Genomic DNA, 57,082 nt, shown 5'->3' on the forward strand with positions numbered 1-57,082 from the left:
ACTCCGGGGTCCGGCGAGAACACCCTCGAGAACGGGTCGGCGGCCCACCCCAACCCCGAAAAGCAGCCCCAACAGAACCCAAACCCCATTACCGTCCAACCCCATGAAACCCCTAGGCGACGTCCCCTGGCCCCCAGAACAGATCGTCACCGAACGCCTGATCCTCCGAGAGACCAGAACAGAAGACAGAGCAGGCCTGGCCGAGCTCCTCTCAGACGCGACGGTCCAGGCCTACCTCGGCGGCCCGCAGCACACCCGCGAGGAGCTGGAGGAGCTGATCCCCCACGATCCCAACACCAGGCCCGGAATCTTCGCCGTCGAGCACGCAGGCGAGTTCATCGGCAGGATCACGATCCAGCGCCGCGACAGGGCCTGGTCCCACCACGTACGCGACGAGGGTGACGAGGTCGAGATCGGCTACGAGTTCCTCCCGAGCACGTGGGGCAAGGGCATCGCGACCGAGGCGACCCGCGCAGCACTCGACTGGATCGATCGGACGCTCCCGGGCGAGCCGGTCGTGCTCACCACGCAGGTGGCCAACGAGCGCTCCCTGCGTCTGGCCCAGAAGCTCGGGTTCGTAGAGGTGGAACGGTTCGACGCGTACGGCGCGGAGCAGTGGTTCGGGGTCCTCAAGACCGGCTAGGCCACCGAGCGGTCATTCCGCGGGAGTGCCGAGGTAGGCGACCAGCGCCAGGTGGTCGGAGCCCGGCACCTCGATGGTCTCGGTCGCCAGCGCGACCAGCGCATCGCTGATCAGCACGTGGTCGATCGCGGTCGACGGCGGAAGAGGTACGCCGGCGAACCCGTCGACCGGCCACGTCGGCTGCCATCCGGCGTTGCTGGCCCGGGCCGCGTCCGACACCTCGGCATCGTCGAGCAGCTGCCGGACGGTGTGGTGGTCGAGCGAGGCGTTCAGGTCACCCAGGACGAGGTCGGGCTTCTCCGCAGCCGCCTCCTCGATGATCAGCTCCTGCTCGGCCGGCCACGACGCGAGCGTGGGCGGGGCCGGATGGGCGACGACGACCCGCCGCTCCCCCACGTCGGCCACCCACGACCCCATCGCGGTCTCGATCCGGCGCGCCTTGGTGATCGGCTCGTCGGCGAAGAGCATCGTCCCGGCCGTGCCGGGCGCGGCCTCCCCGATCTGGTAGGGCAGCTGGTCGCGCAGCTTGCCGATCAGCTCGGTGAACGCCTCGGGCGTGATCTCCTGGACCGCGAGCACGTCGACCTTGTGCCTGCGTACCGCCTCGACCACCGTGTCGATGTCGCCCCTGCCCTCGAGGAGGTTCGTGGTCATCACCGTCAGCGGCTCACCGGCGCTGGTCTCCCGCGACCCGGCGTACATCGGCGCCTGCCAGGCGACATGCACCGCGAGCAGCGTGCCGACGACCCCGGCGACGACCGCGAGCCGGATCCGCGCGGGACCGGTCGCCAGCCACACCAGCACCAGGACCGCGACCAGGCAGGCTGCGTACAGCCCGATGCCGTACGGCGCGAACGCCGCCAGCCGCACCGCCCGCAGATCGGTGCTCGCCAGCACCCGCGACAGCGTGATCGCGAGCGCGGGCAGCCCGCACACGACCAGCACGCCCCACGCCAGAGCCAGCGGCACCCACCGCGCGCGACTCACAGAACGACCAGATCGTCGCGGTGGATGACCTCCCGAGCGTACGCAGCCCCCAGGTTGGCCTCGAGATAGCCGGAGGAGCGCCCGGCGAGCCGCGGGATCTCGTCGGCGTCGTAGTTCACCAGCCCGCGCGCGACGGCCACGCCCGACGGGTCGACGACGTCGACCGGGTCACCGGCATGGAACGACCCGGAGGAGCCGGTGATCCCCGCCGCCAGCAGCGAGGCACCGCGCTTGCTGATCGCGGCGACCGCACCCGCATCGATGCTGATCGAGCCGACCGGCTCGGTGGCGTGCTGGAGCCACAGCAGCCGCGCCGGGCGCCGCCTGCCGACGGCGTGGAACAGGGTGCCGACCGCCTCACCCGCCAGCGCGGCCTCGGCCTGGGCGGCCGAGGTCAGCACGACCGGCACGCCGTCGTCCACCGCGATCCGGGCGGCCTCCAGCTTGGTCACCATCCCGCCGGTGCCCACGCCGGCGGCGCCGGCCTTGCCGATGGTGACCCCGGCGAGGTCGGCCATCGAGACGACCTCGTCGATGCGCTGCGAGCCCGGCTGTGACGGCGGCGCGTCGTAGAGCCCGTCGACGTCGCTGAGCAGCACCAGCAGGTCGGCCTTGACCAGGTGGGCCACCAGCGCCGCGAGCCGGTCGTTGTCGCCGAACCGGATCTCGGAGGTGGCCACGGTGTCGTTCTCGTTGACGATCGGCAGCACGCCCAGGTCGAGCAGCTTCGACAGCGTCGCGTCGGCGTTGCGGTAGTGCGCACGCCGGTTGAGATCGTCGACCGTGAGCAGCACCTGGCCGGCGATGATGCCGTGCCGGGCGAGCTCGTCGGTGTAGCGGTGGACCAGCAGCCCCTGCCCGACGCTCGCCGCTGCCTGCTGCTTGGCCAGCGCCCGCGGACGCTTGGCCAGCCCCAGCGGCGACAGCCCGGCCGCGATCGCCCCGGAGGAGACCAGCACGACCTCCTGTCCGGCGGCCCGCGTCTTCGCGAGCACGTCGACCAGCCCGCTCACCCGGGCCGGATCGATGCCTCCCGCAGCCGTCGTCAGCGACGACGACCCGACCTTGACCACGACCCGGCGTGCCCCGGTCACGACCTCGCGCTGCACCGATCCCCCTCGTACGTCAGCCTGTGCTCTCCGCTGGGCCGGATCCTACCGGCGGCTACACCCGCCGCCTCGTCAGTTTCCGCTGGTCGAGCGGGACGACTCGCCCGGGTCGTCCTCGGCCCAGTCGGTGTCCGGGTCGTCCTCGCCACCGATCTCGTACGCCACCGGGCCGGCCCCGTCACGCAGCCGCCGGGCGACGTCGGCACGAGCCTCGTACTCCGCCTTGGTCTCCATCCCGGCGTCGATCTCGCGCCTCCGGGCGGCAGCGGGCCGCTCCTCGTAGAAGCGCTGGTCCTCGCCGCGGCGGCCGAGCATCTCGGCGCCGGTCTGGATCGAAGGCCGGAAGTCGAAGACGACCGCGTTGGCCGGGTCGCCGATGATGACGGTGTCGCCCTCCTCGGCCCCGAGCTCGACCAGCCGCTCCTCGACACCGAGCCGGTTGAGGCGGTCGGCGAGGTAGCCCACGGCCTCCTCGTTCTCGAAGTCGGTCTGGCGCACCCAGCGCTCGGGCTGCGGGCCGCGGACGAGGAAGTCGCCGTTCCTGGAGACCTTGACGGTGAAGCCGTCCTTGCCCTCGGCACCCACCGGGCGGAGCACGATCCGGGTCGGGGCGACGACCGGCGTCTCCTTGCGAGAGGCCGCGACCAGCTCGGCCATCGCGTAGATCAGCTGCTGGGTGCCCTCACCCGAGGCGGCGGAGATCTCGAAGACCTTCAGGCCGCGCTTCTCGAACTCGCCGATGGTCATCTCGGCGATCTCCCTGCCGTCGGGCACGTCGACCTTGTTCAGCGCGACCAGCCGGGGCCGGTCCTCGAGGCCGCCGTGGCGGGACAGCTCGTTCTCGATGACGTCGAGGTCGTCGATCGGGTTGCGGCCCGGCTCGATGCTCGCGGTGTCGATGACGTGGACGAGCGCCGCGCAGCGCTCGATGTGGCGCAGGAACTCGTGGCCGAGGCCGCGGCCGTCGGCAGCGCCCTCGATCAGGCCGGGCACGTCGGCGACGGTGAAGGTGATCTCGCCGCCCTTGACGACGCCGAGGTTCGGCACCAGCGTCGTGAACGGGTAGTCGGCGATCTTCGGCCGAGCCCGCGAGATCGCCGCGATCAGCGACGACTTGCCCGCGCTCGGGAAGCCGACCAGACCGATGTCGGCGACGACCTTGAGCTCCAGGCCGATCTCGCGCGCCTCGCCCGGCTCACCGAGCAGCGCGAACCCCGGCGCCTTGCGCTTGGAGGAGGCCAGTGCCGCGTTGCCGAGCCCGCCGCGGCCGCCCTCGGCCACGACCAGCTCGGAGCCGGGGCCGACCAGGTCGGCCAGCACGTTGCCCTGCATGTCGGTCACCACGGTGCCGTCCGGCACCGGGAGGATCAGATCCTCACCGTGAGCGCCGTTGCGGTGTCCGCCCGCGCCCTGGCCGCCGTTGGAGGCCTTACGCTTGGGACTGTGGTGGTAGTCGATGAGCGTGGTCACGTCGGGGTCGACACGGAGGATGATCGATCCGCCCGGACCACCGTTGCCGCCGTCGGGCCCGCCGAGCGGCTTGAACTTCTCGCGATGCACCGACGCCACCCCGTGTCCGCCGCGACCGGCCTCGACGTGGAGGGTGACGCGGTCGACGAAGGTGGGTACAGCCATGGCTCCAGCCTACCGACGGCATGCCCTACACCTGCTATCCGCGCGACGCGGCATATCCGCGCGACGCCTCGCGGTCGCCGGTGCAGACTGTGCGCATGCGTGTAGGAACTGTGATGTGGCCGATCGAGGACTGGCCGGCGATGGGCGAGCGTTGGGCCCAGGCCGAGCAGCTCGGGTTCGAGACGGCGTGGGTCTATGACCACCTGGCCTGGCGTGGCCACAGCCCGTGGGAGGAGGCGTTCACCTCGATGGCCGCAGCAGCGGCCCTCACCTCCACGATCCGGCTCGGGACGCTGGTGACCACCCCCAACTTCCGTACGCCGATCCCGACCGCCGCGGCGATCCGCAGCCTCGACCGCATCTCCGGCGGCCGCATCACCATCGGCATCGGCGCGGGCGGCGACGACCACACCTCCGACGGCGACGTGCTCGGGCGCGAGTTCACACCGCGCGAGCGCGCCAACCGGTTCGCGGAGTGGACCCGCGCCGTCGACCGGCTGCTGCGGGAGTCGCCGGTCACCATCGACGGTGAGCACTGGCAGACCCGCGAGGTCACCGTCTCCCCCGGCCAGGTGCAGCAGCCGCGTACGCCGCTCTGGCTGGCCGGCAACGGCCCCCGCGGGATCCGGCTGACCGCCGAGGTCGGCGACGGCTGGATCGCCAACCCGCACGGCGACGACCCGAAGGGGTTCGTCGCCCAGCGCCTCGAGATGCTCCGCGAGGCGTGCGAGAAGAACGGTCGCGACTACGACAGCATGCCGAAGCTGTTCATGTCGGGCTTCACCGACGAGCCCTGGACCGAGTCGGCCGATGCGTTCGAGGACCTCGCCGGCTCCTACGCCGAGATCGGGATCACCGACATCGCGATCCACTGGCCGCGCGCCGGGACGCGCTGGGAGGTCTCGCAGCAAGTCTTCGAGGCGATCGCACAGCGCGCCACCGATCTCTGATCCGAAAACGCCGAAGGGCCCTCTCCGTGAGGAGAGGGCCCTTTCGGAACTGTGTGGGTCTCGACCCGCGGTCGCGGCTTCGCAAGCTCAGCCGCGCGCTCGCTCGACCCCTTCGCGTTCGTCCGGCGCAAGCGCCGTACGAGGCTCAGGCTCAGGCGTCGCCCGGGACGATGTTGATCACCCGGCGGCCGCGGCGCTTGCCGAACTCGACCGCGCCCGGCTGCAGGGCGAACAGGGTGTCGTCGCCGCCACGACCGACGTTGGTGCCGGGGTGGAAGTGGGTGCCGCGCTGGCGGACGATGATCTCACCGGCGTTGACGAGCTGACCGCCGAAGCGCTTCACGCCGAGGCGCTGGGCGTTGGAGTCGCGACCGTTCTTGGTGCTTGCCGCACCCTTCTTGTGTGCCATCTTCTCAGTCCTTAAGTGTCTCTAGAACGCCGAATCAGGCGTTGATCGCGGTGACCTTGACCTGGGTGTACTTCTGACGGTGACCCTGGCGCTTCTTGTAGCCGGTCTTGTTCTTGTACTTCTGGATGACGATCTTCGGGCCCTTGGAGGCACCGACGATCTCAGCCGCAACCGAAGCCTTGTCGAGGCCGGTCGTGGTGACGGTCTCACCGTCGACGAGCATGACGACGGGCAGCGTGACCGCAGCACCGGCCTCGCCGTCGAGGCGGTCGATCTCGATGACGTCGCCGACAACGACCTTCTGCTGCTTGCTGCCAGCCTTCACGATCGCGTACACCGCGGTCTCCTTCATGCTCCGAAACTCAAAGTCTTGTGTGTACCCGCGGCAGCTGTGCACATACGTGATCACTGGACCCCGAAGCGATAGGTGCCAGCGGTTGCCTGCAGGAACGGCGCACTGCGCACGCCGAGGTTCAATATTACGTACGCGGCCAGGTAGCCGCAAAACGCCGCGACCCCATCCGCCCGGACGCTGTCCGGACACCGTCGGGTCGCCGCCGGGACATGGTGCCTCGAAGACCCCGAACCAGGCGACCGGGCGCCCGGTTCGACCCGGTTCGCTGTGAACCGGGCACGATTCCGGGCATGATGGCGCCCATGACGTCGACCGAACCGTCGCATGCGAGCGAGCTCCGGCAGGAGGAGATCCTGGCGCGGGCGCGTACGACCGGACGGGTGTCGGTCACCGAGCTCGCGCCCGATCTCGGGGTGAGCGTCGAGACGATCCGGCGCGACCTCAAGGTCCTGGCCGACCGCGGCGTCGTCGAGCGGGTCTACGGCGGCGCGGTCGCGCTGGAGAGCGGCAGCTTCGAGACCTCGCTCGAGTTCCGGGCGGGCCGCGACGTCGACGAGAAGCACCGCATCGCCCGCGCCGCCCTGCAGCACCGGCACGGGGCGGAGACCATCTACATCGACGAGGGCACGATGCCGCAGTTCCTGGCCGAGGAGCTCTTCGGCCAGGGCCCGGCGACGGTCATCACCCCCTCGCTCCCGGTGGCCTCCCGCCTCTCCGCCGACCCGGAGCTCACCGTGATCATCCTGGGCGGGCGCGTACGCACCCTCACCCGTGGCGTCGTGGACCAGTGGGCGACCCGGATGCTCGGCGACCTGGTGATCGACCTGGCCTACATCGGCGCCAACGGCATCTCCCGCGAGCAGGGCCTGACCACCCAGGACCCCTCGGTGGCCGCGGTCAAGCGCACCGCGATCGAGCGCTCCCGGCGCCGGATCTTCTTCGGCGCCCACACCAAGTTCGGCGCCTCCAGCCTGTGCCGCTTCGCGGGCGTACGCGACTTCGAGCTGCTCGTCACCGGCACCGAGCTGCCGGCCTCCGAGGCGCGCCGGTTCGCGGCGCTCGGACCCCGGGTCGTACGAGCCTGAGACGCGGCCTGAGACGTGGGCTGACAACGGGCAGCAACCGGGCGCCTCGTGCGCAGTGACCGGGCTAGGGGGTCCCGCCGAAATTGCGCCATCGTGGTCCGTGACGACAGTCACACTGCGAGGAGGCAGATCGATGCGGGCACGGAGACGGACCTCCGCAGCGCTGACAGCGCGCTCTTTGGCCACCACGGTTGCAATGATCACAGCGTTGACGGCTTGCGGCACCGGCGGGCTCGGCGCCGGCGGGACGAGCGCGGGTGAGCACAGCATCACGGTGCTGATGGTGAACAACCCCCAGATGCTCGAGCTCCAGGAGCTCACCGAGGAGCACTTCACCGAAGAGACCGGGATCGAGGTGAACTTCGTGGTCAAGGTCGAGCAGGACATGCGCGACACCGCGAGCACCGAGTTCGCCAACCAGTCCGGCATCTATGACGTGGCGACGCTGTCCAACTTCGAGATCCCCTACTACGCCGAGGCCGGCTGGATCTCCGACATGGAGAGCATCGCGAACGACCCCGAATTCGACCAGGACGACATCCTCCCGCCGATGACCGAGGCGCTCTCGGCCAACGGCAAGGTCTACGGCCAGCCGTTCTACGGCGAGTCGTCGTTCCTGATGTACCGCAAGGACCTGTTCGAGAAGCACGGCATCGAGATGCCGGCCAACCCGACCTGGGACCAGGTCGCCGACTTCGCGGCCCGGATCGACGAGGCCGAGCCCGACATGCGCGGCATCTGTCTGCGCGGCCTGGCCGGCTGGGGCGACAACCTGGCCTCGATCACGACCGTGGTCAACACCATGGGCGGCACCTGGTTCGACGAGGACTGGAACGCACAGGTCAACAAGGGCGGCTTCAAGAAGGCGGCCAACTTCTACGTCGACCTCGTCCGCGAGCACGGCGAGGCGGGTGCGGCGACGTTCAGCTTCCCGCAGTGCCTCAACGCCATGCAGCAGGGCAAGGTCGCGATGTGGTACGACGCCACCTCCGGGGCCGGGTCGCTGGAAGCGGCCGAGTCGCCGGTCAAGGGCAAGGTCGGCTACGTCGCCGCCCCGCACGACCAGACCGAGAACGCCGGCTGGCTCTACACCTGGGCCTGGGCGATCCAGAAGGCCTCGCGGCACCAGGAGGAGGCCAAGGAGTTCGTCGCCTGGGCCTCGAGCAAGGAGTACGAGCAGCTGGTGATGGCCGATACCGAGAACGACACCGGCGGACCGACCAACGTCCCCGCCGGGAAGCGCGCCTCAACCTACGAGAACCCCGAGTACCTCGAGGTGGCCGGCGCCTTCGCCACCCCGACGATGAACGCGATCAAGAACGCCCAGGCCGACAACCCGGGCGTCCAGAAGCGCCCCTACAACGGTATCCAGTTCGTCGGGGTCCCGAGCTTCACCGACTTCGGCACCGAGTGCGCCAAGCAGCTCTCCAGCGCCATCTCGGGCTCGAAGACCACCGATGCGGCGCTCGACCGATGTCAGTCGCTCGCCCAGGAGTACGGCGACGTCCAGAAGGAGAAGCAGTGATGGCCTCCCTGACCGCACAGCTCCCCGCGGCAACCGAGCCCGCGGCGGAACGGCCGCCCGCGGCGTACAAGAAATGGGGGCGGGAGTCGTGGAAGCTGCGCGCGCCGCTGCTGCCCGCGCTGGTCTTCCTGATCGTGGTGACGCAGCTGCCGTTCGTGGCGACACTGGTGATGTCGTTCATGAGCTGGAGCGCCCAGCCCGACGCCCCGGAGCGCAGCTTCGCCGGGTTCGACAACTTCAAGACGGTGTTCACGACGCCGGCCTACCGTACGGCGGTCCTGAACACGATCGAGATGACCGTGGTCGTCGTCGGGGTGAGCGCCCTGCTCGCTCTCGGCATCGCGCTCCTGCTCAACCATGCGTTCGTCGGACGCGGCGTGGTGCGCACGATGATGATCGCGCCGTTCCTGATCGTGCCGATCGCGGCCGCGGTCTTCTGGGGCAACGGCATCCTGATGACCGGCTTCGGCCTGGTCGACGGCGTGCTCGGTCAGCTCGGGGTGCCGGGCGCCCAGGACATCGCGTTCCTCACCGACCATCCCAAGCTCGCCATCGAGATCGAGCTGATCTGGCAGTGGACGCCGTTCATGATGCTGATCCTGCTCGCCGGGCTGCAGTCGCAGGATCCCGAGGTCCTGGAGGCGGCGTCGATCGACGGCTGCAACGGCTGGCAGACGTTCGTGCACATGACGCTCCCCCACGTACGCCGCTACCTCGAGCTCTCGATCGTGCTCGGCACGATCTTCATCGTCCAGAACTTCGACTCGGTCCTGGGCATGACCGGCGGGCTGAACTCCACCAACATCCCGTTCGCCGTCTACGAGACGTTCTACTCCGCCAAGGACTACGGGGTCGCCTCCGCTCTGGGCGTCGTCGTGGTCATCGGCTCACTGATCATCGCGACCTTCGCGCTCCGCGTGGTGTCGTCCCTGCTGACCGACGAGGAGGCAAGCCGATGAACGCATGGAACCGGCAACGGGTGGCGAAGATCGCCATCCCGATCGCAGCATGGCTGGTCGGCATCATCTTCGTGATCCCGATCCTCTACATGGTCCTGACCTCGCTGCACGCGCCGCAGGACGCGCAGACGTACCCGCCGAGCTGGGGTGCGCCGCTGACGCTCGACAACTACAGCGGTCTGTTCACCTCCGCGAACCCGATCACCCCGGCGCTGATCAACTCGGTGATCACCAGCGTGATCTCGACGCTGCTCGTGCTCGCCCTGGCCATCCCCGCGGCGTACTCCCTCTCGATCAGGCCCGTGAAGAAGTGGTCGGACGCGATGTTCTTCTTCCTGTCGACGAAGATGCTGCCGATGGTCGCGGGGATCCTGCCGATCTACCTGTTCACGACGAAGGTCATCAACATGCCCGACAACGTGATCATCCTGATCCTGCTCTACACGGCGATGAACCTGCCGATCGCGGTCTGGATGATGCGCTCGTTCCTGGCCGAGGTTCCGCCCGCGATCATCGAGGCAGCCTCGATCGACGGCGCGTCCACGCTCAGGATCCTGACCCGGATCGTGGCGCCGATCTCGATGCCCGGGGTCGCCGCGACCTCGCTGATCTGCTTCATCTTCGCCTGGAACGAGCAGCTCTACGCCAAGGTGCTCACCTCGGTCGCCGCCCAGACCGGTCCGGTCTACGTGAACACCCTGATCCAGACCGAGCACGCCTACCTCGCCGAGCTCGCCGCCGGAGCGACGCTGATCTCGCTGCCCGTGCTCATCGCCGGCTTCGCCGCTCAGGACAAGCTGGTCCAGGGCCTCTCCCTCGGGGCGGTCAAATGACCCACGCCCGCCTCACGACGGCTCGGCTCGGCGAGCTGTCTGCCTCCGTCGCCGTCCCCGCCTACGACCGCTCCGCCGTCACCCCCGGGATCGTGCATCTCGGGGTCGGTGGCTTCCACCGCGCCCACCAGGCGCGCTACGTCGACGACCTGCTCGCCTCCGGCATCACCGACTGGGGCATCGTCGGGGTGGGGCTGATGCCCCAGGACGTACGCATGCGGGATGCTCTCGCGGCGCAGGACCATCTCTACACGCTCATGGAGCGGGCCCCGGACGGGGCGGTGCACGGGCGGGTGATCGGCTCGATCATCGACTACCTCTTCGCCCCCGACTCCCCCGAGGCCGTGCTGGCGCAGCTCACCGACCCGCGGATCCGGATCGTGTCGCTGACCATCACCGAGGGCGGCTACCACGTCAACCAGGCCACCGGCGGCTTCGACGCCTCCGACCCGGCGATCCAGGCGGACCTGGAGCCCGGGGCCGTACCGTCGACGGCGTTCGGGTACGTCGTGGAGGCGCTGGCGCGCCGCCGGGCCGCCGGCGTCGCGCCGTTCACGGTGATGTCGTGCGACAACATCGCCGGCAACGGGGAGGTCGCACGGTTGATGCTGTCCGCGTTCGCCGCCCTGCGCGACCCGGCGCTCGGTGAGTGGATCGCGTCCGAGGTGGCCTTCCCGAGCTCGATGGTGGACCGGATCACCCCGGCGACCACCGACGCGGACGTCGAGGAGGTCGGCTGGCGGTTCGGGATCCAGGACGCCTGGCCGGTGGTCAGCGAGCCGTTCTCCCAGTGGGTGCTCGAGGACCACTTCCCGCAGGGGCGGCCGCCGTTCGAGCAGGCCGGCGTCGAGATGGTGCCCGACGTCGAGCCGTACGAGCTGATGAAGCTGCGGCTCCTCAACGCCAGCCACCAGGCGCTGTGCTACCTCGGCTACCTGTCCGGCTACCGCTACGCCCACGAGGTCTGCACCGACCCGCTCTTCGTCGACTTCCTGCTCGGCTACATGACGGACGAGGGGACCCCGACGCTGCCGCAGGTGCCCGGGGTGGACCTGGAGGGCTACCGGCGCGAGCTGATCTCCCGCTTCGCCAACCCCCACATCCGCGACACCCTGGCGCGGCTGTGCGCGGAGAGCTCCGACCGGATCCCGAAGTGGCTGGTGCCGGTCATCACCGCCCAGCTCGCCGCCGGTCGCTCGGTGCGCCGCTCGGCACTCGTCGTCGCCTCCTGGGCCCGCTACGCCGAGGGCGTCGACGAGCAGGGCTCACCGATCGACATCGTCGACCGGCGCCGCGCAGACGTGATGGCCCGGGCGATCGCCCAGCGCGAGGACCCGCTCGCCTTCCTCCGCGACCCGGACCTCTTCGGCGACCTCGTCGACTCCCCCGAGTTCACCGAGCCGTACGCCGAGGCGCTGGCCTCGCTGCACGCCGTCGGCGCCCGCAAGACGCTCGAGTTCTGGGAGGGCTGACACACAGCTGGGGTGATCGGGGTGGGTCGGCGTCGAATTGAGGTTGAACTCGGTGCATCGATGCACCAGGTTCGACCCATCACGGGCGGCCGACCTGCCCGAACACCGATCTCGGAGGCAAACTGTGTGTGCCGCGCCCGCTCTCGCAGACGTCCTCCGCGTACGCGGCGGGGCAACCACCCGCAAGGCGATGTATCGAGCTTGTCGAGATGAGTTGCTCGACCTCGGGCTCCGCGACGAACTCGATGCTGCGCTGTCGTCCGGGGGTGGCCGTCGCGCTCACCGGCGCGCGGGTGAGTCTTCCGGGCCTTCCCGACGACAAGTCGGCCGCACTCGCACTCGGCGGCGTCGTCTCCGGGCTCAGTGCCGCGCGAGTGTGGTGCTGGTCGCTGAAGCACGAACCCACGGAGATCGAGGTGACCGTGGCCCGTAACCGCTCGCGCAAGGCACGACCGGGTGTCGTCGTACGCCGCCGCGACCTGCCCAGCGACGCGATCGGACCAGGGGCGATCACGTCCCGCGCCCGGACCGTCGTGGACTGCGCCCGAATCCTCCCGCTCGATGAGGCGTTGTGCGTGGCCGACTCCGCGCTGCGCGACGGCTTGGCGACAGGCCTGACCCGCGACGACCTCGTCGCTGCCGCGGAGTCCTTGCCGCGCACCGGACGACGGCGTGCGCTGGAGGTCGTCGCCCTTGCCGACCCGCGGGCGGCAAACGCCTTCGAGTCGGTGACCAGGGCCATCGTGCTCCCGATCGCTGGTCTCTCGGTCACACCCCAGGGCGACCTCGGTTTCAGCGAAGCCGGCGCGGAGCAGTACGGCGATCTCGTCGACGCCCGCCTCGAGCTGCTCATCGAGTGCGAGTCATGGGCGTATCACGCCGGCGACGAGCCGTTTCGCCGAGACATCCGCCGGTACACCGACCTGGTCGCTCGCGGCTGGACCGTCCTCCGCTTCGTCTGGGAAGACGTGATGCAGCGACCGGACTACGTACGCCGCCAGGTCGAGCGGGTCGTCGACCGGCTCAGCGCGGCGGCCTGACGACGACAGGCTCTCGCAACCGTCCAGGCATCACGACGCCCCGGTGCCCGCTCGATCGGGCACCGGGGCGTCGTGGTCGGGTCAGCTGTCCTGGGACGCCGTGGTGTCGCGGCTGGCGCCACCGCGGGTGCGGGTCACGACCTTGGGGGCCGGGGTGGACGCGGTGCCGTTGCTGGTGACCGGCGCCTCGGACTTGGTCGCGGTCATCACCGCGCCCTCGCCGGTGCTGACCACCTCGCGGCGGGCGCCGCGGCGCTGCCGGGTGACCACCTTCGGCTTGGAGTCGACCGGCTCGGCCGCAACCGGCTCGGGCGTGGCGACGGCAGGCTCGGCAGTCTCGGGCTCCGACGCCTCGGGCTCGGCTGCCTCGGGCTCGACGGGCGGGGCCACGGGAGCGGGCTTCTCCGTCGGCTTCGGCTCGGCGGTCGAGCTGCCGACGACCGCGGCCAGGACCGGACGGCCGGTCGTCGCGGCCCGACGGGTGCGGGTGCGCGTGGTGACCTTCGGGGCCTCCGGCTCTGCAGGCGCCTCAGCGGGAGCCTCGGCGACGGGCTCGGCCGGCGTCTCCGCCTCGACCGGCTCCGGGGCCGGGGTCGACGCCTTCGACCGGCGTGAACGCGTACGCGTCGTCACCTTCGGCGCCTCGGTCTCCTCCGGGGCGACCTCGGCTGCCTCGGTGGACTCGGCGGCAGCGGGCTCCTCGGGCGTGGTGGTCCGCGACCGGCGCGAGCGAGTGCGGGTCGTGACCTTCGGGGCCTCGGCGACCTCGGGCTCGGCTGCTGCCGGCTCGGCGGGAGCCTCGACGGGCTCGGCCACCGCGGCCGGCTCGTCGGTCTTCTCCGACTGACCCGCCATCGCGGCGAACTCGGCCGGCGACGGCGTCTTGGCGGCCTCCTCGACCGTCTCGGTGCCGTTCTCGTCCTTGCCCTTGCCCCGGCCACGGCCGCCACGACGACGCGAGCGCGGCTCGTCGGGGGCGACGCCGGAGGACTTGCCGGGCTCGACCGGGTGCTCGTGGATCACCAGACCGCGGCCGTTGCAGGCCTCGCAGTTCTCGGAGAAGGCCTCGAGCAGGCCGGTGCCGATCCGCTTACGCGTCATCTGGACCAGACCCAACGAGGTGACCTCGGCGACCTGGTGACGGGTGCGGTCACGGCCCAGGCACTCGACCAGGCGACGGAGCACCAGGTCACGGTTGGACTCGAGGACCATGTCGATGAAGTCGACGACGATGATGCCGCCGATGTCGCGCAGCCGGAGCTGGCGCACGATCTCCTCGGCCGCCTCGAGGTTGTTCTTGGTGACCGTCTCCTCCAGGTTGCCGCCGGAGCCGGTGAACTTGCCGGTGTTGACGTCGACGACGGTCATCGCCTCGGTGCGGTCGATGATCAGCGAGCCGCCGGAGGGCAGCCAGACCTTGCGGTCCAGGCCCTTCGCGATCTGCTCGTCGATCCGGTAGGCGGCGAAGGCGTCGGCCTCGCCGTCGTACTTCTCCACCCGCTCCTCGAGGTCGGGGGCCACCGACTGGACGTAGTCCTTGACCGTCTCCCAGGACTTCTCACCGGAGATGACCAGCTTGGCGAAGTCCTCGGTGAACAGGTCGCGGACGACCTTCAGGGTCAGGTCGGGCTCACCGTAGAGCAGCTGCGGCGCGTTGCCGCCCGCACGCTTCTCGATGTCCTCCCAGCGGGCCTTGAGGCGCTCGACGTCGCGGGTCAGCTCCTCCTCGGCGGCGCCCTCCGCGGCGGTGCGTACGATCACGCCGGCCGTGTCAGGGACGATCTCCTTCAGGAGGGTCTTGAGGCGGTTGCGCTCGGTGTCGGGCAGCTTGCGGGAGATGCCGGAGGTGGTGCCGTCGGGCACGTAGACCAGGAACCGGCCGGCCAGCGAGATCTGCGAGGTCAGGCGGGCACCCTTGTGGCCGATCGGGTCCTTCGTCACCTGGACGAGCACCTTCTGGCCGGAGGTCAGCACCGACTCGATCTTGCGGGGCTGGCCCTCCTTCCAGCCGAGCGAGGCCCAGTTGACCTCACCGGCGTAGAGGACGGCGTTGCGGCCCTTGCCGATGTCGATGAACGCGGCCTCCATCGACGGCAGCACGTTCTGGACGCGGCCGAGGTAGACGTTGCCGATCAGGCTGGTCTGCGACTCGCGGGCGACGTAGTGCTCCACGAGCACCTTGTCCTCGAGCACCGCGATCTGGGTGAGGTCCTCGCGCTCGCGGATCACCATGACGCGCTCGACCGACTCGCGGCGGGCCAGGAACTCGGCCTCGCTCACGATCGGGGCGCGGCGACGACCGGCCTCACGGCCCTCGCGGCGGCGCTGCTTCTTGGCCTCCAGTCGGGTCGAGCCCGACAGCGCGGTGATCTGGTCCTCGCCGGTGCGGCTCTGGCGGACCTTGGTGACGGTGTTCTCCGGGTCGTCGCCGGCCTCGCCCGAGGCCTCACCGGCACGGCGGCGACGACGGCGACGGCGCGAGGAGCTGCCGCCCTCGCCCTGCTGCTCGGCGTCGGCGTCCTTCTCGTCGGTCTCGTCCTCGGACTCCTCGGACTTGTCCTCGGTGTCGGTCGAGTCGGAACCCTCGGCGTCGCCGTTGGCACCCTTGCGACGGCGACGACCGCCACGGCGACGACGGCGACGACCGTTGCCGCCGCCCTCGCCCTCGTCGGTCGAGGCCTCGTCGGACTCGGTCTCGGCCTCGGCCTCGGTGGTCTGCGCCTCGGCGTCGGTCTCGGGCTGCTCGTCCTTGCGACCGCGGGCAGGGGCCTCCTCCGCCGCCTCCGCGGCGGGCTCGGAAGCCTCGGGCTCCTCCTCGGCGGGAACCTCGGCAGCGGCCACGACCGGCTCCTCGACGGGCTTGGGCTCAGCAGCCTTGCGCGTACGACGGCGGGTGGTGGTCTTGGTCGGCGCCTGGAACAGCACCGCGGGGGCGGCGGGGCCGGCCTGCTCGGGCTCGGGCTCCTCGACGGCCTCGTCGGCGATCTCTTCGGCGGGGGTCGCAGCGGGCTCGACAGGCTCGGCCACGGGCTCGACGACCGGCGCGGCGGCCTTCTTGGCGGCAGCCTTCTTCGTCGTCCTCTTGGCGGCGGTCTTCTTCGCCGCCGTCTTCTTGGCCGGGGCCTCGGCGGTCTCGGCGGGGGCCTCTACGGCCTCATCCTCCGGCGCGGCGGGAGCCTCGACGGCCTCTGTTGCCTCGGTGGTCTCGACCTCGGCCGGCGCCGCGGCGGCGGCCTTCTTGGTCGTACGCTTCCGGGTGGTCTTCTTCGCCGCCGTCTTCTTGGCGGGGGCCTCGGCGGCCTCACCGGTCTCCGCGGACTCGGTGGTCTCGCTCGCGGGAGCCGCGGCGGCCTTCTTGGTGGTGCGCTTGCGCGTGGTCTTCTTCGCCGCGGTCTTCTTCGCGGGGGTGGTCTCGACGGTCGCTTCCGAGTCGGTCGCGTCGGTCGTGGGGGCGTCGGTCACCGGGGTCTGCGCTGTTTCAGCGCCGTTCTCGGTGTTCTCGACAGTGGTCTCGTCGGCCATGCCGTTCTCCTCATCCAGGACCTTCACAGGTGCCGGATAGTCAGGTGCCGGGAAACGGGCGCTGCGCAGTATCGAACTTTTTCCACGTAGCAGCCGCGTCGCGGCGCAAAGCTTGTCAGGGCGGCGGCATCCTCCGCAGCGGTGCGTCACAGGCTGCGGTTCGTCACCTGCCGCGGTCGCTCGGCCGTCCGGGACCTTCCCGGGCGAGTCGCTCTCACTGACCTGCTAGGCCTGCGTCGCGGTCTGGTGACGACCTACCTCCTGTGTGCCGGAGTGCGGCCCCGGAGGGCCCACGCCGGCGAGGCGTCGTCGGACTGTCCATTCCTCGGGCCGGGCCCGATTGTTTGAGCAGTCGTCTCGGAGTATCGCATACACCCTGTCAACAGACCGATATCCGGACGCCAACGAAACTCAGGGAAGCTCTGCTTCCTTCATCTGCCGCGACTTGTAGACGTTCACGATCACCACGCCGTCGAGCCACTCGGTGAGCCGCTCCGCCTCGACCACCAGAGCCGCCCGTCCGGCCTCGCCGATGTCGTGGCGCACGATCGGGTGCACCCGGCCGTCGTCGTCCTGAGCCCAGGCCCCCACGATCCGGCCGTCCCACCAGGCGGTGTTGCCGGCGTTGCCGTTGGAGTCGAAGAGGTACGCCACATCCTCCTCGTCCAGGTAGAACCCGCGTTCCCGCCAGCCCATGACGGTGGGATCTAGGGTGGGCAGCAGCGCTGCCCAGGGCTCGACCTCGGGCTCCGGCGAGGTGGCGATCGGATCGTCCGGCAGCACCCAACCGGTGGCACCGCTCTCGAGACCGACCTCGACGGCGCCGACCGCGGCGATCGCGGCCCGCACTGCCGACTTGGTGGACCCGAGCCACCAGACCAGGTCGGCCTCGGTGCCGGGCCCGAAGGTCCACAGCCAGCGGCGGACCAGCTCGGCGTAGCCCTCCGCCGAGGGGAGCGGGGCCGGCATCTCGTCGAGCCACGCCTCGGTCAGCGTCCAGGCCGGCTTGTTCAGCCGCCAGTGGCCGAGGTTGGTCGCCCGCATCAGCCGCCCCTGCGCGGCGAGGGTGCCGATCACCCAGCGCCCGATCGCGAAGTCTCCGCCCCACTTCTTGTCCGGAGCGCCCATCCGGAAGCGGGTGTCGAGCTCCGGGACCAGCTCACGCAGCTGGGTCGTCGTCCGGGGCACGCCGTCGGCCAGCGCCGCCAGGGTCGCTGCGTACGCCTTCTCGATCCAGCCGTCCTGGTCCTCATCGATGCCGCCCGCGGTCAGCCACTTGTGGAGGTTCTTCTCCTCCTGGGCGGCCACGCGGGCGGAGGCGCTCCCCCAGGCCGCCGGGACGAGGTCGCGGGGAAAGGCGAAGAGCGTACGCCGCATGGCCAGCTGCTTGACCAGCGACCGCTCCTCGTAGAGCGCCCTCTCGACGTCCTCGACCCGGAGATCCCGGACCCGCGCGTGCAGCGCGAGGTGGACGGTCGCCGCCTCGGTCGCATGCCAGACGGTCATCGCCTCCGTCGCGGAGGCGACATCGGCGTACCTGTGGGCGGGTGCGAGCCCGTGGCGCCGGGCCAGCCTCGCCCGACGCTCGCGGTCGGTGACCATTCTCATCGGCAAGGCCTCACCGGTCGAACACTAGTGCAACGGGTCGGCGATCGTGCCGGATTCCTCGTCGAAGATGCCCTGGCTGAGTCGGGTGAGCAGCGGCAGCCCGCCGTGCTCGGGGCCGACCTTCAGCCCGCCGATGCGCTCCAGACCGGTGACGATGTCGTCGGGGCGTACGGACGGGGTGCCGTGCTTGAGCAGCAGCTCCAGCCGGGACCCGCCCTCGCGGGGCGCCGAGCCCAGGCGTACGACCGCTCCGCGGGCGTCGAACTCGCGCATCCCCTTCTTGGTCATCCGCTCGACGATGACCTCCTCGGCGCCGAGGAACGCCTCGACCGCTGCGGCCGCATCCTCCGGCGCCGTCGGGAGGTCGATGATCCACTCGCTGCCGGTGAGCAGGTCGGCCAGCGCACCCTTGGGCGAGGTGGCGGTGTCGACGACGTCGAGCAGGTCGAGACCGTCGGGCATGACCTCGTCGAGCGCGCTCTTGGTGGCGACCGGGTCGACGACCTCGCGCAGCGCCAGCTCGACGTACTCGGCCTCGCTCGCCGCCCCTGTCGGAGCCGCGCCGGCGTACGAGATCCGCGGGTGCGGGTTGAAGCCCGACGAGTAGGCCACCGGGATCCGGGCCCGCGCGACCGCGCGCTCGAAGGCGCGACTGAAGTCGCGGTGGCTGGTGAACCGGAGTCGGCCGCGCTTGGCGTAGCGGATACGGAGGCGCTGGACCGGCGGGGCCTGCTGTTCGGGCTGTTGACGCACGGGTCGATTATGGCTGCCGGAGGCTCCACGACCCACCCGGCGAATGGAAAGCCAACGGAATGTAACGGTTTGCATACGAAAAATGGGAGACTCGCGCGGTGACCCACCACAGACGCACGACGATCTCGGTACGCCTCAAGGAGCTGTTGCCGATCCTCGCGGTGGTCCTCACCGTCGGCGCCATCGCCGGCCTGACCGTCCTCGCACCCCGTCTGGGCGACGCCAGGCAGGCCTCCGCCGACGCCTCCTCGTCGCCGAGCGCCGACACCCTCGCGGCCTCTCCGTCGGCCTCCCCGTCGGCGTCGTCGCAGCCGCTTCCGAAGTTCAAGACGCTGGACGCGCCCCCGGCCATCGACAAGATCCCGAAGAAGCCGAAGATCGACCCGTGTGCGGTCCCGCGCAACCTGACCGTGATGACGTTCAACATCAAGGGCGGCCGGGTCTCCCCCGGCGAGCTCGGCGGCATCGCGGGCGTGATCCGTGACTCGGGTGCCGACGTCGTACTCCTCCAGGAGGTCGACCAGAACCGCCGCCGCTCGGGCAACGTCGACCAGCCCGCGATCATCGCCTCTCAGCTCGGGATGCAGTCCGTCTTCGGCGCCAACGACTACATCACCGACCGCGGCGGCTACGGCACCGCGATCCTGTCGCGCTTCCCCATCGACAGCTTCGACAACACCCACCTGCCCAACCGCGACGGCAAGGAGCAGCGCGGGGTGCTGCGGGCCAGCATCATCGTCGAGGGCCAGCGCCTGGTCGTCTTCAACACCCACCTCGACCACACCTCCGACTCGCTGCGGCAGGCACAGATCGGTGCGGTCATGTCCAAGGTGAACGCCTACGACGGCGCCAAGCTCCTCGGCGGCGACCTCAACGCCGGCTCCGGCTCCGGCGTCCTGAGCACCGCCCTCGGCGTGTTGTCCGACGCCGGTGCCGCGCTGGGCGCCAGCCACGACGGCGGCGGCCGCGTCGACTACCTGCTCCCCAACTCCTGGCTCAAGGCCGGCGACGGCCGGGTCACCCGCACCGGCCTCTCCGACCACCACGCCGTCAGCATCGACTTCGCGATGCGCGGCGCCGAGGACTGCTGAGTCAGTGGCGCTCGTCGACGTGGGACACTTCGGGCCGTGATCGACCTGCGCCCCGCCGTTGTTTCCGACGTCCCCGCCCTGATGGCCCTGTGGGAGGTGGCTGCGGAGAACGACGCTCGGCCGACCGACTCCCCGGCGAAGGTCGAGGCGCTGATCGCGCGCGACCCCGAGGCCTGCACGGTCGCGGTCACTGCCGACGGGCGGATCGTCGGCTCCTTGATCTCCGGCTGGGACGGCTGGCGGGCCCACCTCTACCGGCTCGCGGTCCACCCCGACGTACGCCGCCAGGGGCTCGCCCGCCGCCTGCTGACGCACGCCGAGGACCGCCTCGTGGCCCTGGGTGCGAGCCGTATCGACGCGATGGTCCTGGAGGGCAACGACCTGGGACAGTCGCTGTGGAAGAGCTCGGGCTACGAGTCTCAGTCGGAGTGGCGCCGCTGGGTCCGCCCGGTCGGCTGAGCGGTAATCAGTCGCCTGGATCGCGCGTCGGGTCTACCTTCGGCGAGTGGATTTCCTGACTCCCGAAGACCTTCCCGCACCGGCCGGCTACAGCCACGTCGTCGTCACCGATCCCGGCTCTCGCCTGGTCGTGACCTCGGGCCAGGTCGGCATCACCGCCGACGGCACCGTGGCCGAAGGCTGGGAGGCGCAGACCCGGCAGACCTTCACCAACCTCGGCGCCGCCCTGGCCGCGGCAGGCGCCACCTGGGCGGATGTCGTGAAGCTGACCTACTTCGTCGTCTCCACCGACGACCTGCCGCTGATCCGGTCGGTCCGCGACGAGTTCGTAGATGCCACCAACCCACCCGCCAGCTCGTTGGTGCAGGTCGCGGGCCTCTTCCGTCCCGACGAACTCATCGAGATCGAGGCGACCGCCGCGATCGGCTGATCGTCGCTCTGCCGAGCAGGAAGCGGTGGATCCGATACCAGAAGTGGTCGAACCGGGCTCGGGCCGGCGTCATCGGCGGGCCCATTTCGACCACTCTTGCGGCGGATCCGCTGATGGCCCGCCAGAACCACTGCGGCTACGCTCGCCGACGTGGTTGCTCACCCTCCGTTCGCGACCCGTCGCGCGGTGGCGGCCGATGTCGCTACCCTGCGCGCGATCGCCGTCGAAGCGTACGAGGGCTATCTCCCGCGGATGCGGGGTCAACGGCCGGGGCCGATGGACGCCGACTATGAAGACCTTGTGGCGTCCGCCGAGACATGGGTGGTGACCGACGGAACCGACGACATCAAGGGGTTCGTCGTGCTCTTGCCGTCGCCCGATGACTTCGTGCTGGACAACATCGCGGTCCGGCCCGAGAACCAGGGCCAGGGATATGGTCGGCACCTGTTGGCTCTCGCCGAGGCGCGAGCCAACGCCGTGGGCGCCAAGGCCATCCGCCTGTACACCCACGAGACGATGGTTGAGAACCAGCGTCTCTACGGGCGCATCGGCTATGTCGAGACATCCCGGCGGGACGATCGCGGATTCGGTCGCGTCTTCTTCGAGAAGACGCTCACGTCCTGACCGATCAGACGACACTCAGCGGGAGCAGCTTCCGACCGGTCGGCCCGATCTGGATCTCCGTGTTCATCTCGGGGCACACGCCGCAGTCGTAGCACGGGGTCCAGCGGCAGTCCTCGACCTCGATGTCTTCGCCGTCGGCGGCGGCGAGGGCGTCCTCCCAGTCGGCCCAGAGCCAGTCCTTGTCGAGGCCGGAGTCGAGGTGGTCCCAGGGGAGGATCTCGTCGTACTCCCGCTCGCGGGTGGTGTACCAGTCGAGGTCGACGCCGGTGCCGGCCAGGCCCTTCTCGGCCGCGGCGACCCAGCGGTCGTAGGAGAAGTGCTCGGACCAGCCGTCGAAGCGGCCGCCGTCGCGCCAGACCTGCTCGATGATCGCGCCGACGCGGCGGTCGCCGCGGGACAGCAGGCCCTCGACGATGCCGGGCTTGCCGTCGTGGTAGCGGAACCCGATCGCCCGGCCGAACTTCTTGTCGGATCGGACCACGTCGCGCAGCTTCTGCAGCCGCTCGTCGGTGGTCTCGTGGTCGAGCTGGGAAGCCCACTGGAAGGGCGTGTGGGGCTTGGGTACGAAGCCACCGATCGAGACGGTGCAGCGGATGTCGTTGCGGCCGGACACCTCGCGTCCCTTCGCAATGACCTTCTTGGCGAGCTCGGCGATCTGGAGGACGTCCTCGTCGGTCTCGGTGGGCAGGCCGCACATGAAGTAGAGCTTCACCTGGCGCCAGCCGTGGGAGTACGCCGCACCGACCGTGCGGATCAGGTCCTCCTCGGTCACCATCTTGTTGATGACCTTCCGCATCCGCTCGGAGCCGCCCTCGGGGGCGAAGGTCAGGCCGGAGCGGCGGCCGTTGCGGGAGAACTCGTTCGCGAGGGTGATGTTGAAGGCGTCCACGCGCGTCGACGGCAGGCTCAGAGAGACGTTGGAGCCCTCGTAGCGGTCAGCCAGGCCGGTCGCGACGTCACCGATCTCGGTGTGGTCGGCGGAGGACAGCGACAGGAGCCCGACCTCCTCGAAGCCCGACTTCCGGATGCCGTTCTCGACCATGTCGCCGATCGTGGTGATCGACCGCTCGCGCACGGGGCGGGTGATCATCCCGGCCTGGCAGAAGCGGCAGCCGCGAGTGCAGCCGCGGAAGATCTCCACCGAGAACCGCTCGTGGACGGTCTCGGCCAGGGGCACCAGCGGGTTCCGCGGGTAGGGCCAGGCGTCGAGGTCCATCAGGGTGTGCTTGCGCACCCGCCACGGGATGTCGGGGCGGTTGGGCACCACGGCCTCGATCTGGCCGTCGGCGGCGTAGGTGACGTCGTAGAACTTGGGGACGTAGACGGCGCCGGAGACGGCCAGCCGTCGCAGCAGCTCGTCGCGCCCGCCGGGGCGACCGTCCTGCTTCCACTCGCGCACGACCTCGGAGATCTTGAGCACGACCTCTTCGCCGTCGCCGAGCACGGCGGCGTCGAGGAAGTCGGCGATCGGCTCCGGGTTGAACGCGGCGTGGCCACCGGCGAGCACGATCGGGTCGTCGTCGCCGCGGTCGACCGCGTGCAACGGGATCTGGGCCAGCGAGAGCGCGTTGAGCATGTTGGTGTAGCCGAGCTCGGTCGAGAAGCTGAGCCCGAAGACGTCGAAGGCCCTCACCGGGCGGTGGGCATCGACGGTGAACTGCGGGATCGGGCCCTGCTCGTCGCCCTCGCGCATGATCTTCTCGAGGTCCGGCCAGACCGCGTAGGTGCGCTCCGCCGCGATCCAGTCACGCTCGTTGAGCACCTCGTAGAGGATCTGGACGCCCTGGTTGGGCAGGCCGACCTCGTAGGCGTCGGGATACATCAGCGCCCACCGCACCTCGACGTCGTTCCACTCCTTGACGGTCGAGTTGAGCTCCCCACCGACGTACTGGATCGGCTTGGACACCAGCGCCAGGCGCGGCTCCAGCCGAGGGAAGACAGACTCAGGAACGAGGTCGCTCTGGGCGACGGTCACGATGGGCACCTCAAAGCTCGGGAACGATCAACCCCAAGCGTACGCCGCCCCCGGACTCCCCTACCAAACCTCGCGCCGCGAGGACAGAATGCCGGGCATGGCATTGCGCAGATGGGCGGGCGAGTTCGCCGGTGGGACCGTGGCGACCGCCATGGCCACGCTGAACGCCCGGCACCCGTGGAGCCACAACGACCACTTCCACAGCTGGATCCTGGCGAACCTGCCGGAGCATCGCCGGGCGGCCCTGGACGTCGGCTGCGGTCGCGGGGAGCTCGTGGCCGCGCTGGCGCCGAGATTCGAGGCGGTGCACGGAACCGATCGCGACGAGGAGATGCTGCGGCGCGCCGGCGCCCGCTGCGCCGGCCTCCCCAACGTCACGATCGACGGCCGCTCGTGGACCGACGCCACCGGGCCGTACGACCTGATCACGATGGTCGCCGTCCTGCACCATCTCGACGTCGCCGACGCGCTCGCCGAGGTCCGCCGACTGCTCGCGCCGGGCGGGCGGTTCCTGGCGGTCGGGCTCGCTCCTCCCCGGAGCGCGGCAGACCATCTGTGGGACCTCGCCTCCGCCGTGACCAACCCGGTGATCGGGTACGTCAAGCATCCCTGGCCCTCGACCGATGACCCCGTGCGGCCGTTCCCCGTCCAGGACCCGACCGTGCCCCTCGACGACCTGCGCGAGATCGTCCTCGACGTCATGCCCGGCGCGGTCATCCGGCGTCGGCTCGGCTTCCGGCACACCATCGCGTGGACCAAGCCGTCGTAGCGGACCGGGCCGGCTGAACCGCCGACGTACGCCCTCGTTCCCGGCATATGGGCCGAACGGGCTATTTCCCGCTCGGCGCCCACGGGAGCACAGTGCTTTCATGTTCGCCATCCGGGCAACGCACGCATTCGACGGTGTCCGGTTCCTGACCGACGGGGCAACAGTCATCGTGGACGGGGACCGGATCGCGGGCGTGGAGGGCGCTCGGTTCGAGGTCCCCGAGGGAGTCGAGGTGACCACTTGCGACGGCACCATCCTGCCGGGGTTGTTCGACTGCCACACCCACCTGGTCGCGGACAGCACCTTCGGCGGGCTGGAGCAGGCGGGGTGCATGGACGACGCCGCGGTCGATGAGGTGATCGCCGGGTCGCTGCGCCAGCATGCCGCGGCGGGTGTCACGACGGTGCGCGACCTGGGTGACCGGTCCTACCGCACGCTCGCCTTCCGCGACCGGCCCGGCCTGCCGCGGGTGCTCGCGGCCGGGCCGCCGATCACCACGGTCGGTGGTCACTGCCACTTCCTGGGCGGCGCGGTCTCCGGCGACGTACGGGATGCCGTGCGGGAACGCGCCGAACGTGGCGTCGACGTGATCAAGGTGATGGCGTCGGGCGGCTTCGCCACCCCGGGGACCGACACGCTGGGGGCGCAGTTCACCGTCGAGGAGCTGCGCGCGATCGTCGAGGAGGCCGCCCGCCTCGGGCTCCGCGTGGTCGCGCACGCGCACTCGCTGGCGGGCATCCGCAACGCACTCACCGCCGGGGTCTCGGGGATCGAGCACTTCACCGGCCTCACCGCCGAAGGCCCGCGCCTCGACGACGACCTGCTCGAGGAGGTCGCGAGCCGCGGTGTGGTCGTCGACATGACGATGGGCAGCGTGCGCTCGGCACACGCCCAGATGCCACCGCCACCGCCGGAGATCGCCACGCTCATGGCGAGCCTCGGCTGGACGTCCATCGAAGACTTCTATGTCTCCCGGTTCGCCGTGCTGGCCCGCCTGCGCGGGCACGGCGTACGTCTCATCGCCGGTGTCGACTCCGGTATGGGGCCCTTCAAGCCGCACGGCAGCGCATGGCGCACCGTCGGCGAGTTCGTCGAGGGCGGGTACCCCATCGAGGAGGCGCTGGCGGCTGCGACCGCCACCGCGGCCGAGGCGTGCGGACTGGGCGCCGTCACCGGGCGTCTTTCCCCGGGATACGCGGCGGACCTTCTGGTCGTCGACGGCGACGTCGCCACCGATCCGACCGTCCTGGGCAAGCCTCTGGCCGTCCTCGTACGCGGAACCCCGGTGCCGCAGCCGGGATCGGTCGACTCCGGCGTGGGCGAGCCTGCACCAGGGTGAGATCGAGCGTTGGGGCCGCCCCTCGCGGACGGCCCCAACGACTCAGCTCAGAGCGTCAGCTCAGAACACCGTGGTGAGCAGCAGGTTCGGGGAACCGGTGCCCGGGTTGGTGACCACGTCGGGGATGGCGGCGCCGGTCAGGCCCGTGGCGACGTCGGCCGGGGTGGCCGAGGGGTTCGCCTCGAGGAAGAGCGCGGCGGCACCGGCGACGTGGGGGGTCGCCATCGACGTACCGGAGATGGTGTTGGTCGAGCCGTCGTTCCAGGCCGAGGTGATGTCGACGCCCGGGGCGAAGAGGTCGAGGCACTCACCGGTGTTGGAGAAGTCGGCGGCGGCGTCGGCGTCGTCGGTGGCACCGACGGTGATCGCCTCCGGGACGGCGGCGGGCGAGGAGCCGCAGGCGTCGGCGCTCTCGTTGCCGGCCGCGACGGCGTAGGTCACGCCGTCGGCGATCGAGGCCTGGACGGCCGCGTCGAGAGCCGGGTCGTTGCCGCCACCGAGCGACATGTTGGCGACGGCCGGGCCGTCGGTGTGGTTCTCGGTGACCCACTCGATACCGGCGACGACGCCCTCGGTGGTGCCGGAGCCCTGGTCGTCGAGGACGCGGACCGGCACGATGGTGGCCTCCTTGGCGACGCCGTAGGTGGTGCCCGCGACGGTGCCCGCGACGTGGGTGCCGTGGCCGTTGCCGTCGGCCGGGTCGGTGTCACCGTCGACGGCGTCGAAGCCCTCGCCGATCCGGCCGCTGAACTCCGAGTGGTCGGTCGCGACGCCGGTGTCGATGATGTAGGCGGTCACGCCCTTGCCGGTCTGCTCGTAGTGGTAGTTCTTGTCGAGCGGCAGTGCGGCCTGGTCGATGCGGTCGAGGCCCCAGGTCGGGTCCGCCTGGTCGCCCTGGGTGGTGTAGCGGTGGTTGGCCTGCACGTAGGCGACGTCCGGGTTGTCGCGGACCTCGGCGAGCGCGTCCTTGTCGAGCTCGGCCGAGAAGCCGTTGAACGCGGTGTTGAAGACCTCGCGGACGTCGCCGCCGGCGGCGCGGGCGTCGCTGCGTACCGACTTGGCCTCGGACCTCGCGACGTCGCTGCTGCCCTGCTTCTTCATCACCACGATGTACTCACCCTCGATCGCGGTCGAGGCCTCCGCACCGCGCAGCGGCGCCGGACTGTCCGCGGCGCCGGCCGGGACGGTGAAGGCGATCGCCGATGCTGCTGCTCCCACAGCCACGGCGGAGATGACTGCCGGTGCCTTGTAGGCCCGGTTCTTCATGGTTCGGTTCACGAACTGACTCCCGTCATCGTACGGCCCTGTAGGGCCGAGACGAACGCCCTGCGCCCTCCCTGTGGCCGCAGCCCGAAGCGTTCGGCACACCACGTAATCACGTTACGTCGAACCCGTAACGACCCAACTCTTCGCATTGCAGCAAGGTGCAGACACCCAAGGTGAACACCCATAAACAGCACATAAACAGGGCGGGAAAGGGGTCTGTCGCGTGGATTGTGTTCTTAGCGGTCTGGCGTGGTGTCCCGGCTTGAGGTCGGGGCGGAAGGACGATCACGCACATGACGGAGGAAGTCTCGCTTGAGGCGGGTGGCGATGCTGCCGGGTCTGCTGGCCTGGACGGGTTGGACATGTCCCGGCTGGCCGAGGAGCTCGTGGAGTCGGCTCGGGGCCATGGGGTCCAGCTGACCGGGAACGAGGGGTTGTTGACCGCGTTGACGCAGAAGGTGTTGCAGTCGGCGCTCGAGGCTGAGATGGCCGATCATCTCGGTCGGAATCGGTACGAGCGCACCGGCGATCCAGCAGGCCAAGCCGGCCAGGGCGGTCCTGAGATGGATCGGCCGGGACGCGCGGTGAACGTGCGGAACGGGTCATATCCGAAGAGGGTCCGGACCGAGGTGGGTGAGGTCACCGTCCAGGTCCCGCGGGATCGGGAAGGGAGCTTCGAGCCGGCGATCGTGGCCAAACGCCAAAAACGCCTGTCGGGGTTCGACGAGGCGGTGATCTCCTTGTACGCGAAGGGGATGACCACCGGGGACATCGCCAACCATCTGGCCGAGGTCTACGACACCGAGATTTCCCGCGGCCTGGTCTCACGGGTCACCGACGCTGTGACCGCGGATCTGCAGTCGTGGAAGACCCGGCCACTCGAACGCGTCTATCCGGTGGTCCTCATCGACGCGATCCACCTCAAGATCCGGGAAGGGACGGTCGGGAACCGGCCGGTCTACGTCGCGGTCGGGATCAACCTCGACGGCTTCCGCGACGTGCTCGGGATGTGGATCGGCCCCACCGGCGGCGAGGGCGCCAAGCAGTGGATGAACATGCTGTCCGACCTGCGCAACCGTGGCGTCGCGGATGTGTGCATCGTGTGCTGCGACGGCCTGAAGGGGCTCCCCGACGCGATCCGGACGACCTGGCCCGACGCCGAGGTGCAGACGTGTGTGGTCCACCTGATTCGCAACAGCCTGCGCTATACCCAACGTCGGGACTGGAAGCAGGTCGCCGCCGACCTCAAGGTCGTCTACACCAGTCCCACGCCGGAGGCGGCCGTGGTCGAGTTCGATGCGTTCGAGGAACGCTGGGGGATCAAGTACCCGGCCCTGATCCGGTTGTGGCGCAACTCGTGGGAGGAGTTCGTGCCGTTCCTCGACTACCAGCCCGAGGTCCGCAAGCTGATCTACACGACCAACGGGATCGAGTCGCTCAACGCCCGCTTTCGTGCCGCGGTGCGCCGCCGGGGCTCGTTCCCGGACGTCGACGCGGCCATGAAGGTCCTCTTCCTCACCATCTATCAGCGCGAGAAGAACCGCCCGAACCCGACCGGAAGGATCAACAACTGGACTACCATCCTGAACGAACTGACCGTGGCCTACGGCGACCGCCTAGGCCCTAACTAAGTCAGACCGAAGAACACAGTCGGGAAGACAGACCCCGGGAAAGACCTCCTTTCAACAGCACACCGGGCCGCCCGTGTTGCACGGACGGCCCGGTGGAGCCGATGCTGATCGGTCAGATCAGGCGATCGAGGTGTCGTCGATCAGGAAGCTGGTCCCGAGCGAGGAGTCCTCGGTGCCGGTGAACGTCAGCGTGACGGTGCTACCGGCGTAGGCGCCCAGGGAGAACGACTTCAACGAGTACGAGGAGCTCGCGTTCAGGTTGGAGTAGGTCGCCAGGGTCGTCGAGCCGATCTTGACGGTCAGCTTGTCGTAGGCCGTCGAGGTGGTCGTCTCGTTGGTGATCACCCGCAGGTAGAACGACAGGGTCTTGCCGGTCGTGGGCAGGGCGACCGACTGCGAGAGCGTGTCGGTGTGGGAGGAGCCGTAGCCGTTCAGCCACGCCTTGTAGGAGCCCGTACGCGCCGGGGCGGAGGTCGAGTTGTCGATCACTCCCGAGGAGGCGGACCAGCCGGTCGCGCCCGACTCGAAGCCCGGGTTCTTCAGCAGGTTGCCGGTCGTCGGCGGCTCCGTCGGGTCGGTGCCACCGCTCCACAGGGAGTACAGCAGGCGGTTGGGCGAGCCGGTGCCGGGCGAGGTGACCACGCCGGAGGTGGCGTTGGAGACGATCGCGGAGGAGACCGACGACGGCGAGGCCGTCGGGTTCGCCTGCAGGTAGAGCGCCGCCACACCGGCGACGTGCGGGGTCGCCATCGACGTACCGGAGATGGTGTTGGTCGCGGTGTTGGAGGTGTGCCACGCCGAGGTGATCGAGGAGCCCGGGGCGAACAGGTCGAGGCACGAGCCGATGTTGGAGAAGCTCGACCGAGCGTCGGTGTTGGTCGTCGAGCCGACGGTCAGGGCACCCGCGACGCGAGCCGGCGAGCCGTTGCACGCGTCGGCACCGGAGTCGTTGCCCGCCGCCACGGCGTAGGTGACGCCGTCGGCGATCGAGTTGTTGACCGCGGAGTCGAGGGTCGAGGAGACCCCGCCGCCGAGGGACATGTTGGCGACCGCGGGACCGGAGGTGTGGTTGGAGGTCACCCAGTTCACACCGGCGATCACACCGGCGGTGGTGCCGGAGCCGGAGGCGTCGAGCACGCGGACGGGCACGAGCGTGACGTTCTTGGCGACGCCGTACGTCGACCCGCCGACGGTGCCGGCGACGTGGGTGCCGTGCCCGTTCTCGTCCTCGGTGGAGGACCCGATCGCGGTGTAGCCCGAGGTGACGCGGCCGCCGAAGTCGGCGTGCGCGGACCGGATGCCGGTGTCGATGATGTAGGCCTTCACCCCCGAACCGGTGTAGTCGTAGTGGTAGTTCGAGTTCAGCGGGAGGTTGCGCTGGTCGATCCGGTTGAGGCCCCAGGTGGGGTTGGCCTGGTCGCCGCTGGCCTTCACGACCTGGTTGGCCTCGATGTAGTCGACATCGGGGTCGTTGCGAAGCGCGTCGAGCGCGTCGGCGTCGAGCGTGGCGGAGAACCCGGTGATCGCCTTGTCGTAGGCGTACTTCACCGAGCCGCCCTTCTCCTTGGCGAGCGCGCGGGCGTCGGCGGCGTTGGCCTTGGCCGCCGAGCCGCTGCCCTTCATCACGACGATGTAGGAATTGTCGATGGCCGTCGACTTCTCGGCACCGATCAGCGGTGCCGGGCTGTCGGCTGCGCCGGCGGGACCGGACATGGCCAGGATGGTGCCGGCAGCGCCGACGGCGGTCACCGTCGCCGCCGCGAGTGCGCCGAGGCGCCGCATGGTGTGGGGTCGGTTCACGATTACTGCTCCCGTCGTCAAGCAGCCTCGGGATGAGGGCTGCAAGGGGTCACAGATGCCCTGTGGGGCAACCGGGAGGGAACGTAATCGAGTTTACTGACGATGAAACGCGACATCTTTTCGCACTGCAGCAACCTGCAGGCGGTCGCGCGAGCGGAGGTCCTGAAGTGGTCCGGACCGGTCCAGACCGGTGCGTCGCGAGCGGCCCGAGATACCGAGTAGCAGACCCACTGCCAACAGCACCGCGATCATCGAGGAGCCGCCGTAGGAGAGGAACGGCAGCGGTACGCCGGTGACCGGCATGATGCCCAGGCACATGCCGATGTTCTGGAAGCTCTGGATGCCGAGCCAGCACACGATCCCGGCCGCCGCGACGCGTCCGAAGAGGTCGTCGGTGCGCGCCGCGATCCGCAGCCCGCGCCACAGCACGACCCCGATCAGCCCGATCACCAGCAGCGAGCCGACCAGCCCGAGCTCCTCCCCCACGACCGTGAAGATGAAGTCGGTCTGCTGCTCGGGGACGAAGCCCGCCCGGACCTGCGACCCCTGGAACAGCCCTTGGCCGAAGATCCCGCCGTCGCCGATCGCGATCCGGGCCTGCTGCACGTTGTAGCCCGCGCCACGCGGGTCCAGCGACGGGTCGGTGAACGCCATGAACCGGTTGATCTGGTACTGCTTCAGCACCCCGGTCGCGACCACCGTCGTAGCGGCCGCGATGCCGGAGAGCGCCAGCAATGCCAGCCATCGCCTCGGCGTCCCTGCGGCCGCGAGAACACAGAAGACCGTCACCCCGAGAACCAGCGTGGTGCCGAGGTCGGGCTGGAGCAGGACCAGGACGATCGGCACCGCCGCGACCAGGATCATCGCGACCACGTCGCCCAGCGAGACCCGCGCCTGCCAGCGACCCTCGCTGCGCTCGGCGAGGACCAGTGCCATCGCGATGACGACGGCCAGCTTGGCCAGCTCCGAGGGCTGGACCTGCACCGGCCCCAGGACCACCCACGACTTCGAGCCGTTGACGGTCGAGCCCATCACGAGCACCAGCACGAGCCCGATCACCGCGCCCACGTAGACCACCGGCGTCAGCAGCCGGACCCAGCGGTGGTTGGTGGCGACCACGCCCACCATCAGCACCAGCCCCGCAGCCACGTTGATCGCCTGCTTACGCAGGTAGGCGGTCGTGTCGCCGCCGGTGAGCGCGTCCCGGTGGATGGTCGCGGACCAGACCAGCAGCACCGACAGTCCCACCAGGAGCAGCACCGCGCCGAGGAGGACGAGGTCGATACGGCGTACGAAGGCCATCACGTCGTTCTTCATGGCTGTCCCCGCTAGTCCTTGGGCGCGACGATCGAGCCGTCGGCGCCGAACACCGGCAGGTTCTTCGGCGGGTCGATGCCCTTGATCGCGGCCTTGTCGGGCCGGACCACGGCGCCACCCTCCTCGATCCCGTAGAGCGCCTCCCACAGCTTGCGTACGGAGTCACCCACGGCACCCGAGCCGGTGCCGCCCTGGGAGATCGTCATGATGATGACGTACTTCTTGTTGTACGTCGCCACCCAGCCGGTCGTCTGCTTGCCGGTGACCTCGGCGGTGCCGGTCTTGCCGCGCACCTTCACCTCGTCGAGCGGGAACCCGCCGAACTTCCAGGCCAGGGTGCCGGTGCGCGTGGTGCCGAGCAGCGCCTCGTTGACGTAGTCGATGCTCCGCGGCGACATCTTGACCTTGCCGGCGACCTTCGGGTCGATCTTCTCGATCACGGTGCCGTCGCCGCTGACGACCGCCTTGCCGATGCGGGGCTCGTAGAGGGTGCCGCCGTTGGCCAGCGACGCGTAGGCGCGGGCGAGCTGGATCGGGGTGACCATCGTGTCGCCCTGGCCGATCGAGAAGTTCACCGCGTCGCCGGTGCGGTAGTAGTTGCCCTCGATGCAGAACTCGTGGGCGAACAGCTGCAGGAACGAGGACGGTGCGTTCTTCTTCTCGTCCATCCGGCAGTAGTAGTCCTTCATGGCCTCGTAGTACTCGGCCTTCCACTTCCGGTCCGCGATCCGGCCCGCCGACTCGCCGGGCAGGTCGATGCCGGTGCGCTTGCCGAAGCCGAACGCCTTGGCGGTCTCGACCAGCGGGTCCTTGGCGTTGACGTTGGCCGGGTTCGAGCCGTACTTCCTCCAGTAGTCGACCGCGACCCGGTAGAAGAAGGTGTTGCAGGAGACCTCGAGCGCCTTGGCGAAGTCGATGTAGCCGTAGGGGGCCGACTCGTAGTTCTTGAACCAGCGGTTGCCGACCTGGAGGCCGCTGGAGCAGTCGAGGCGGCTGTCGCGGCTGTAGCCGTTGTTGAGCGCACCGACCGTCATGAACGGCTTCCACGTCGACCCCGGCGCGAACTGGCCCTGCGTCGCTCGCGGCAGCAGCGGGTAGCCCGCCTTCTCGGAGTAGAGCCGGTCGAGCTGCTTCTGGGTGATGCCGCCGACCCACTCCTCGGGGTCGTACGTCGGCTGGTTGGCCATCGCGACCAGCCGGCCGGTCTGCGCCTCCATGATCACGACCGATCCGGAGTCGGCCTCGAAGTTGCGGCCGGTGATCTTGTCGAAGGTGCCGCGCGCGGTCTCGATCGACTCGGCCAGCAGCTTCTCGGCGCGGCCCTGCACCTTGGCGTCGATGCTGGTCACCAGCGTGTCGCCGGGCTGGGAGGCCACCGAGTCGCCGCGGCCGATCTCACGGCCGAGGGAGTCGACGGTGACGGTGTCGTAGCCGGGCATGCCGCGCAGCCACTGGTCGTACTCCTTCTCGACCCCGGACCGTCCCACCATCGAGGTGTTGTTGAGCGACTCGTCGCCGCGCTCCCTGGCGCTGTCGTACTCGTCCTCGGTGATCGGGGAGAGATAGCCGAGCACGCCGGCGGCGTTGATGCCGTAGGGGCTCGGGTAGGAGCGCAGCGTCTGCTTCTCGGCCACGACCCCGGGGAAGTCCTCGGGTTGCTCGAGGATGCGCAGCGCGGTCGACTCGGAGACGTCGGTGGCGATCGGCACCGGCTGGTAGCGGGTGCCGGACCAGTTGGCGATCGCCTCGTTCTGCTTCTTCGGGGACACGTCGACGGCCTTGGCGACCCGCTGCATCAGCGTCTTGCGGTCGTCGTCCTCGAGCCCGTCGAGCACGCTCTGGTCGAGGCTGACCACCCAGGCCGAGCGGTTGGTCACCATCGGTCGGCCCTGGGCGTCGACGATGATGCCGCGCACCGGCTGGCGCACGATCTCCCGCTTCGACTGCGAGGCGGCGGCCGCCTGGTAGGCGTCGCCGTGGCGCACCTGCAGGTAGAAGAGCCGCACCCCGAGCGTGGCCAGCAGCGAGAAGACCAGCGCCTGGATCACGATCAGCCGCAGCCGGCTGACCTGGGCGGTGGGGAGTCGACTCCGAGCCATCTCAGAGATCCCCCTTCCCGATCAGCCAGAACAGCGCCGGGATCAGCAGCGGGGCCAGCAGCAGGTCGTAGCCGACACTGATCGCCACCGTCGGCAGCAGGGTCAGCGGCGCCTCACCGAGGATCAGGCCGCTGACCGCGAAGATGCTCACCCCGATGAACGCGCAGGTGGCGACCGTGGCCATCACCGTCATCGCGTTGGGACGGGACTGGCTGTGGTGGGCGATGCTGCCCTCGCGTACGCGGCCGGCGACGTAGCCGACGATCAGCAGCGCGAGCGCCCACCGGCCGGCGGTGTGGTCGGCGGGCGGCGCCAGATCGAGGAGTACGCCGGCGGCGAACCCCGTCACCATCCCGGCCTGCCCACCACGGGTGAGCGCGACCGCGAGGACGACCAGGAGGGCCAGGTCGGGGGTGATGCCGCGGATCGCGAAGGCCGGCGCCACGCTCAGCTGGAGGACGATCGCGATCACCACCAGCAGGCCGACCAGGACGTTGCGCAGCACCGGTGCGGCACCGGACGCGCGGGCTTCCATGTCACTCATCGCAGCTCCCCTTCCGGCGTGACCACGGCACGGTCGCTCATCGTGCCGTTGGGCACGACCACACCGACGACGTCGAGCGAGCCGAAGTCGACGTACGGCTTGATCCGCACCGTCCGCGAGGAGTCCCGGACGCTCTCGAAGGTGTCGGTGACCTCGCCGATCGGCAGCCCGGAGACGTACGGAGCGGCCCGGCCGTCACCCCAGGTGATCACGGTCTCGCCCTTGAGCGGGGCGGCGGTCTGGTCGATGAGGTCGAGGGACAGCAGGCCGGCGTCGGAGCGGCTCGCGACCACGCCGGAGCCCCGGACCATGCCGACCTGACCGGACTTCCTGCCGCTGCGGTCGGCGCCGCCGACGCGGCCGCCGACGACCGAGGCGGCGTCGACGATCAGCAGGACGGTGGCGCTGGTCTTGGTGACCCGCAGGACCCGGCCGACCAGGCCGTCTCCGGTCACGACCGACATGTCGGACCTGACCCCGGCGGCGCTGCCGGCGTCGATGGTGACGGTGCGGTTGAAGGTCTGGGCGGGGCCGTAGGCGGTGACCCGGGCCGGCACCAGGGAGTAGCCGAGGTCCTCGGCGGCGCGGGTGATCGACTCGTACTCTGCGAGCTTGGACCGGCCGTAGTCGGTGACCTCGACCCGGCGGCGGAGCGTGGAGTTCTCCGCCTCGAGCTTGGCGATCCGGTCGCGGAGGTCGTCACGGCTGTCGAACCACTCCGGGACCCCGGTGAACGGGCGGGCGACCATCGCCGCGCCGGTCTCCAGCGGGGAGAGCACCTCGCCGACCGCGGTGCGAGCGGGCTCCAGGACGGGGGTCTGGTCGAGCGTGGCCAGGGTCGCGCAGCACAGGATCAGCGCGATCAGCCAGGACCGCTTCGGGCCACCGCCGCCGGCACTGGTCTCGAGGCTGCCTCGCCGGTTGAGCCTCTCCCGAGGCGTACGGACCATGGGTTTGGGGCCCTTGCGCTGTTCCAGCCCTTTGCGCAGACGTTCGCTGGGGCGGGGGCTCAGCAACGACACGTCACCATCTCCTGTTCTCGTTGACCAGGACGGGGCGGAGCACGTCGTAGTCCTCGACGCAGCGGCCGGCGCCCATCGCGACCGAGGTCAGCGGCGACTCGGCGATGTGGACGGGCATGCCGGTCTCGTGGCGCAGGCGCTCGTCGAGGCCGCGGAGGAGGGCGCCACCGCCGGTGAGGACGATGCCGCGGTCCATGATGTCGCCGGCCAGCTCGGGCGGGGTCTGGTCGAGCGTGGACCGGACCGCGTCGAAGATGTCGTGGAGCGGCTCCTCGATCGCCTTGCGCACCTCGGCGCTCGAGACCGTGACGGTGCGTGGCAGGCCGCTGACCAGGTCACGTCCGCGGATCTCGGCCTCGGGCTCGTTGGGCAGCGGCCAGACCGAGCCGAGGGTCATCTTGACCTCCTCGGCGGTGCGCTCGCCCAGGAGCAGCGCGTGCTCCTTCTTGAGCCAGGTCATGATCGCGTTGTCGAGCTGGTGGCCGGCGGTCCGGATCGACTGGCTCGTCACGATGCCGCCGAGGCTGATCACCGCGACCTCGGTGGTGCCGCCGCCGATGTCGACGACCATGTTGCCGGTCGGCATGTGCACCGGGAGCCCGGCGCCGATCGCGGCCGCCATCGGCTCCTCGATGATGTTCACCATCCGCGCGCCGGACTGGTAGCCGGCCTCCTTCACCGCGCGGATCTCGACCGCGGTGATCCCGGACGGGACGCAGATGACCATCCGCGGCTTGGCGAAGTAGCGGCGCCGGTGCACCTGCTGGATGAAGTAGCGCAGCATCTGCTCGGTCGCCTCGAAGTCGGCGATCACGCCGTCCTTGAGCGGCCGCAGGGCCACGATGTCGTCGGGCGTACGTCCCAGCATCTTCTTGGCCTCATGGCCGACGGCGACCATCTCGCCGGTGTTCTTGTTGAGCGCGACCACACTCGGCTCATCGACGAGGACGCCCTTGCCGCGGACGTAGACGAGTGTGTTTGCGGTGCCGAGGTCCACCGCCATGTCACGTCCAATGATGCTCGCCATACGTCCTCGCGTTCCCGGGGCGCCGCGTCGGGGCTCTGTGCTGCAGGATGCGGGCCTGCCGACGAGGCTACGAAGGTCCGAGCCCCAAAGCGGAGAGGCTCGCCGAAACCGCAACGATACGGGGTGTGCCCAGGGCGCCGACCCCGGGGATGCCTGTGTTCACCGGGCGTTGCGGAACGGCTCACGGAGGCCAGGGAAAGTCGTCCCGGCGATCGTAGACACCCGAGCCCGCGAAGTCGCGGGTGCTGATCTCGACGCTCGCTCCGGTCACCGTCAGCCGGCCCGCGGTGTCGCTGTGGGAGGCCACCTCGAAGACCGCGGTCTGGCTCCCCTTCTCGACCCGGAGGCTCGACCCCGGCGTCTCGACCCGGGCGTCGGGTATCGCCTCGGCCACGGCGTCGAACGAGGTGATGTCCAGGTCGGCGAGCACGGCGTACGTCCGCGCCGTCGCCTTCTCCCGGACCGTCTCGTGGTCGGTGTCGGGCCACTCGGTGCCCGTCCAGGTGACCTCACCGGCCTTCGCCTCGGTGATCTCGGTCAGCAGCTCCGTCGCCCAGGCGCGTACCTCGGTGCGCTGCGTCCTCAGCTGGTCGATCTTGGCGTCCACGTCATCTCCACAGCCCGTCAGTCCCGCCAGCGACCCGAGCGCGGCCAGGATGGCCGCCGCCCGGCGTACGCCTTGGGTGAAGCTTGTCATCGAGGTCAGTCATCCTTCGTGTCGACGTCACCGTCACCGTCGGTGTCGGGACTCGTCGGGGTGCGGTCCGCCTCCGGGTCCTGTGGTCCCTTGTTCCAGGGATCGTACGTGTGGTCGGCCCGCTCCACGTCGTCGTAGTCGCCGTTCACGACCCGGGCGATGTTGTAGAGCGACTCCGTGTCGTGGTCGAAGTAGCTGGTGTGCTGGGGGAAGGTGCGGACGTAGTCACCACGGTCGACGTCCTCCGCCTGGAAGCGGTTGGCCCCGAAGTCGTCCTCGGCGGGATCGTTGCCGAGCCCGCCTCCCGCCGCCAGCCAGCCGCCGACCCACCCGTTGTCGGCCAGGGCGGCCACCGGGTCACGCGAGTTGGCGCCCACCCAGACGTCGTTGTTCACCCCGAGCTCGTCAGCGTGCTCGACGCCGCCACCGGCGCCCGGGCTGCCCAGCAGGACCGCGTCGTCGACGTCCACGTCGTGGTCGGTCAGCGCGTGCGCCGTGGTGGTGGAACCGTAGCTGTGGCCGATCGCGGTGAGATGGAAGTCGTCGGACCGCATCGCGTTCAGGCCGTCGAGGGTGTCGGCCAGCCGTTCGCCGCCCTTCTTGGCCAGGTATTCGTTGGTGACGGCGGCGGCGTCACCGGTGAGGTTGTCCGGAGCGTCGTAGCCGATCCAGATCAGCGAGGCCGTGCTCGTGCCGCCCGCCTCGGACGCGGCCTGCTGGACGTTGATCGCCTTCTGGGTGTTGCCGTCGATGTCCGCGGCGTCGGTGCCGAAGCCGGGAACCGTGACGGACACGTTCTCCGCGGTGTCGAGGTCGCCGACCGAGACGGCGACCGCGCCGTCGCCGTCGAAGGCGAGCGGGTCGTAGAGGTAGAGCTGCGGCACGTAGTGCTCGCCCGTGCGGGGGTCCGTCGCGTTGCGGACCCGGTCGAGCGCCATCGACGCCTGCACCGCGTTCTCGTAGCGGGTGTGCTCGTCGTCGGTCCGGTTGTCCGCCGGGATCTGCTCGATCCGGTCGAGGTCACGGTTGAGCTGACGGTTGTTCGCCTCGCTCCGAGCCCAGGCCGGGACGCCGTCGAGGTTGCCGATCTCCTCCGGATAGGCGGCGATGACCGCCTGCCGCTCCTCGTCGCTCAGCCCGTTCCACCAGTCGTTGACCTCCTCGGGAGAGGCCCCGGAGCCCGGCTTGTCCGCGATGGCCGCGTCGGCGGGGTCGGTGACGCCCTCGTAGGCGGCCTCGACCTTCTCCGCAGTCGCCGCCTTCGCGAAGGCTCGGATGACCTCCTGCTCGGCACGTTCCAGGTCGCGCTGCCAGGCCTCGACGTCACGGTCGTGGGCCTTGACCTGCTCGGTGACGCTCGCGCACTGCTGCGCGAAGGCGTCCACCTCGTCCGCCGGGATCTCCCGGCCGCGTCGCTCCAGGTCGACGACGATCGCCAGGAGCTCCTCGTACCAGTATCTGAGGTCGTTCGCCGCACGCTGCAGCGACTCGAGCTCGTCGGCATGCGCCATCACCGCCGTCGCGACCGCCCTCAGCCCCAGGGAGAGCGCGTCGTTGCGGTGGCCGAGGCTGCGGGCATCGGCGGCGTACGCCGACCCGGACTCGCCCTTCAACCCGCTGTCGCTCGCCGAGGAGCCGCCGTAGGTCCCGAGGTCGTCGAAGGAGGCCGAGGAGTCGCGCAGCGCCGTCCCGAAGGCGTTGACGCCCGCCGGGTCGGCCTTGAACTCCGGCGGAGCGACCGGACGCGGCGGCAGCGTCACGGTCGTCACCGAGTCTCCTCCAGTGCGTTCTGGACGAGCATCGCCTCCACGCTCGAGAGGTGGTCGCCGGCCGTGATCCCTTCGAGCGCCTTCCGCAGGCCGTCGGCGAGAGCCTCGGCGGCGGTGCCCTCGTCCTTGGCGATGACCTCCCAGGTGTGGGCGAAGGTGTCGGCCGGCGCCTTCACGGCCGGGGTGAAGCACGAGGTCGAGAGGCCGCCGAGCTTGTCGGCGATGGCCTCGAGGTCGAGGTGGTAGTCGTCCCACCGGACCGCGGTCGAACCCACCTTCGCCGGGTCCGCCTGGAGCGTCATCGCCGCTCACCGTCCGCACGATCTGTGCCGGACTGCTCCTCGGGCGGCAGCAGGACGATGTCGATCTCCGGGTGGCGGCGCTGCACCGCGGCCCAGAACGGATCCTTGACCCTGCCGCGGGCCAACCCGCCCGGCCGGCCCTGTGAGTTCTCGTGCGCGTGGCTCATCATCGACTCCCCCTTTCGTCAAATGACCGCAAACACATCTATACGACTTTTTCGCCACCCTGGGGAGGATTTCGGGACGTCACGGCGAAGAAAAGGCGTCCGGAAGACGCAGATTGTTCTGTGCCCAGATCAGGCGGACACGCGGAAGCGGTAGTCCGGCAGGCCGGGGTCGGTCGCGAACGCCTCGGTCAGGCGCATCATCCCGCGGAAGAGCGGACCGCTGGCGAAGATCAGGTCGCGCATCCTGATCCGAAGCGCCGAGGGCGGAGCCAGGAACGGGCCGGCGTTGGCCCGGCGGGCGACCTTGGACAACGGCCCCATCCTCCGGTCGTACGCGGCGAACGCGGCCGCGTGGTCGCCGCGAGCCGCCTCCAGCTCTCCCGCCAGGACGTAGGCACCGACGACCGCCAGCCCGGTGCCGAAACCGCCTAGAGTGTTCGCGTACCCGGCGTCACCGAGCAGCGCGACCCGGCCACGGGTGAACGACGTCATCCTGGTCCGGGCAATGGCGTCCAGGTAGAACTCCGGGGCGTCGACCGCCGCCCTCACCATCTCCGGCACGCGCCACCCCATGCCCGCCATGTGCTGAGCCAGGAACTCCTTCTGGGAGTCGGGATCACGACGGTCGTAGGCCGCCTGGTCGGCGCGGAAGACGAAGAAGAGCGGTGCCTTCGTGTCGCCCAGAACGGCGTAGCGGCCGGGCTCGTTGTAGCCGTACTGGATCGCGCGCCCGTCCGCCAGGTCCCTCACCTCGCCGTTCGACGGCACCTCGGCATCGGCCACGGCGTAGTAGTGACCGAGCTGTTCCAGGTGGGCCTCCTCGGGACCGAAGGCGAGCGCCCGGACTGCCGAGTGGATGCCGTCCGCGCCGACCACCAGGTCGAAGCGCTCGGTCGGCCGATGGGCGAAGGCGACGGTGACGCCGTCGGCCGTCTCGGTGAGGCCGACGATCTCGTCACCGAAGACGAAGTCGGCATGGGGCGCGGCGTGCTGGTGCAGGATCCGGGCGAGGTCGCCGCGGCGGATCTCCAGGTCACCGCCGAGGAACTCCCCCGGCATCACGGCCTTGACGCGCTCGCGCGCGTCGATGAGGCGTACGTCAGACCTCGCCGTCTGGGCGGCGACCAGGTCGCCCCACACGCCCATGCGCTCGAGGACCGTGCGGTGGGTCGGGCCCTTGAAGTCGACCGCCTGGCCGCCGGGCCGGATGTCCGGCGCCTTCTCGACGACGGTGACGTCGACGCCGTTGCGGACGAGCCACATGGCCAGCGCCGGGCCGGCGATGCTCGCGCCTGAGACGAGTACCTTCATTGCTGCTCCTAATTAGCGTCCATCGGACGCAATTAAATTAGCGTACGTTGGACGCAATGACAAGCCGCGGAGGAGGATCTCGATGAGCGACGGCGTGACGGACGCCCTCTGGCCCGCCCCTGCCCCGGCCCGGAAACGTGGCCCGCGGCCCAAGCTGTCGGTCGAGGACGTCGTGGCGGCCGGGATCGCGGTCGCCGACGCCGACGGCGTCGCCGCGGTGACCATGCAACGGGTCGCCGACGAGCTCGGCGCCGCGAAGATGGCGCTCTACCGCCACGTCCGGGGCAAGCCGGAGCTCATCGCGCTGATGCTCGACAGCGCGCTGGGCAAGGCGCCGGAGACGGACGGCGACAACTGGCGAGAGCGCATCGGCGTCTGGGCACGCACGCTTCACGAGCGGATGACGCGCCATCCGTGGACGACGGAGCTGGTCGTGACCCGCACCGTGCCGGGCCCGCAGGAGATGAGCTGGTTCGAGGCCGGCCTCGCCGCTCTGGCGACCACGCCGCTCACCGGCGCCGAGCGCCTCGACACCCTCGCCCTGCTGAGCAACCAGGTGAATTCCAGCGTGCGCCAGGCCGCGGTCTCGGCCGACCCGGAGGCGTCGCTCGCGGCCGCGCTGGCGCCGATCATGGAGACGCACGGCTCCCGGTTCCCCCACACCGTGGCGGCCTTCTCGGAGACGGGAGAGTCAGGGGCCCAGGACAACGCGCTCGGCTACGGGATCGAGCGGATCCTCGACGGCGTCGCCTCGCTCATCTCTTGGCGGCGGTCGCCCTCGGACCCGAAATGACAGATCGCGCCGGTAGCCACCTACCGGCGCGATCTCAGAGGTTCAGGGCTTACGCGCCGAACCAGAGCTTGATCTCACGGTCGGCTGACTCGGGCGAGTCGGAGCCGTGGACGAGGTTCTCGCGGTTGGAGAGGGAGAAGTCGCCGCGGATGGTGCCGGGGGCGGCCTTGCGGCCGTCGGTGGCGCCGTTGAGCGCGCGGACGACTTCGATCGCCTCGTCGCCCTCGAGGACGGCGGCGACGAGCGGGCCGGAGGTGACGAAGTCACGCAGGGGCGGGTACCACGGCTGCTCGACGTGCTCGGCGTAGTGCTCGTCGGCCAGGCCGGCGTCGATGGTGCGGTGCTCCAGTTTCACGATCGAGAGGCCCTTGGCCTCGTAGCGGGACAGGATCTCCCCCACCAGGCCCCGGCGGACGGCGTCGGGCTTCAGGATCACGAAGGTGCGCTGCGTCATGGGGGTGAGCGTATCGGGACGGGCCCGCGCAGGCACGTTCGGGCCGGTCGCGCACGCGAGGGGTCGAGTACGGCAGGATTGCGCCCCGTGACAACAACGCCACCAGCTCCGACGCTCGCAGACTCGATGGCCGGCATCCCGGCCCGCATCGCCGAAGATCTCGGGGTGCGCCCGGCGCAGGTGACGGCCGCGGTCGCCCTGCTCGACGAGGGTTCGACGGTGCCGTTCATCGCGCGCTACCGCAAGGAGGTGACCGGCGGCCTCGACGACGCCCAGCTGCGTACGTTGGAGGAGCGGCTCGGTTACCTGCGCGACCTGGAGGAGCGGCGCGCCGCCGTGCTCGCCGAGATCGCGAAGCAGGACAAGCTCACACCCGAACTGCAGGCCTCGATCCTCGCCGCCGACACCAAGGCGCGGCTGGAGGACATCTACCTGCCGTTCAAGCCGAAGCGGCGTACGAAGGCGATGATCGCGCGCGAGAACGGGCTCGAGCCGCTGGCCGACGGCCTGCTGGCAGACCCGTCGCTGGATCCCGCCGTCGAGGCGGAGAAGTACCTCGGCGAGCAGGTCCCGGACGCGAAGGCCGCGCTCGACGGCGCCCGCGCGATCCTGGTCGAGCGGTTCGGCGAGGACGCCGACCTGATCGGCACGCTCCGCGAGCGGATGTGGAAGCAGGGCCGCCTGGTCACCCGTGTCCGCGAGGGCCGCGAGAACGACCCCGCGGCGGCGAAGTTCTCCGACTACTTCGACTTCTCCGAGTCGTACGCCTCCCTCCCCTCCCACCGCACCCTGGCCGTCCTCCGCGCGGAGAAGGAGGAGGTCCTCGACGTCACCCTCTCCCCCTACGCCGAGGACCCCGAGCCGGGCGAGGTGACCGACTACGAGCGCTCCATCGCTTCTCGTTTCGGGATCGCGGACTCCGGCGGGCCTGCGGACAAGTGGCTGGCCGAGACGGTGCGGTGGGCGTGGCGTACGCGGATCCTCTTCCGCCTCGAGCTCGACATGCGCACCCGGATCCGCACCGCCGCCGAGGAGGCCGCGATCGCGGTCTTCGCCGACAACCTGCGCGACCTGCTGCTGGCCGCGCCGGCCGGCACCCGGGCGACCATGGGCCTCGACCCGGGCATCCGGACCGGCGTGAAGGTGGCCGTCGTGGACGCGACCGGGAAGGTCGTGGACACCTCGACGGTCTACCCGCACGAGCCGCGCCGCGACTGGGACGGCGCGCTCGCGACGCTGGCGGCGCTGGCGAAGAAGCACTCGGTCGACCTGATCGCGATCGGCAACGGCACCGCCTCGCGCGAGACCGACAAGCTCGCCGCCGACCTGCTCAAGCTGCTGCCGGACCAGAAGATGACCAAGGTGATGGTCTCCGAGGCGGGCGCCTCGGTCTACTCCGCCTCGGCGTACGCGTCCTCCGAGCTGCCGGACCTCGACGTCTCGCTGCGCGGCGCCGTGTCGATCGCTCGCCGCCTGCAGGACCCGCTGGCCGAGCTGGTGAAGATCGAGCCGAAGTCGATCGGTGTCGGCCAGTACCAGCACGACCTGCCGGAGTACGGCCTCTCCAAGTCGCTGGACGCTGTCGTCGAGGACTGTGTGAACGGCGTCGGGGTCGACCTCAACACCGCCTCGGTTCCGCTGCTGCGCAGGGTCTCGGGGATCACCGAGTCGCTCGCCTCGGCGATCGTGGCCCACCGCGACGCCAACGGCCCGTTCCGGACCCGTCGTGAGCTGACGAAGGTCGCGCGACTCGGCCCGAAGGCGTTCGAGCAGGCGGCCGGGTTCCTCCGGATCCGTGGCGGCGACGACCCGCTCGACCTGTCCGGCGTGCACCCGGAGTCCTACCCGGTCGTCAACCGCATCCTGGAGTCGACCTCGACCGACATCGGGTCGCTGATCGGCAACACCGCGGTCCTGAAGTCCCTCAAGCCCTCCTCGTTCGTCGACGAGACCTTCGGTCTGCCGACGGTCACCGACATCCTCGCCGAGCTCGAGAAGCCCGGCCGCGACCCGCGTCCGGAGTTCCGTACGGCCACCTTCTCCGAGTCCGTGCACGTGATCGCCGACCTGCGCCCCGGCATGGTCCTGGAGGGCACCGTCACCAACGTGGCCGCCTTCGGTGCCTTCGTCGACATCGGCGTCCACCAGGACGGTCTGGTCCACATCTCCGCGATGTCGGACAAGTTCGTCGAGGACCCGCGCGACGTGGTCCGCTCCGGCGACGTGGTGCGGGTGAAGGTCCTGGAGGTAGACGAGGCCCGCAAGCGGATCTCGCTCACGCTGCGGCTGTCCGACGACGCGCCCGCAGCGAGTGAGCCGAAGGCGGCCGGCGGCGGCAACCGTGGCCAGCGCGGCGGTGGCGGTAAGAAGAGCCAGCCGCGAGGCAAGGGCGGCGGTCGGCCGCAGGGCCGCCCGGCTCCGGCGCCCACCAACAGCGCGATGGCCGACGCCCTGCGTCGCGCAGGGCTCTCCTAGGTCGCCGGGGAGGAGATCTGCACGAGACCTGCACATCTCCTCCCCGCATCCTCCCGACTCCGCGACCTAGGTTCGGAGCATGACCTCCAAGAACCTGTACGTGCTCGGCGGGATCGCTGCCGCCGGCACCGCGATCCTCCTCGTCCTCGGCGCCGGTGCGCTCGGGATCATCGGCGACGGCGGGCGCGCGGACATGATGTACCTCGCCCCCATCGGCATCGTCGTCCTCGGTGCGCTCATGGTCCGGTTCCGGTCTCGCGGGATGGCGTTCGCCGCAGGCACGGCAGCCGTCGCGACCATCGTCGTCGGCTTGATCGCGATCGCTGCCGGCCTCCATGACGACCTCGACGGCGCCCGGGACATCCTGATGATCAGTGCGCTGTACGCCGCCATGTTCGCGGTCTCGGGCTGGCTGTTCTGGCGGTCGGGCTCACTGACCCGGTAGCCGGGACCTATGCGCCCAGGCCGGCCGCGCGGCGCACGACATCCTCCGGCGCCGGCCCGGTCGCATCGTCGGCGGTGACCGGAGCACCGGCGACGCGGTGGATCGGGATGACACCGGCCCAGACGCCGGCCTCGATGTCCGCGGGGTCGTCGACCGGCCCCTCGGCGCGCTCCTTCATCGACGCCTCCGCGAGCGGGAGGGCGAGCACGGCGGTCGCGGCGAGCTCCTTGCGGGTCGCCGGGCGGAGCGTCGCCCAGCGGCCGGGGATCATCTGGTCGACGACGAGCGCGAGGGCACGCTCGCGCTCGTCCGGGTCCTCGACCAGGCGGGCGCGCCCGATGACCACGGCCGAGCGGTAGTTCATCGAGTGGTGGAATCCGCTGCGCGCCGCCACCAGACCGTCGAGCTCGGTGATCGTGACGCACACGTCGCGCTCCAGCGCCCGAGCGAGCCAGCCGGCCGCGACCGACCCGTGGAGGTAGATCGACCCGCCTTCGTCGGGGCCGTCGAGATCGAAGCCGTACGCCGTGGGCAGGACGACCGGGTGGGCATCCTCACCCGACCCGACCGTCACGCCCAGGTGGGCGATGAGCGCCTCGCCGAGGAAGGTGTGCAGGCGCTCGCGGTCGGTGACGGCGCGGTTCTTGCCGCGGCTGATCCGGGTGCGTGGGCTGGGTGACAACGTCGTGCTCATGGCACCATCCTGGTAGCGAGGTGGCCTGCACGCACGGGCCAATTCCCGCCGACTCCGACAGGCCATTCCCATGCTCCCCGTGACCCTCGACCGCACCTCCGGCGAGCCGCTGCCCGCCCAGCTCGCCGGCCAGGTCCGCGCCCTGGTGCTGGCCGGCACCCTCGCCACCGGCGACCGGCTGCCGTCGAGCCGCGCGCTCGCGGCGGATCTCGGAGTCTCCCGCGCGGTGACCGAGCAGGCCTACGACCAGCTCACCGCTGAGGGCTGGCTCGAGGCGCGCCGCGGCTCCGGGACGTACGTCGCCACGACCCGCCCGACCGGCGTGACGTCTCGGCCGACGCAGGTGACCTCTCGGCCGGCGCGGCCGACGTCTCGCCCGACGCGGCCGACGTCTCGGCTGGATACCGGCACGCCGTTCTTCGACCCGCGGCTCGAGGCAGGATGGCGGCGGGCGTGGCGGGAGGTCTCGGTGGCCGCTCCCCCGCGCGGGTACGACGACCCGCGGGGGCTGGCAGAGCTGCGCGAGGCGCTGGCGGCCCGACTGGGGCGAACGCGCGGCCTCGAGGTCCACCCGGACGAGATCATCGTGACCGCAGGCACCACCGACGGCCTCCGCGCGCTCCTGCCCGAGCTGCGACCGGGGCCGGTCGCGGTCGAGGACCCGGGCTACCGGGCCGCGGCCGAGACGGTGCTCACCTACGGGCGCGAGGTGATCGACCTGCCCGCCGTGCAGCAGGTCGATCACCTGGGGGCTGCCGTCGCGGCGTACGTCACTCCGGCGCACCAGCACCCCCTGGGCCGGGTCATGCCGGCGGCCGACCGGCTGAGCCTTCTGGAGGCCGCGCGGCGCGCGGACGCGGTGGTGATCGAGGACGACTACGACTCCGAGTTCCGCTACGACGTGGCGCCGGTGCCCGCGATGGCCACGCTGGACCGCGACCGGGTGGTCTACCTCGGCACCGCGGCGAAGTCGGTGGTGCCGACCCTGCGCCTGGGCTGGCTGGTCGCCCCGCCCGACCTGCACGACCTCGTCCTGCGCCGCCGCACCATCACCCACGCCGGTGCCGCCTGGCCCTCGCAGCGCGCGCTGCTCACGCTGCTGCGCGACGGCTGGCTGGACAAGGCGGTGCGATCGGCACGCCGCGTCTACGCCGAGCGCGCGCCCCGGGTCGCCGAGGCCATGACGCCGTACGCGACGCTCGCCGGCCCGTTGGCGGGCATGTACTCCACCTGGCTGCTCCCCGAGCCCGACGCCGTGCGCGCACGGGACGCCGCCAGGGCGGCCGGGTTCGAGATCAACCTGCTCTCGACGTACGCCCGCAGCAGTGGCCTGACCGGCCTGGTGATCGGCTTCGGCGGGGTCACCGACGCCGAGCTCGACCAGGCCCTCGCCGCCGTCACGGCCGCACTCGGCCGCTAGCGGCCCGGCGCGTCGTCCTCGATCAGGTCGAAGAGGTTCTCCAGGCTGTCGGGGTCGTCCTCGCCGCCACCGACGGCCCATCCGGAGCTGGTACGCCGCAGCTGCGCGCCCACGAGCCGGCACGACTCGCCGGCCTTGTGGGCGTAGTGCGCCGTCCGCGTCCGCGGCCGGCGCAGCACGAGCGCGTTCCCGCAGGCCGGGCACAGCGCCCAGTCGGCCGCGGTCTCGTCCGTCGCCATCTGCAGCTCGTCGGGCTCCTCCACGGCAGCCAAGGCTAGACCTCTTCCTCGGTCTCTTGCTCGGCCTGTTCCTCCGCGACGATCCGGTCGTACGCCTCGAACGCCGCCGCACGCTCACGCTCGATCTTGCGCCCGAGGATGTCGGCCATGCCCCACAGCACCGCGAAGATCACGCCGACGACGAACATGATCGTGATCAGGAAGCCCATCCCGATCGCGACCACCTGCAGCGCCCAGCCGATCCAGTAGGCCCACGGGCGGCGCAGCAGCCCGGCCACCACGATGCAGGCGACGAAGAAGCCAAGGCCCAGCGGGAGCGCCAGGCCGGCGGAGACCCCGCCGATCGAGATCATCACCGGCGCGGCCAGCGCGACCGCGAGACCCTCCATCGACACGATCGCGGCGCACATCCCACGCCGCGGCGACTTCTCCCGCTCAGTCGCCATCAGCGTCCGCCTCCAGGTAGGCCTCCAGCTCGGGGTCGGCGGTCGGCACGACCCGGGCGGTCGCGGCGGAACCCGCGGCCGGGCCACGGCTCCCGAGCAGCGCACGGGCCTCGCCGGCGGTGACCACAGAGCCGGTCACGAGCACCGCTCCCTCGGAGATCGAGCCGGAGTCGGCGGACTCGGAGAGGGCGACCGCAGCGTCGATCGCGTCGGCGAGCCGCGGCACCACGGAGACCCGCTCCTCGCCGTAGAGATCCACGGCCATCTTGGCCAGGTCGACGGCGGGCAGGGCACGCTCGGTGGAGTTCTGGGTGACGACGAGATGCTCGAGCGCGGGCTCGAAGGCGGCGAGCAGACCCTCGACGTCCTTGTCCCCCATCACGCCGATGACCCCGACGACCCCGGAGAACGAGAACGAGTCCTCGAGCGCCGCGACGGTCGCCTCGGCGCCGGCCGGGTTGTGGGCGGCGTCGATCAGGATCGTCGGGGACGACCGCACGATCTCCAGCCGCGCCGGTGAGTCGGCCTTCGCGAACGCGTCGCGGACGACCTCGTCGGAGAGCACGGTCTCGCCGAGGAAAGCCTCGACCGCGGCCAGCGCCGCGGCGGCGTTCTGCGCCTGGTGGGCACCGTAGAGCGGCAGGAACAGATCCTCGTACGTCCCCCGCAGCCCGCGGAGCGTGACGATCTGCCCGCCCACGGCCGGGGTGCGCGACACGACCGCGTAGTCGGTGCCCTCCCACAGCAGCCGGGCGCCGACCTCGGCCGCGTGCTGGTCGAGCACCGCGGCGACCTCGACGCTCTGCTCGGCGATCACGGCGACGGCACCCGGCTTGATGATCCCCGCCTTCTCGCGGGCGATGGCGACCGGTGTGTCACCGAGGTACTTGGCGTGGTCGACCGCGATCGGCGTCACCACCGCGACGTCGGCGTTCGCCACGTTGGTCGCGTCCCAGCCGCCACCGAGCCCGACCTCCACCACGGCCACGTCGACCGGGGCCTCGGCGAACTTCGCGTAGGCCATCCCGACCATCGTCTCGAAGAACGACAGCGGGTGTGGCTGGTCGTCGTCGACCATGCCGAGGTAGTGGGCGACGTCGTTGAACGCGGCCACGAACTCGTCGTCGGAGAGCGGCTCGCCGTCGATCGAGATCCGCTCGTTGATCCGCTCCACGTGCGGCGAGGTGAACCGGCCCACCCGCAGGTCGAGCGACCGCAGCAGCGTGTCGATCATCCGGGACGTGGAGGTCTTGCCGTTGGTGCCGGTCAGCTGGACGATCCGGAACGCGTCCTGCGGGTCGCCGAGGATCTCGAGCAGCGCCCGGATCCGGTCCAGCGACGGCTCCAGCCGGGTCTCGGGCCAGCGCGACTGCAGCGCCTCCGAGACCTCTTCGATCGTGGCCGCCAAGCGCGGCGCGGGAGTCTCACTCATCGGGTCGAGTCTATGCGCCCGTCGCTTCCCAGCGAATCGCCGGACCCGCTACCCTCCCCCTGATCTCGGACTGAAGCCCATCCCCCACAAGGTCCACCATTCATGCGTACGCTCCGGGCCGCTCTCGCGGTCTCGCTCCTGGCCGGTGCCTACGTCGTGGCTGCCTTCATGCTGGTCGGTCAACAGATCGTCCCGCGACGCCCGCGCGCCAAGACCTCGGCCGACCCCGGCGGACTCGTCCTCACCGAGCAGGACCAGCCGGCGCTGTGGGCCGAGGTCCGCCAGCTGGCCGCCACCGCCGGGACCCGCGCGCCCGACGAGATCCGCCTGGTGCCGGAGGCCAACGCGGCGGTCAGCGAGGAGACCAGCCTCCTCGGGCTCAGGACCGGGACCCGGCGGATGTTCCTCGGCGTACCTCTCCTCCAGGGCCTCTCCCGTAACCAACTCCATGCGGTGCTCGCCCACGAGCTCGGTCACCACAGCACCACCCGCTCCCGGCTCGGCGCGCTCGTCCACCGCAGCCGCCTGGCGATCGCCGAGGTCGCCGCCGGCCTCTCCAACCCGCTGGCGAAGCGGCCGTTCCGGACGTACGCCCGGATGTTCTTCGCCCTCACCCGACCGCTCGCACGCGCCCACGAGATCGACGCCGACCGGCTCAGCGCGCACGTCGCCGGGCCACGGACCGCGGCGGTCACGCTGCGTACGCTGCCCGCGCTCGCCGCCGCCTGGCGCATCTACCTGGAGCAGTACGTCGAGGCCGGCACCCACTACGGCCTGCGGCCGACACGCTTCTTCGACAACTTCGCCAACCTGATGAGCGACCCCGAGCGCCTCGAGGAGCTGGCCCGGATCAGCGCGGCACCGCCCGAGACCGCGACGTCGGCCTACGACTCGCACCCGCCGCTGGCGGAGCGGATCGAGCGGCTAGAGGCGATGGCGGCCGCCGACGAGGCCGGTGAGGACAGGTCCGGCAACGCGACCAGCATCCTGCGCTACCCGTCCCAGAACTTCCTCGCCCTCGAGGACAAGACGTTCGCCGGCTCGGGTCTGACCCCGGCGCCGATGGCGGATATCGGCACGGTCGCCGGCGCCCGTGCCGCGGCGGCCGACGCGGAGACCTTCCTGAACGCGATGCGGGAGAACCAGATCCTGCCCGCCACCGTCCGCGGTGCTCTCGATCTGATCGCCTCCGGCAACCTCGACACGCTCCTGGACCTGGTCGAGGCCGGGTCCACGTCCCCCGAGCAGGAGGGCGAGGCGAAGCGGAAGGTCATCGCCCGTCTCCTCGGCGCCGCCATCGCCCACGAGCTGGTCAGCGAGGACAAGGCCCGCTACGAGCTCAGCTGGGCCGGCCCGTGGCGCCTCGTCGACATCGCCGGCCAGGACGTCGATCCCGAAGACCTCGCCTACCAGGCCCTCGGCTCCCCCGGCTACGCCGCCGCGCTGCGCGCCTGGGTGCACCAGCTCGAGGGGAAGGTCGACACCGAGGCTCAGGCTCAGCCCTCCGACGCACCGACCCGCCCGCCGATGCCCGACGGCTACATCGGCGCCTTGGCCCCGGTCGCCGGCGACGGCGTCCGTACGCTGCTGGTGACCGACACCGGCCTGATGCTGCTCAAGCCCTCCGGATCCGACCGCCTCGCCACCGGCCTGGCCTCGGTGACCGCCGGCTCCCCCGGCCGGAAGCTGATCCAGCGCGCCCTGGACCGGCCGCCCGCCGAGCTCGCCGCCACCGCCAACGCCGCCTTCGTCCCCTGGGACCAGATCCGCGCCGTCCACCTCGTGCACGGCAGCAGCGGCCGCCGCTCGGCCGACATCACCACCGCCACCGGCCAGGGATGGTCTCTGCGCTGGACCGACGCCGCCGAGGTGGAGGGCCACATCTGGCCCGCCGTCGACCACTACCTCGGCCGCCGCTTCACCGTCGACTGACTGCGCAGGTCAGGGGACGATCGTGTGGTTGGCCATGTCGACGAGCGGGCGGTAGCCGATCTTGGCGTAGACGTGGTTGGAGACCGGGTTGTCCACATCGGTGAACAGACACAGGCGGGTGCCGTCCGCGCCGAGGAGTCGGGAGGCCTCGGCGGTGACCGCGGTGCCGTAGCCGTGGCCGCGCTGCTCCTTCGGCGTGTAGACCGGCGCGATCCGGATCACCCCGTGCACCGGCGGGGTCGCCCCGGCGAGCGAGACGACCTCTCCGTCGACTTCCCAGAGCAGCACGAACTCGTCGATCTTGCGCCGTACCTGGTCGTCGTCGTGGACCGTGGCCTCGTGAGCGAAGCCGGGATTCTCCGACTGCTCCCGGGCAGCATGCCCGAAGTCGTTCAGCCATGCGCGGCACAGCTCGAGGTCGTCGTACGTCGCCCGGCGGGCGCGCCCACGCACGCCGGGCGGCATCACCAACGTGCCGAGCTCGTGCAGTCGCGAGGCCATCGCCACGGTCACGCGCCCGCCGGCGAGCCGGGCGGTCTCCTCCGCGACCGTCCGGGCAGCAGGCAGCGCGCCGTTGGCCCCGCCTGCGTACTCTCCGCGGTCGTGCAGTCGCCGCGCCAGCTCGAGCGCGGCCGGCTCGGGCATGGGACAGACGTAGAGCGGATAAGGCTCGAACGGCGCCGTCCGCATCGCTGCGCCCACCACCTGCTCCCCCTCGCGAGCGACAGCGAACCACCGGTAGGGCTCGTCATGCTGGGCCACACGGGTCGCCCGGTCCGCGTTCGTGGCGAGCACGCTGGCGGTCAGCGGCTCCGCAGCGAGGTAGTCCCTCGCCTCGACGAGAAACTCGGCCGCGTCGGTGAAGAACTCGATGGTGACCATGACCGAAGCATGGCGAGCGCGCAACGCCGGTCTCAACCGGTTTCGCGCCAGGAACCGTGCCCCCATAGGATTTGGTCCCATGACTGAGACCACGCCCACGCAGACCGCACCGGAGACGACTACGCCCGCTGAGCAGCGCGTAGTCGCCGTACCGGACAAGCCGGTCCTCGAGGGCCTGGAGGCCAAGTGGGCCGAGCGGTGGAAGAACGACAAGACCTACGCCTTCGACCGTAGCCAGCCGCGGGAGAACGTCTACTCGATCGACACCCCGCCGCCGACCGTCTCCGGCAGCCTCCACGTCGGCCACGTCTTCTCCTACACCCACCCCGACCTGATCGCCCGCTTCCAGCGGATGAACGGCAAGTCGGTCTTCTACCCGATCGGCTGGGACGACAACGGCCTGCCGACCGAGCGCCGCGTCCAGAACTACTTCGGCGTCCGCTGCGACCCGAGCCTGCCGTACGACCCCGACTTCACCCCGCCGGAGAAGCCGGACCCGAAGCGCCAGATCTCGATCAGCCGGCCCAACTTCGTCGAGCTGTGCAACCAGCTGGTCGTCGAGGACGAGAAGGTCTTCGAGGACCTGTGGCGCACGCTGGGGCTCTCCTTCGACTGGGACCAGCAGTACACGACCATCGGCAAGGTCTCCCAGACCGCCTCGCAGAAGGCGTTCCTGCGCAACCTGGCCCGCGGCGAGGCCTACCTGCAGGAGGCGCCGACCCTGTGGGACGTCACCTTCCAGACCGCGGTCGCCCAGGCCGAGCTGGAGGCCAAGGACTACCCCGGTTTCTTCCACCGCGTCGCCTTCCACAAGGCTGACGGCACCCCGGTCCACATCGAGACCACCCGTCCCGAACTGATCCCGAGCGTCGTCGCGCTGATCGCCCACCCCGACGACGACCGCTACAAGGACCTGTTCGGCAGCACCGTCACCAGCCCGATCTTCGGGGTCGAGATCCCCGTCCTGGCCCACGAGGCCGCGGAGATGGACAAGGGCGCCGGCATCGCGATGTGCTGCACCTGGGGTGACCTCACCGACGTCCAGTGGTGGCGCGAGCTCAACCTCCCCGCCCGCGCGCTGATCGGCCGCGACGGCCGCTTCGCGCGCGAGACCCCGGAGTGGATCACCACCGAGGCAGGGGTCGCGGCGTACGAGGAGCTGAAGGGCAAGACCGTCCACTCCGCCCGCGAGGCCGTCGTCGCGATGATCCGCGAGTCCGGCGACCTCGAGGGCGAGCCGAAGAAGACCCAGCGCATGGCCAACTTCTACGAGCGTGGCGACAAGCCGCTCGAGATCGTCGCCAGCCGTCAGTGGTACATCACCAACGGCGGACGCAACCCCGAGCTCCGTCAGCAGCTGCTGGCCCGCGGCGGCCAGCTCTCCTGGCTGCCCGAGCACATGCGCCACCGCTACGACAACTGGGTCGGCGGCCTCAACGGCGACTGGCTGATCTCCCGTCAGCGCTTCTTCGGCATCCCGTTCCCGGTCTGGTACGCGCTCGACGCCGAGGGCAACCCCGACTACGACAAGCCGCTGCTCCCGAGCGAGGACCAGCTGCCGATCGACCCGTCCACGGACGTCCCGACCGGCTACGAGGAGTCGCAGCGCGGCAAGCCCGGCGGCTTCCAGGGCGACCCGGACGTGATGGACACCTGGGCGACCTCGTCGCTGACCCCGCAGATCGCCGGCGGTTGGGAGTCCGACCCCGATCTGTTCAACCGGGTCTACCCGATGGACCTGTGCACGCAGAGCCACGAGATCATCCGCACCTGGCTCTTCGGCCGCATCGTCCGCGCCCACCTCGAGGACGGCACCGTCCCGTGGAGCCACGCGATGATCGCCGGCTGGATCCTCGACCCCGACCGCAAGAAGATGTCGAAGTCGAAGGGTAACGTCGTCGTCCCGACCGAGATCCTCGACAAGTTCGGCGCCGACGCGGTCCGCTGGCGCGCCGCGCTGACCCGCCCGGGCATGGACTCGCCGTTCGACGAGACCCAGATGAAGGTCGGCCGCCGGCTGGCCATGAAGATCCTCAACGCCTCCAAGTTCGTCCTCGGCAACGTCGGCGCGGCCACGCTCAACCCGGTCGCGATCACCCAGCCGGTCGACTGCGCGCTGATGGCCCGTCTCAAGGAGACGATCACCAAGGCGACCGACGCGTTCACCGCCTACGACTACTCGACGGCCCTGGAGACCGCGGAGAAGTTCTTCTGGGAGTTCTGCGACGACTACCTCGAGCTGGTCAAGGAGCGCGCCTACGACGAGGACGGCGGCCTCGCCACCGAGTCCGCGCGCGCGACCCTGGCCACGGCGCTCCACGTCCAGCTGCGCCTCCTCGCCCCGTTCCTCCCGTACGTCACCGAGGAGGTCTGGTCGTGGTGGCAGACCGGTTCGATCCACACGTCCGCGTGGCCGCGTGAGCTCGAGCTCGGCACCGCTGCCGCCGCCGACCCGGCGGCGCTCGACGCGGTCGCGGCGACCCTGACCGGCATCCGCGGCGCGAAGTCGACCGCGAAGGTGAAGATGCGTCACCCGCTGGCCAAGGCCGAGGTCACCGGCCCGGCCAAGCTGGTCAAGGACGCCGAGTCCGCCGCAGCCGACCTCAAGCGGGTCGGCAACATCACCGGCGACCTCTTCTTCACCGTCGACGACAACGCCACCGAGATCACGGTCACCGCCGAGCTGGCCGAGGTCTCCGAAGAGTCCTGAGCGTCGGCACGACAGCCCTGAACGACGGAGCAGGCCCCGGACCGCGATGCGGTCCGGGGCCTGCTTCGTCCCTCACTCCAGCCCAGCGCCCGGGGGACTCGCTCGGCCGGTCACTCCGGCGTGGTGCGGGTCGCCATCGGAGTGATCCCTACTGCACCGACTTCTCGGCGCAAGCCCTGTCGTCCTTGCTGCCTTCCTTCGGCTCGTGCTCCGGCTCCGCTGCCTCCGTCGTCTCGGTCCTGGACGACTCGGTGTCGGACGGCTCAGCGGGATCGGTCGTGGCCTCGGGGGTGGCTGCGGGCGATGACCCTACCGGGGTCTTCGGCTCAGTGCACGCCTCGCCGCACTCCGGCGTGGCCTCCGGGTCAGGAGCCTCGCTCGCACCCGGCAGCGTCTTCACGTCCTCGGCGATGGCCGCGGTGAGCTCGCAGACGTCCTCGGCGATCTGCTCGGCCTCGGACTGGTCCTTCTCGGACTCCTTCGCGGGCTCCTCGCCCTCCTTTGGCGCCTCGTCCCGCTCCCGGTCCTTCTTGGGCTGCTCGATCGGAAGGTCCTCGACGGGGACGCCTGCGTCGGCGGCGATCAGCTGGCGCAGGAACATCGGCACCGCCTCGTCGACGGGCCGGGCGTCCTCCTCGGCCACGAACGGCCACAGCAGCGGCGCCATGATGCCCGGGATCGGCCCCACGGACGGGACCAGCGTGGGCGGGTTCGTGTCGCCCTCGGTGTCACCGGGGTCGGCGGGCTCCGCCGGCGCGTCGGAGGCGGGGACGTCGGGCTGCTCGGCGGGCGGCGCGGCGGGCGTCTCGTCAGGCTTCTCGCCGGTCTGCTCCTCCGGCTCGGCGGAGTCCTCCTGATCGCGGCCCTCGTCCGTGCCCGGCGTCTCGGGGATCTGCGAGACCCCCGAGACGCCGGGAGACGGCGCCGGCGGGATCACGGTGAAGTCGGCCTGGCCCGAGAGCGTACGCGGCACCCGGTGCAACGCGGAGATGTCCGGGCTGAGGGTCTGGACGACGACGAGCAGGCCGATGAGCACTACGGCGGCGTAGGCCACCACCGGGCCCCTCTGGAACCTCACGTGCCCACTTCCCTACCGAGTGACGGAGCTGGAAAGGTACAGACGATCATCAGTGCGTATTGTGTCCGACCGTCCGGGCCGATACCGACCCGGACGGCGAAAATGACCCAAACGAGCTAGGCCGACTTCTTCTTGGTTTCCTTCTCGCGCGGCACGAGGGTCGGCATCTCGCCGTCCTCGACCACCTCGCGGGTGACGATCACCTTGCCGATGTCACCACGGGAGGGCACGTCGTACATCACGTAGAGGAGAACCTCCTCGATGATCGCCCGCAGGCCTCGCGCACCGGTGCCGCGCTCCAGGGCCTTGTCGGCGATCGCGGTCACCGCGTCGTCGGTGAACTCGAGGTCGACGCCGTCGAGGTCGAAGAGCTTCTGGTACTGCTTCACCAGCGCGTTGCGCGGCTCGGTCAGGATCTTCACCAGAGCGGTCTGGTCGAGCTTCTCGACGCTCGCGATCAGCGGCAGCCGGCCGATGAACTCGGGGATCAGGCCGAACTTGGTGAGGTCCTCGGGGCGGACCAGCTTGAGGAGGTCCTCCGCCTCCTTCTCGGCCTTGCCGCGGACCTCGGCGGTGAAGCCGAGGGTCTTCTTGCCGACGCGCTGCTCGATGATGTGCTCCAGACCGGCGAAGGCGCCGCCCACCACGAAGAGGATGTTGGTGGTGTCGATCTGGATGAACTCCTGGTGCGGGTGCTTGCGGCCACCCTGCGGCGGCACCGAGGCGGTGGTGCCCTCGATGATCTTCAGCAGCGCCTGCTGCACGCCCTCACCGGAGACGTCGCGCGTGATCGAGGGGTTCTCCGCCTTGCGGGCCACCTTGTCGATCTCGTCGATGTAGATGATGCCGGTCTCGGCCTTCTTGACGTCGTAGTCGGCGGCCTGGATCAGCTTGAGGAGAATGTTCTCGACGTCCTCACCGACGTAGCCGGCCTCGGTCAGCGCCGTCGCGTCGGCGATCGCGAACGGGACGTTGAGCATGCGGGCCAGGGTCTGCGCCAGGTAGGTCTTGCCGCATCCGGTCGGGCCGATCACCAGGATGTTGGACTTGGCGACCTCGACCTGCTCCTCCTTGGCGTGCTTGCCGGGACCCTGCGGGCCGCCGGGCTGCAGGCCGGCCTGGACGCGCTTGTAGTGGTTGTAGACCGCCACGGCGAGCGACTTCTTCGCCTGCTCCTGGCCGATGACGTAGGAGTTGAGGAAGTCGAAGATCTCCTTCGGCTTGGGGAGGTCGGCGATCTCCACCTCGGAGCCCTCGTTGAGCTCCTCCTCGATGATCTCGTTGCAGAGGTCGATGCACTCGTCGCAGATGTAGACGCCGGGACCCGCGATGAGCTTCTTGACCTGCTTCTGGCTCTTCCCGCAGAAGGAGCACTTCAGCAGGTCACCTCCGTCGCCGATGCGTGCCACGAGTGGCCTTCCTTCCCCGACTTGTACTGCTAGGTCCGAATAGTTACTGACGGTACCCCGCGCCGCGCCCTGTGTGTGGGATCGGCGCGGGGCCCGTTGGTCAAACGAGCTGCGGCGTCTTGAGCGACTCGAGCACCGAGTCGATCAGG

The 57,082-nt window shown here is 70.3% G+C and carries 50 protein-coding genes and 1 pseudogene (1 of these 51 cut by a window edge); 21 read left to right on the forward strand and 30 right to left on the reverse strand.

From position 1 onward, the window contains the following. Positions 1 to 103: 103 nt before the first annotated feature. The gene (locus G5C66_RS22110; protein ID WP_165113184.1) at positions 104 to 643 is read left to right on the forward strand and encodes a GNAT family N-acetyltransferase; all 540 of its coding nucleotides are present in this window, start codon (positions 104 to 106) and stop codon (positions 641 to 643) included. A gap of 12 nt (positions 644 to 655) precedes the next feature. On the opposite strand, the gene G5C66_RS22115 is transcribed toward G5C66_RS22110, so the two are convergent. The 3 genes from G5C66_RS22115 to obgE form a co-directional block, all read right to left on the reverse strand. After that, on the reverse strand, positions 656 to 1,630 hold the full coding sequence (locus G5C66_RS22115; protein WP_165113186.1) for an endonuclease/exonuclease/phosphatase family protein: 975 nt from the start codon (positions 1,628 to 1,630) through the stop codon (positions 656 to 658). Beyond that, the gene (proB, locus tag G5C66_RS22120) at positions 1,627 to 2,739 is read right to left on the reverse strand and encodes a glutamate 5-kinase (RefSeq protein ID WP_338144278.1); all 1,113 of its coding nucleotides are present in this window, start codon (positions 2,737 to 2,739) and stop codon (positions 1,627 to 1,629) included. The genes G5C66_RS22115 and proB overlap by 4 nt, the downstream gene beginning before the upstream one ends. A 72-nt stretch (positions 2,740 to 2,811) precedes the next feature. Further along, positions 2,812 to 4,374 carry a GTPase ObgE gene (gene obgE, locus G5C66_RS22125; protein ID WP_165113188.1) on the reverse strand — a complete coding sequence of 521 codons (1,563 nt, stop codon included), beginning with the start codon at positions 4,372 to 4,374 and terminating at the stop codon, positions 2,812 to 2,814. 95 nt (positions 4,375 to 4,469) lie between these two features. Here obgE and G5C66_RS22130 point away from each other — a divergent pair, with 95 nt between their 5' ends. Continuing rightward, positions 4,470 to 5,324: an LLM class flavin-dependent oxidoreductase gene (locus G5C66_RS22130; RefSeq protein ID WP_241248757.1), complete on the forward strand. Its 855-nt coding sequence runs from the start codon at positions 4,470 to 4,472 to the stop codon at positions 5,322 to 5,324. Positions 5,325 to 5,475: 151 nt separating this feature from the next. On the opposite strand, the gene rpmA is transcribed toward G5C66_RS22130, so the two are convergent. Together rpmA and rplU are read right to left on the reverse strand one after the other, a co-directional pair. Continuing rightward, positions 5,476 to 5,733, reverse strand: coding sequence for a 50S ribosomal protein L27 (gene rpmA / locus G5C66_RS22135; protein WP_008358497.1), 258 nt, complete (start codon positions 5,731 to 5,733; stop codon positions 5,476 to 5,478). A gap of 34 nt (positions 5,734 to 5,767) precedes the next feature. Beyond that, entirely contained in the window at positions 5,768 to 6,070 is a 303-nt protein-coding gene (gene rplU / locus G5C66_RS22140; RefSeq protein WP_165113277.1) for a 50S ribosomal protein L21, read from the reverse strand. A gap of 320 nt (positions 6,071 to 6,390) precedes the next feature. Here rplU and G5C66_RS22145 point away from each other — a divergent pair, with 320 nt between their 5' ends. From G5C66_RS22145 to G5C66_RS22170, 6 genes are all read left to right on the forward strand, one after another. Next, complete coding sequence (locus G5C66_RS22145) at positions 6,391 to 7,173, forward strand: DeoR/GlpR family DNA-binding transcription regulator (protein ID WP_165113192.1); 783 nt, start codon at positions 6,391 to 6,393, stop codon at positions 7,171 to 7,173. A 196-nt stretch (positions 7,174 to 7,369) separates the two neighbouring features. Next, a complete protein-coding gene (locus G5C66_RS22150; RefSeq protein ID WP_241248758.1) occupies positions 7,370 to 8,698 on the forward strand; it encodes an ABC transporter substrate-binding protein in 1,329 nt (442 codons plus the stop codon). Continuing rightward, entirely contained in the window at positions 8,698 to 9,657 is a 960-nt protein-coding gene (locus G5C66_RS22155; RefSeq protein WP_165113196.1) for a carbohydrate ABC transporter permease, read from the forward strand. Before G5C66_RS22150 ends, G5C66_RS22155 begins: the two co-directional genes overlap by 1 nt. After that, positions 9,654 to 10,490: a carbohydrate ABC transporter permease gene (locus G5C66_RS22160; RefSeq protein WP_165113198.1), complete on the forward strand. Its 837-nt coding sequence runs from the start codon at positions 9,654 to 9,656 to the stop codon at positions 10,488 to 10,490. The genes G5C66_RS22155 and G5C66_RS22160 overlap by 4 nt, the downstream gene beginning before the upstream one ends. Beyond that, positions 10,487 to 11,962 (forward strand): mannitol dehydrogenase family protein, encoded by a 1,476-nt coding sequence (locus G5C66_RS22165; RefSeq protein ID WP_165113200.1) that lies wholly within the window; start codon positions 10,487 to 10,489, stop codon positions 11,960 to 11,962. The genes G5C66_RS22160 and G5C66_RS22165 overlap by 4 nt, the downstream gene beginning before the upstream one ends. Positions 11,963 to 12,171: 209 nt before the next feature. Further along, complete coding sequence (locus G5C66_RS22170) at positions 12,172 to 13,002, forward strand: DUF559 domain-containing protein (protein WP_165113202.1); 831 nt, start codon at positions 12,172 to 12,174, stop codon at positions 13,000 to 13,002. An 81-nt stretch (positions 13,003 to 13,083) separates the two neighbouring features. Here G5C66_RS22170 and G5C66_RS22175 read toward each other — a convergent pair whose 3' ends face one another. The 3 genes from G5C66_RS22175 to G5C66_RS22185 form a co-directional block, all read right to left on the reverse strand. After that, the gene (locus tag G5C66_RS22175; protein WP_165113204.1) at positions 13,084 to 16,524 is read right to left on the reverse strand and encodes an Rne/Rng family ribonuclease; all 3,441 of its coding nucleotides are present in this window, start codon (positions 16,522 to 16,524) and stop codon (positions 13,084 to 13,086) included. Between the two features lie 411 nt (positions 16,525 to 16,935). Further along, on the reverse strand, positions 16,936 to 18,132 hold the full coding sequence (locus G5C66_RS22180) for a winged helix DNA-binding domain-containing protein (RefSeq protein WP_165113206.1): 1,197 nt from the start codon (positions 18,130 to 18,132) through the stop codon (positions 16,936 to 16,938). 24 nt (positions 18,133 to 18,156) lie between these two features. Next, positions 18,157 to 18,885 (reverse strand): TIGR03936 family radical SAM-associated protein, encoded by a 729-nt coding sequence (locus G5C66_RS22185; protein WP_165113208.1) that lies wholly within the window; start codon positions 18,883 to 18,885, stop codon positions 18,157 to 18,159. 98 nt (positions 18,886 to 18,983) lie between these two features. Between G5C66_RS22185 and G5C66_RS22190 the strand changes: the two genes are divergently transcribed. From G5C66_RS22190 to G5C66_RS22205, 4 genes and pseudogenes are all read left to right on the forward strand, one after another. Further along, a complete protein-coding gene (locus tag G5C66_RS22190) occupies positions 18,984 to 19,976 on the forward strand; it encodes an endonuclease/exonuclease/phosphatase family protein (protein WP_165113210.1) in 993 nt (330 codons plus the stop codon). A 24-nt stretch (positions 19,977 to 20,000) separates the two neighbouring features. Further along, positions 20,001 to 20,435 (forward strand): annotated as a pseudogene (locus G5C66_RS22195) (GNAT family N-acetyltransferase); the annotation flags it as partial. Positions 20,436 to 20,481: 46 nt separating this feature from the next. Further along, a complete protein-coding gene (locus tag G5C66_RS22200; protein ID WP_165113214.1) occupies positions 20,482 to 20,865 on the forward strand; it encodes a Rid family hydrolase in 384 nt (127 codons plus the stop codon). Positions 20,866 to 21,015: 150 nt separating this feature from the next. Further along, positions 21,016 to 21,489, forward strand: a complete 474-nt coding sequence (locus G5C66_RS22205) for a GNAT family N-acetyltransferase (protein WP_206444443.1) — start codon at positions 21,016 to 21,018, stop codon at positions 21,487 to 21,489. Between the two features lie 4 nt (positions 21,490 to 21,493). Here the strand turns inward: G5C66_RS22205 and G5C66_RS22210 are convergent, their stop codons facing one another. Beyond that, complete coding sequence (locus tag G5C66_RS22210) at positions 21,494 to 23,464, reverse strand: TIGR03960 family B12-binding radical SAM protein (protein WP_165113216.1); 1,971 nt, start codon at positions 23,462 to 23,464, stop codon at positions 21,494 to 21,496. Positions 23,465 to 23,561: 97 nt separating this feature from the next. On the opposite strand from G5C66_RS22210, the gene G5C66_RS22215 reads away from it, so the two are divergent. After that, positions 23,562 to 24,233 carry a class I SAM-dependent methyltransferase gene (locus G5C66_RS22215; protein WP_241248759.1) on the forward strand — a complete coding sequence of 224 codons (672 nt, stop codon included), beginning with the start codon at positions 23,562 to 23,564 and terminating at the stop codon, positions 24,231 to 24,233. Positions 24,234 to 24,333: 100 nt separating this feature from the next. Then, a complete protein-coding gene (locus tag G5C66_RS22220) occupies positions 24,334 to 25,572 on the forward strand; it encodes an amidohydrolase family protein (RefSeq protein ID WP_165113218.1) in 1,239 nt (412 codons plus the stop codon). 60 nt (positions 25,573 to 25,632) lie between these two features. On the opposite strand, the gene G5C66_RS22225 is transcribed toward G5C66_RS22220, so the two are convergent. Next, positions 25,633 to 26,850: a S8 family serine peptidase gene (locus tag G5C66_RS22225; protein WP_206444444.1), complete on the reverse strand. Its 1,218-nt coding sequence runs from the start codon at positions 26,848 to 26,850 to the stop codon at positions 25,633 to 25,635. A 350-nt stretch (positions 26,851 to 27,200) separates the two neighbouring features. Between G5C66_RS22225 and G5C66_RS22230 the strand changes: the two genes are divergently transcribed. Further along, complete coding sequence (locus tag G5C66_RS22230) at positions 27,201 to 28,469, forward strand: IS256 family transposase (protein WP_165113285.1); 1,269 nt, start codon at positions 27,201 to 27,203, stop codon at positions 28,467 to 28,469. A 117-nt stretch (positions 28,470 to 28,586) separates the two neighbouring features. Here the strand turns inward: G5C66_RS22230 and G5C66_RS22235 are convergent, their stop codons facing one another. The 11 genes from G5C66_RS22235 to G5C66_RS22285 all read right to left on the reverse strand — a co-directional run bounded on the left by G5C66_RS22235 (position 28,587) and on the right by G5C66_RS22285 (position 40,524). Then, positions 28,587 to 30,269 (reverse strand): S8 family peptidase, encoded by a 1,683-nt coding sequence (locus G5C66_RS22235; RefSeq protein ID WP_338144279.1) that lies wholly within the window; start codon positions 30,267 to 30,269, stop codon positions 28,587 to 28,589. Between the two features lie 93 nt (positions 30,270 to 30,362). Beyond that, a complete protein-coding gene (gene rodA, locus G5C66_RS22240) occupies positions 30,363 to 31,586 on the reverse strand; it encodes a rod shape-determining protein RodA (RefSeq protein ID WP_165113220.1) in 1,224 nt (407 codons plus the stop codon). 11 nt (positions 31,587 to 31,597) lie between these two features. Next, entirely contained in the window at positions 31,598 to 33,685 is a 2,088-nt protein-coding gene (gene mrdA, locus G5C66_RS22245; RefSeq protein WP_165113222.1) for a penicillin-binding protein 2, read from the reverse strand. A gap of 1 nt (position 33,686) precedes the next feature. Continuing rightward, entirely contained in the window at positions 33,687 to 34,229 is a 543-nt protein-coding gene (gene mreD / locus G5C66_RS22250) for a rod shape-determining protein MreD (protein ID WP_165113224.1), read from the reverse strand. Next, positions 34,226 to 35,251 (reverse strand): rod shape-determining protein MreC, encoded by a 1,026-nt coding sequence (mreC, locus tag G5C66_RS22255; protein WP_165113226.1) that lies wholly within the window; start codon positions 35,249 to 35,251, stop codon positions 34,226 to 34,228. Before mreC ends, mreD begins: the two co-directional genes overlap by 4 nt. Before the next feature lies 1 nt (position 35,252). Further along, complete coding sequence (gene mreB, locus G5C66_RS22260; RefSeq protein WP_165113228.1) at positions 35,253 to 36,278, reverse strand: rod shape-determining protein; 1,026 nt, start codon at positions 36,276 to 36,278, stop codon at positions 35,253 to 35,255. Between the two features lie 181 nt (positions 36,279 to 36,459). Further along, the gene (locus G5C66_RS22265; protein WP_165113230.1) at positions 36,460 to 36,975 is read right to left on the reverse strand and encodes a hypothetical protein; all 516 of its coding nucleotides are present in this window, start codon (positions 36,973 to 36,975) and stop codon (positions 36,460 to 36,462) included. Between the two features lie 5 nt (positions 36,976 to 36,980). Beyond that, positions 36,981 to 38,744: an alpha/beta hydrolase gene (locus G5C66_RS26960; protein WP_165113232.1), complete on the reverse strand. Its 1,764-nt coding sequence runs from the start codon at positions 38,742 to 38,744 to the stop codon at positions 36,981 to 36,983. After that, on the reverse strand, positions 38,741 to 39,046 hold the full coding sequence (locus tag G5C66_RS22275) for a hypothetical protein (protein WP_165113234.1): 306 nt from the start codon (positions 39,044 to 39,046) through the stop codon (positions 38,741 to 38,743). The genes G5C66_RS26960 and G5C66_RS22275 overlap by 4 nt, the downstream gene beginning before the upstream one ends. Next, positions 39,043 to 39,213, reverse strand: a complete 171-nt coding sequence (locus G5C66_RS22280; RefSeq protein WP_165113236.1) for a hypothetical protein — start codon at positions 39,211 to 39,213, stop codon at positions 39,043 to 39,045. The genes G5C66_RS22275 and G5C66_RS22280 overlap by 4 nt, the downstream gene beginning before the upstream one ends. A gap of 129 nt (positions 39,214 to 39,342) precedes the next feature. Next, a complete protein-coding gene (locus G5C66_RS22285; RefSeq protein WP_165113238.1) occupies positions 39,343 to 40,524 on the reverse strand; it encodes an FAD-dependent monooxygenase in 1,182 nt (393 codons plus the stop codon). Positions 40,525 to 40,606: 82 nt separating this feature from the next. Between G5C66_RS22285 and G5C66_RS22290 the strand changes: the two genes are divergently transcribed. Beyond that, the gene (locus tag G5C66_RS22290; protein WP_165113240.1) at positions 40,607 to 41,317 is read left to right on the forward strand and encodes a TetR/AcrR family transcriptional regulator C-terminal domain-containing protein; all 711 of its coding nucleotides are present in this window, start codon (positions 40,607 to 40,609) and stop codon (positions 41,315 to 41,317) included. Positions 41,318 to 41,366: 49 nt separating this feature from the next. Here the strand turns inward: G5C66_RS22290 and ndk are convergent, their stop codons facing one another. Next, complete coding sequence (gene ndk, locus G5C66_RS22295; RefSeq protein ID WP_165113242.1) at positions 41,367 to 41,771, reverse strand: nucleoside-diphosphate kinase; 405 nt, start codon at positions 41,769 to 41,771, stop codon at positions 41,367 to 41,369. A gap of 87 nt (positions 41,772 to 41,858) precedes the next feature. Here ndk and G5C66_RS22300 point away from each other — a divergent pair, with 87 nt between their 5' ends. Together G5C66_RS22300 and G5C66_RS22305 are read left to right on the forward strand one after the other, a co-directional pair. Further along, on the forward strand, positions 41,859 to 44,246 hold the full coding sequence (locus tag G5C66_RS22300; RefSeq protein WP_338144280.1) for a Tex family protein: 2,388 nt from the start codon (positions 41,859 to 41,861) through the stop codon (positions 44,244 to 44,246). A 79-nt stretch (positions 44,247 to 44,325) separates the two neighbouring features. Next, on the forward strand, positions 44,326 to 44,691 hold the full coding sequence (locus tag G5C66_RS22305; RefSeq protein ID WP_165113244.1) for a hypothetical protein: 366 nt from the start codon (positions 44,326 to 44,328) through the stop codon (positions 44,689 to 44,691). Positions 44,692 to 44,698: 7 nt separating this feature from the next. Here the strand turns inward: G5C66_RS22305 and G5C66_RS22310 are convergent, their stop codons facing one another. Then, positions 44,699 to 45,385, reverse strand: a complete 687-nt coding sequence (locus tag G5C66_RS22310; RefSeq protein ID WP_165113246.1) for a pyridoxamine 5'-phosphate oxidase family protein — start codon at positions 45,383 to 45,385, stop codon at positions 44,699 to 44,701. A gap of 70 nt (positions 45,386 to 45,455) precedes the next feature. On the opposite strand from G5C66_RS22310, the gene pdxR reads away from it, so the two are divergent. After that, positions 45,456 to 46,805 (forward strand): MocR-like pyridoxine biosynthesis transcription factor PdxR, encoded by a 1,350-nt coding sequence (pdxR, locus tag G5C66_RS22315; protein WP_206444446.1) that lies wholly within the window; start codon positions 45,456 to 45,458, stop codon positions 46,803 to 46,805. Here pdxR and G5C66_RS22320 read toward each other — a convergent pair. The 3 genes from G5C66_RS22320 to G5C66_RS22330 are packed head-to-tail and all read right to left on the reverse strand — an operon-like array spanning position 46,802 to position 48,922. Continuing rightward, a complete protein-coding gene (locus G5C66_RS22320; protein WP_165113248.1) occupies positions 46,802 to 47,068 on the reverse strand; it encodes a competence protein CoiA family protein in 267 nt (88 codons plus the stop codon). The two genes, pdxR and G5C66_RS22320, sit on opposite strands and share 4 nt — an antisense overlap. Positions 47,069 to 47,079: 11 nt before the next feature. Beyond that, the gene (locus G5C66_RS22325; protein ID WP_241248760.1) at positions 47,080 to 47,490 is read right to left on the reverse strand and encodes a DUF4233 domain-containing protein; all 411 of its coding nucleotides are present in this window, start codon (positions 47,488 to 47,490) and stop codon (positions 47,080 to 47,082) included. Then, positions 47,480 to 48,922, reverse strand: coding sequence for a bifunctional folylpolyglutamate synthase/dihydrofolate synthase (locus G5C66_RS22330; protein ID WP_165113250.1), 1,443 nt, complete (start codon positions 48,920 to 48,922; stop codon positions 47,480 to 47,482). The genes G5C66_RS22325 and G5C66_RS22330 overlap by 11 nt, the downstream gene beginning before the upstream one ends. A gap of 102 nt (positions 48,923 to 49,024) precedes the next feature. Here G5C66_RS22330 and G5C66_RS22335 point away from each other — a divergent pair, with 102 nt between their 5' ends. Continuing rightward, on the forward strand, positions 49,025 to 50,854 hold the full coding sequence (locus G5C66_RS22335) for a M48 family metallopeptidase (protein ID WP_165113252.1): 1,830 nt from the start codon (positions 49,025 to 49,027) through the stop codon (positions 50,852 to 50,854). 9 nt (positions 50,855 to 50,863) lie between these two features. On the opposite strand, the gene G5C66_RS22340 is transcribed toward G5C66_RS22335, so the two are convergent. Further along, positions 50,864 to 51,736 (reverse strand): GNAT family N-acetyltransferase, encoded by an 873-nt coding sequence (locus G5C66_RS22340; RefSeq protein WP_165113254.1) that lies wholly within the window; start codon positions 51,734 to 51,736, stop codon positions 50,864 to 50,866. Positions 51,737 to 51,815: 79 nt separating this feature from the next. Here G5C66_RS22340 and valS point away from each other — a divergent pair, with 79 nt between their 5' ends. Continuing rightward, complete coding sequence (gene valS / locus G5C66_RS22345) at positions 51,816 to 54,446, forward strand: valine--tRNA ligase (protein WP_165113256.1); 2,631 nt, start codon at positions 51,816 to 51,818, stop codon at positions 54,444 to 54,446. A 148-nt stretch (positions 54,447 to 54,594) separates the two neighbouring features. Here valS and G5C66_RS22350 read toward each other — a convergent pair whose 3' ends face one another. From G5C66_RS22350 to G5C66_RS22360, 3 genes are all read right to left on the reverse strand, one after another. Continuing rightward, positions 54,595 to 55,524, reverse strand: a complete 930-nt coding sequence (locus G5C66_RS22350) for a ribonuclease E domain-containing protein (protein ID WP_165113258.1) — start codon at positions 55,522 to 55,524, stop codon at positions 54,595 to 54,597. Between the two features lie 116 nt (positions 55,525 to 55,640). Further along, positions 55,641 to 56,933, reverse strand: coding sequence for an ATP-dependent Clp protease ATP-binding subunit ClpX (gene clpX, locus G5C66_RS22355; protein WP_165113260.1), 1,293 nt, complete (start codon positions 56,931 to 56,933; stop codon positions 55,641 to 55,643). Between the two features lie 100 nt (positions 56,934 to 57,033). After that, positions 57,034 to 57,082: the final stretch of an ATP-dependent Clp protease proteolytic subunit gene (locus G5C66_RS22360; RefSeq protein ID WP_165113262.1), read on the reverse strand. It continues 557 nt past the right edge of the window; only the last 49 of its 606 coding nucleotides appear in the window; its start codon lies beyond the right edge, outside the window; the stop codon is at positions 57,034 to 57,036.

Origin of the sequence: Nocardioides turkmenicus (genome assembly GCF_011045035.1) — a bacterium.
In the GTDB taxonomy this organism is placed as follows: domain Bacteria; phylum Actinomycetota; class Actinomycetes; order Propionibacteriales; family Nocardioidaceae; genus Nocardioides; species Nocardioides turkmenicus.

Excerpts from the sequence above, each read along its gene's own strand:
- G5C66_RS22110 (WP_165113184.1), top strand. The coding sequence starts at position 104 with ATGAAACCCCTAGGCGACGTCCCCTGGCCCCCAGAACAGATCGTCACC.
- obgE (WP_165113188.1), bottom strand. The coding sequence starts at position 4,374 with ATGGCTGTACCCACCTTCGTCGACCGCGTCACCCTCCACGTCGAGGCC.
- G5C66_RS22130 (WP_241248757.1), top strand. The coding sequence starts at position 4,470 with ATGCGTGTAGGAACTGTGATGTGGCCGATCGAGGACTGGCCGGCGATG.
- rpmA (WP_008358497.1), bottom strand. The coding sequence starts at position 5,733 with ATGGCACACAAGAAGGGTGCGGCAAGCACCAAGAACGGTCGCGACTCC.
- G5C66_RS22145 (WP_165113192.1), top strand. The coding sequence starts at position 6,391 with ATGACGTCGACCGAACCGTCGCATGCGAGCGAGCTCCGGCAGGAGGAG.
- G5C66_RS22150 (WP_241248758.1), top strand. The coding sequence starts at position 7,370 with ATGATCACAGCGTTGACGGCTTGCGGCACCGGCGGGCTCGGCGCCGGC.
- G5C66_RS22155 (WP_165113196.1), top strand. The coding sequence starts at position 8,698 with ATGGCCTCCCTGACCGCACAGCTCCCCGCGGCAACCGAGCCCGCGGCG.
- G5C66_RS22160 (WP_165113198.1), top strand. The coding sequence starts at position 9,654 with ATGAACGCATGGAACCGGCAACGGGTGGCGAAGATCGCCATCCCGATC.
- G5C66_RS22165 (WP_165113200.1), top strand. The coding sequence starts at position 10,487 with ATGACCCACGCCCGCCTCACGACGGCTCGGCTCGGCGAGCTGTCTGCC.
- G5C66_RS22170 (WP_165113202.1), top strand. The coding sequence starts at position 12,172 with ATGAGTTGCTCGACCTCGGGCTCCGCGACGAACTCGATGCTGCGCTGT.
- G5C66_RS22175 (WP_165113204.1), bottom strand. The coding sequence starts at position 16,524 with ATGGCCGACGAGACCACTGTCGAGAACACCGAGAACGGCGCTGAAACA.
- G5C66_RS22180 (WP_165113206.1), bottom strand. The coding sequence starts at position 18,132 with ATGAGAATGGTCACCGACCGCGAGCGTCGGGCGAGGCTGGCCCGGCGC.
- G5C66_RS22215 (WP_241248759.1), top strand. The coding sequence starts at position 23,562 with ATGGCATTGCGCAGATGGGCGGGCGAGTTCGCCGGTGGGACCGTGGCG.
- G5C66_RS22220 (WP_165113218.1), top strand. The coding sequence starts at position 24,334 with ATGTTCGCCATCCGGGCAACGCACGCATTCGACGGTGTCCGGTTCCTG.
- G5C66_RS22230 (WP_165113285.1), top strand. The coding sequence starts at position 27,201 with ATGTCCCGGCTGGCCGAGGAGCTCGTGGAGTCGGCTCGGGGCCATGGG.
- rodA (WP_165113220.1), bottom strand. The coding sequence starts at position 31,586 with ATGAAGAACGACGTGATGGCCTTCGTACGCCGTATCGACCTCGTCCTC.
- mrdA (WP_165113222.1), bottom strand. The coding sequence starts at position 33,685 with ATGGCTCGGAGTCGACTCCCCACCGCCCAGGTCAGCCGGCTGCGGCTG.
- mreD (WP_165113224.1), bottom strand. The coding sequence starts at position 34,229 with ATGAGTGACATGGAAGCCCGCGCGTCCGGTGCCGCACCGGTGCTGCGC.
- mreB (WP_165113228.1), bottom strand. The coding sequence starts at position 36,278 with ATGGCGAGCATCATTGGACGTGACATGGCGGTGGACCTCGGCACCGCA.
- G5C66_RS22265 (WP_165113230.1), bottom strand. The coding sequence starts at position 36,975 with ATGACAAGCTTCACCCAAGGCGTACGCCGGGCGGCGGCCATCCTGGCC.
- G5C66_RS22275 (WP_165113234.1), bottom strand. The coding sequence starts at position 39,046 with ATGACGCTCCAGGCGGACCCGGCGAAGGTGGGTTCGACCGCGGTCCGG.
- G5C66_RS22280 (WP_165113236.1), bottom strand. The coding sequence starts at position 39,213 with ATGAGCCACGCGCACGAGAACTCACAGGGCCGGCCGGGCGGGTTGGCC.
- G5C66_RS22285 (WP_165113238.1), bottom strand. The coding sequence starts at position 40,524 with ATGAAGGTACTCGTCTCAGGCGCGAGCATCGCCGGCCCGGCGCTGGCC.
- G5C66_RS22290 (WP_165113240.1), top strand. The coding sequence starts at position 40,607 with ATGAGCGACGGCGTGACGGACGCCCTCTGGCCCGCCCCTGCCCCGGCC.
- ndk (WP_165113242.1), bottom strand. The coding sequence starts at position 41,771 with ATGACGCAGCGCACCTTCGTGATCCTGAAGCCCGACGCCGTCCGCCGG.
- G5C66_RS22305 (WP_165113244.1), top strand. The coding sequence starts at position 44,326 with ATGACCTCCAAGAACCTGTACGTGCTCGGCGGGATCGCTGCCGCCGGC.
- G5C66_RS22310 (WP_165113246.1), bottom strand. The coding sequence starts at position 45,385 with ATGAGCACGACGTTGTCACCCAGCCCACGCACCCGGATCAGCCGCGGC.
- pdxR (WP_206444446.1), top strand. The coding sequence starts at position 45,456 with ATGCTCCCCGTGACCCTCGACCGCACCTCCGGCGAGCCGCTGCCCGCC.
- G5C66_RS22325 (WP_241248760.1), bottom strand. The coding sequence starts at position 47,490 with ATGGCGACTGAGCGGGAGAAGTCGCCGCGGCGTGGGATGTGCGCCGCG.
- G5C66_RS22330 (WP_165113250.1), bottom strand. The coding sequence starts at position 48,922 with ATGAGTGAGACTCCCGCGCCGCGCTTGGCGGCCACGATCGAAGAGGTC.
- G5C66_RS22335 (WP_165113252.1), top strand. The coding sequence starts at position 49,025 with ATGCGTACGCTCCGGGCCGCTCTCGCGGTCTCGCTCCTGGCCGGTGCC.
- G5C66_RS22340 (WP_165113254.1), bottom strand. The coding sequence starts at position 51,736 with ATGGTCACCATCGAGTTCTTCACCGACGCGGCCGAGTTTCTCGTCGAG.
- valS (WP_165113256.1), top strand. The coding sequence starts at position 51,816 with ATGACTGAGACCACGCCCACGCAGACCGCACCGGAGACGACTACGCCC.